The sequence below is a fragment of the Candidatus Nitrosocosmicus oleophilus genome (assembly GCF_000802205.1).
Classification (GTDB): domain Archaea; phylum Thermoproteota; class Nitrososphaeria; order Nitrososphaerales; family Nitrososphaeraceae; genus Nitrosocosmicus; species Nitrosocosmicus oleophilus.
Window position 1 is genome coordinate 1,095,758 of sequence record NZ_CP012850.1, and the last position, 57,671, is coordinate 1,153,428.

Consider the following 57,671-nt stretch of genomic DNA (forward strand, 5'->3'; position numbering starts at 1 on the left):
ACACATGGGAAGGGCGTTTAATAGTAGCGTAGTTACAATAAGAGTACCGATAAAAAAAGAGATAGACAAACTTAAAAAAAGCGAGGTATCTGTAGGAACATTTGTAAACGATCTTTTGCATTCATACTTAATAAAAGAAACTAACTCCGATCTAATATATCCATATAAATTTTCGTTGATGGACGATACAATGACATTAGGCTCGATCCCCGATCGACCTTTATATGCTCAAATTTATAGGCATAGACTAATTCACAATTTATCCATATACGATCTTGAAATAAAGAAGCACGTAATCCCTTCACCTGTATTGGAAAATAATAACCAGGTTGCTATTTCTCGATATTCTTCAAAAAATATAACCATTACTGATAACACAAATAATTACCTACAGGTTTTATTTCCCAGAAGCTTTGATAAGAAATATGAAGAGTTAATAATAATTTTCCCTAATCCCATTAGGAAAGGTGAAGAGTATGAATATTTCATTAACTATGAGAATGATTATACTGATTCTGTAAAATCCTCTTCTAAAGGAACATTACATTATGTTCACAAGTTTCTTTCTAGAACAGATAAATATGTTATGTCATTCAAATATCCAAAGAGATGGCCTGACTTAGAAATAGACATTATAGGAGAACAATATTTGATAAATAAAAACCCTATTCAGGAAACTCCCAAGTATAAGATACAATCTTATAGCGCACTTAGGATTTCCCCGAATTCTGAAATAGCTTTTGATATTCAATCAATGGCTAATAACCGTGATTAAGATCCAGCAGAAATTTGCTGTTAATGATGAAGATATTGATTGAAATACAATAACACTTAGCCTACCAGATAAGATCGCATTCAAGCAATTAACTTTCTCATAATATGCATAATTTAATAAGATTGTGGGTATAGAATGATTTAAATGCCAAATATAAATAATAGCATAAATTTTTTTGCTTGAAGGTGCTGATATGTAAACTACCACCGGTGGGCTTCGAATCCATGTGGTACATGGGAACTGTTAATTAATTAAATTTTCTAAATTAATTTATTCATTTATGACAAAGGTTAATTATGAAACGGACCCGGTGGTTTCCGCTGCATTTTTACCGCAAGGAGAGTGTCATTTAATAAAATTAACAATACAAATAGATATTTTGATCTTATTGGAGTTATACAGGTTAAGTGACGCTCATAAGCTTAATTCAATTAACTGCTAGACTGTCATTAAATAATTATTTAACCAAAAAAATGTTGGTTGTCAGCCTATAGCAGCAGTAATACTTTCCTTTCAAACATCTGGTTTGATCACCACAATGATATCGATTGTGATTGTTATTGGCATTACCTATGTAATTTATTATCTTACCGATCCTATATATAAGATTCTTGGAAGACGTGGCTCGTTAATTATTACAAGAGTATTCGCTATTCTGGTTGCAGCAATAGGAGTTCAATATATCGTGAATGGACTTGAATCGTTATTAAACAATTAGTTATGTTGTATGGCAAAAATATATCTACAATTTAATTAATGATTTGATCATCATCATGTTTTTGATGATACATTTCTACCATCTCGCCATTTAGATGTAACATTATCAAGGTTAAAGTTTACATTATTGGCTCTTTACTCAAATGACTTCCTAAATATTTTAACCTATTTTCTAAATCTGTTCCCAGAGGATACATTTTATCATTATTTGTATATTCATAAAGTTACACCTGAGAAGTTTTACAATTGGGACAGTATTGATAATATAACCAATGCCATAATTTTGTATCATCATTAAATTCAGGGTGATTGTGCCTTAATTGAGGATGGAAGTGTCCTTTACAACTCTGGCAGTGCATAGGTAGTATTAGGTCGTAATATTATTAAACCGTTATGTGAGTATGAATCATTTTGACTCAATCTAATACAAGAGTATGAAATCTTATTTCCTATGAACGATTTACGTACGTTCAATCGTAATCCTCAAGGTTTGACAATAGGTCCAATGGAGACTTGTACCTAGCAGAATATGGTCCCAATTCTGAACACGAAATTAATCATCTCATAGTATAAGGTAAGATGGTTAGCCATATGTTGCGGGATTCAATGAGTACCTGGTATATCGATAGGAAATTGCGTTTTTTAACACCCCGGGTACAGAATAATTGTATTCGGGAGTGCTAATCAAAATAGCGTCTGCTCCTCTTATTTTAGATTTGAAATCCCTAACCTTCTCGGGCATGTCTTTCTCAGCGTCTTGGTTGAATGGTGGAATGCCATCAAGTTCAAAAATTTCTAGACTAGAATTATCTGGAATAAAACTAACTGCGTTGCGTAAAAGGGCTCTATTAAAAGAATCTTTCCTCAGGCTTCCAGCAAATCCCAGTATCCTTATTTTATCACTCACAATCATGTATTGATGAGACTATGTTTATGTTTTGTGCTCGGTGTCCTAAAATCAAGACTTGAGACTAATTATTGGTTGTGATACGAATTGTAAAGGTGCATCAAATTAGAACTTATCTCCGCATATTAAACATGGGTTTAAACTTTATTCATAATCGAATTGATTCAAAGGTGAAATTAGATTCTAATGCTCTAATTCAAACTATAACATCCTTTTTGCATATGCTTCTCTAGCCCCACTAACGACTCCTTTCTTCTCAACAATAAATGATGTCACGTTGTCGAATTCTTATGTCATCATGCTAATAATATTCCTGTTGAAATTTAATAACCTATACAGTAAGGACATTACGAATTGAAGAAATTATTTTTTATCAAATCAACCAGATCAAACTCGTTTGATTTATTTCAATGTTTACTAATAAGTTTAAAAGTAAATACAAGATCTATACCTTGTAGAGTAGAGGTCTGTTAGATCTTTGAAACCCTTATCATTGTTGTGGCAGAAACGGTTAATCCTATATGCCGAGTAAAAAAAAACTTACTCGCTAACCTTGCTACATGGCACCTATTTGTTTCATCATTCCAACCAAATCGTAAAAGAGTTTTTCTTCAACTATTTCATCGTTTCGCCAATGGGCAACAGTACAAAATTCGATTTGAAATTTTTTGTTTGTAGGCTCGATAGTTTTGCCATCCATTCCTTTCAGTGGCCCCTTGAATGTCCCAGTAAAGTTTGCCACAGAGCATGTCCAATCATCTTGGCCAAACAGTATCTTGTATGGATCATTGTCAATGTGGTTGTCAGGAAATGCCTTGAAAAACTCTATTGATTCATTCTTATGGTTATCTCTCCCCTTAGTTGGCTGCGGTTGTCCGGGCCAGTATACTTCTGTACTTTCGGCATGGCGTTTGATAAAGGTGTCCCAGTCCTGACTATTCCATGCATCATCCAGAGTCTTCATCAATCGTAAATTTCCCTCTAAATTCATGCAATTATGTAGGTAAGAATAACAGATAAGCTTTTTTTCATGTTCTATTATATTCTTTAAACATTGCCACGAGCTTATCTTTTCATATGACCATATGTTTCCTTGATAAGTAAATAAGCATAAACTAACTTTTGGTGTTAAATACGTTGGACGCATACATTAAGTATGGATGTTGATAATCCCAATGAATTTGTAGCCAGTCCGTCACTAAAAGTAGATCATGTTCATCTCAAAGTTTCTAATATAGAAGAGTCTATAGGTTTTTATGAATCCATTCTTGGGTTGAATGTTTTGGAAGCCCAATCAAGCGGAAATACTGCATACTTGGGTCCAGAGTCGACTGGGGAAAAGTTATCAGCGCTACTGATTCTTGATCAAATAGACCAAGACAGAGGTATAACTGATCTTAGTAGAGAGAGAATGGAAGCAGGTCTTTACCATTTTGCAATATTATTACCTGAAAGAAAATATCTTGCGTCCTTTCTTCAACATTTCCAAAAGAACACAGATCCACAGTTTTACGATGGTATGGCAGATCATGCGGTTTCTGAATCAATTTATTTGCATGATCCGGATTACCATGGAATTGAGGTTTATAGAGATAGAAAACCCTCCGAATGGCAATGGACAGGTGAAAATAAAATATACATGGTAACAGAACCCCTTGATGTAAACAATTTGCTGAAGCAATATGGTAATGAAAAATGGGATGGTTTTCCTGTCCGTACTACGATAGGTCATGTACATCTCCATGTCTCTAATCTTACAAAGACAAAAAAGTTCTATCAACAGTCACTTGGACTTTACCATACTGCATCTTATCCAGGTGCGTATTTCTTCGCCGCAGATAAGTATCATCATCACGTAGCGACCAACACTTGGCTTGGGACAAACATTTTACGAAACAGTGCCAATGATCATAGGAAGTCAGGACTAGAACACTTTGCTATAAGTATAGATGGTGACAAAGGAGATCTAAAGAAATTAAAAGACCATTATGAGCTAAATGGTATAACTATTGACGAAGACACTGATGATTCTGATAAACAGCACGAATCGTCTTTTTATACATACGATCCAGATGGAATAAAAATACAGATCCTGTTGAAAGAATAAATTTATTAGGCGAGTTCCAATATTATTGTAGACTGCATCCTACAATGGTAGGAGAAGTAAAAGTAGTTCCATAACGTCTTTTTAATTGAGAAAAGTTACTAAAAATAATATCTGGCCCGGTGGGTTTAGTAATAGATATATTACAAGTCTAAATTGTAGATAAAAACTATCATCGGTGATAATTATGATTTTGTATATGAAATCCATAATCTTAAATATATCAACAATATTAGGACAATTGTATGCCTCAAGTAAAATTGGTATTTATTGTCTTAGTTCTCACCACTCTGTTTACATATACTGCAGTGAATGTAATACCCGTCTATGCTCAAAATGGTGGATTGCGAATAGCTCCAGTGATAAAATGGACAGACAATAAGGAGGGTCATTTTAACTACTGTGTTTACAAAGGGGACGTACCCCTTGGAACTAACATTGACAATATTAAAAAATACTGCTTAGTAGCTACCGAGAATCCCTCACTTAATAATATGTACGCATATTTGGATGATGATGTGAACATGTATCATCTGGATGACATAGTTGTGCCGCCTAATGTAATCAGGGATGGACAAGCGTACACTGTTTGTGTTGGCTTTAATCCTCAATCGGAGGCAGACTATTCTATTGCAGAAAGTTGCCAACTATTTTATAACACTGAAGGAAGTCACGTTGAAACCCCACTCATCAACTTAGATAGAGATGCATGTTATGACTGTGATTAGTTGACTAATAATTTATTTAATAGTATTTTGATTTTTATTTGATTCAACTATTACAAATTATAGTATAGCTGGACCGGTGACCGGTGACCGGTGGGCTTCAGGACGATATCGTCCTTCCGGGTGGATTTTAATAATTATGATTTGTCAATTAAGATGAATTTGTCAATAGATATGTGTTATTGTGTCTCATACGGCATAACAAATAAAATTAAATGTACACGTTATCTTTTACAAACGTTTTCAATATTTCTAATGTTTGATCCAGGGGTTGTTCAGAACTAAATATAATTAAGGTGTGATTTCCGCTTTTGTTATCTGGCCAATATCCTTCTGGACAATAATCACATTTAGAATAAGTAAAATTATATTCACTTAGTATTTTAATTCCATTTTCATTAAACGCTTGTCTATAATATGCTAAAGAACCAGGATGAGAGTTACCGTCATTGTCCTTTGTGTCTTTGACTTGATTTGTAGGAGTATAAAATCCTCCAACAATTAGTTTGTTGTTCCCACTGATATTACTATTTCCTTGATTGTTTTCCAGCACAGTAATTGTTCCTCCTTTTATTTCATAGTCCTTATCAGTTATTGAATAATTCCCAACAGGAAGTGTAAAAGGTTCTGAAGTATTTGTATAATCTAAGGTACCGGTTGAAAATGATGAAGCACCGCTATTTTCCTTATTATTAACATTGACTAATTCTAGATCATGTGGATGGGGTGTATCCCAAGGTGCATCGGCATCCAGGAATATTAACTTTGTACCCTCGTAGATAACAAGATTAGTCGGTATAAAATATGCGTTCTTATCTGTAATTAATTTATGTTGTTCCTGTTTCCAACTTTCATGTGCTTCGTTTACAATTAACATTACAAAGGTGTCTACATTGGCAGGTAGTTTCAATATCTCAGTTGTATGGACGGATTCTGCCAAAGGAATATTGGGATAAACCGTAGTAACATTGGAGACATTCCCTTGGGCATTTGCAAAAATCATCTTATTATCTATATTAACTCCAAAACAAATAGCTGATATTACCGATACAGCCAGAAGAGCGAATAAATACCCTCTATGGGTGTTCCTATTATATTCCATATTTATAATACTAGAGGGTGCATTTATGTCTTATAGTATTTATTATAAATATTGCGAATATCTTCGTATAGCAAGTAAATAGTGAAAAATATTAGATGATATAAAACCTCATAACTTCGCTATCCAATTTCGTATGGCTCACTTTGACTCCAATAATGGATTAACTAGTTATTAGCAGAGAATGATAAATGGGAACGGACATAATAGAATAAATTCTGTGGGCTTCGAATCCATGAGGTACATGGGAACTGTTAATTTATAAAATTTTTTTATAATGATATCGGATATTCAGTTTGTAATACTATATTAAAATTACAACGGGCCAGCTGGGTTTTGTAATACATATATTACGAGTCTAAATTTTTGAAACAATAACAATTCGTTTTTCTAAATTTTCGTGCTATTTTATTTGACTTGCATAAGTCTTGGAAATTTGAAGAGGCTATCAATTGATCATCCATAATGTCATTTTTGGATTATAGACATTGACCAAGAATATTCATAATTATTCGAATAGCCATTATATTCATATGATTAATGGTGATAAAGGTTTCCCAAATTCAAATCATTGCAGAGACTATCTAGCTAGATTATTGTGAACGTGAATGTATGTCTTGTTTTTAAGGCTTTGGTTATTTGTAACTATAAATATATTATAAAAATTTTGACTAAAGGATTTGTTAGTCCATATAATCGTTGCAAGGGTCGTCCCAATAGGTAATTGCTTCTCCTAAACAATCCTCTTCATTTGTAATGCTGGGTAAATTATATTTCCCGTAAAGGTTTCCATAGGGTTGGTTTCCATAGGGTTGGTTTCCATAGGGTTGGTTTCCATAGGGTTGGTTTCCATAGGGTTGGTTTCCATAGGGTTGGTTTCCATAGGGTTGGTTTCCATAGGGTTGGTTTCCATAGGAATCATCGCAAGGGTCGTCCCAATAGGTAATTGCTTCTCCTAAACAATCCTCTTCATTTGTAATGCTGGGTAAATTATATTTCCCAAGTGGATTGTGTGGTTGGTATTCTGTAAGATCTTCTTTAGATTCAATTCCTTGATTCTCTTCATTATCACCTTGCGAATCATCTTTTCCTGTAAAAAGGTTGTTTATCCAATCCTTTATTTGTTGAGAATTTGGCCAGACATTAGTGATACCTACTCCGGGATTGGCTGGAATGGTTAATTGAGCCATTGAACTATTGAATGATGTTAATAATATTACTAATACAATTGCACTTACTAAGGGTATTTTGATATTACTCTTCAATGTCATATAGTATGCTGTTCTTCTATGAATCCTAAGTTAAAAAGATTTTGTTCGATAAATGATTTGATTTCATTCGCTTTGGGATGATGTTTATCATAACTCAATGCTTTATTGACTGCGTCACGAGCACTTTCCAAGGTTTTTCTGTCTCGTATCTTTAGGTTTTCTTTTTCGGGATTATCTGGTTGAACTAGGCATAATGCGAAACCCGCCCAACAATCAGGATTAGTGGGTTCAATATTTCTTCCATTTATAAAACTTTGACAAGCCTCTTTATATCTTCCTTGATGGAAGAGTGTATTCCCTTGCAAAACAAATACATTGGCTAATATTTCATCTCTTTTCTCTTTAGAAATATCGACATTCTTGTGGATACTGTCGATGGCACTTTGAAATAAATCTAAAGCCTTTTCGTAATTTCTTGCCTGTTTGTAAAAACGTCCTATTTCAACTAGCGGTTCGAAATTTGAATCCTCTTTAAATTTTTTCACATATCCCTCTGCTACATCTAAATCCTTTTTAGTTCCTAAACGGAGAGAAGTCATTATTATATTATAAATAAAGAAATTATCATCCTTTTTTATAGAGTGTGCCATTTCAAAATTAGCTAACGCCTTTCGGAAGATTTCCTTGTCATTTTCCTTCATGGCTTTCCTAAAAAGGAAATATCCATAATCATTCCAAAGGTGGGGATTCTTTCTGTCTTGCTTTCTGGCTTCTTCTATTGCTCTACCTAATTCCTCCAGGGCCAGGTCTAGGTTTCTTTCCCTAAAATGGGTTTTCCCTATCGCATGCAAAAGCTCAACTGCATGTGTTTTTGAAAGTTTTGGAGGATCGTCTTCAGTTAACCTAAGCAATTCTTGATATATCTTACGTGACTGTTCGTATTTCTTTTCCACAAACAATAAATCTGCTTTCTGCCATTGATTCTTTATTTTATTATCAAAGTTACTATTTTCTATTAAATTGTATTTTGCGAACACACCATCCTCGAGTTTAATATTTATTTCTGCCTTAATTTTCGAGTATGGCGTTATTACAACATCTTTTTCATCCTCTTTGTCTCGTTCAACCCCTTTGACATAAGGATATGACTTGGAATAATTGTAGATTTTTCCAACTTCCGTTCGAGCTAACACATATTCTACATGAATGCAGTTTTTTGATTTATCTTCTTCACAATATAGAAAACTCTGTCCATTCTGTTGCTTAAAATAGACATGAAAGCTCCCACCTTCTTTCAACCAAAAATTACAATAACCATCCGTAAAATCAACACTTAATATTTTGGAAAATATCCTTGAATCAAAATACTCCTTCATAAAGTCTTCTTTTTCCAAGTGGGATTCAAGAAATTCATTTACTAGAGCGCTAAACTCGATGTTCTTGCCAGATATATTTTCCTTAATCTTCTTGGCTACTCCCACTCTAATTGCTATTACTGGTGAATCCTTAGATCTTGGCACAACATATCAACGTAATGACGAGTAATTAATTTTACTCCAATTAATAGATAATCTCTAATTGACTTGATGTCCTTATATAATTAATGAATAATAGAATAAATTTAAACATGAAATATACTACCTTAACAAATATCCTGATAGAGCTCCGATTAGTAAAATGAATATACTCGAGTAAACTATGAATGTATAGTAATGTTTATGTACTCGCGTATATAATCCAATAGAGATGGAGACATCTTATAAAAAAAATATCGGTCTGGTAATTTTTTTAATTGCTACGACGGGTGTTATTGTAACAAACAACGATTTAGTATTCGCGCAGTCTGAGGGTTGTAATGGGCATGAAGTTTACGTTAATCTGGATCTAACTAGCTTTGCACAAGGGTCATTAATTGTAGGTGTAACTGCTGATTTAACTGGAGATGTAGTACTAAAAGAGGTTTTTGATAGTCCAGACTCTTATCAAGTTCAAAGTTTTACGGGCTGTATGTATGTTGCTAAGGGGGATACACTCACAGCTTGCGCTGTAGTTAAGGCGACGAGTGGAACTATTTGTCAGGAGCAAAGTGCTTTTGGAAGTTCAACCTCGTTTTTCCTTGACTTGGATCAGCAAGTATATCCTAATCAATACGACCAGAATAATTACTCGACAGAGGAAAGCTTTTCGGAGAATGGTCATATTGAGGATATATATGGTGATTCAAATCTTTTTTAATTTTTGTGTTACCTAATAAAGTATTTTATAGATCCGTATAAGACAATGGTTTAAGACTTAAAAAATTTTTTGTAATATTGCATTATTAAACAATGGATAATAATATGATTCACTTCTCATAGGCCTCGACAGAAAGTTTTATACAAATCTGCATATCTAGAATGGATCCGAAAGACTATTATTCAGTATTTGAATTCTCGCCAAATTCAACTGATGATGAGATAAGAGATACATTTCACATTTGCGCTTTAAAGTATCATCCGGACAAAAATAAATCGATGTTCCCTAAAAGGAGAAATAAGGGACGCTATAACTATTAGATCGTTTTCACATAATAGTTTTGCAATGTACGCAACCGTTTTAACATTGATTTCTCTATTTTTTTTTGAAAATCCTAACTCAGGATAAATAAATTTTCTGATTTCATCACAATCCAAAATGATCACAGCGTGATTTCTGTCCTTTAACCTATTCTTTATAATTTTGGCTATCGTGGTTTTTCCGGAACCTGATAGTCCGGTCAACCATATAACAAAGCCTTGCCTAACTTTATAATGTTAAAAATTTGTTACTTATATCTTGTACTTGCAAACATAGGTGGGATTACATCTTACCGATATGAATTACACTTCAGATGTTGTAAGGAAGTGAATCCATATGGAAATCAAAATTCGGTTTAATCTAATACCTGAGAAGAAATGGACTGGCGAAACTATATCTATTATTTGCAAGAGATGCACTACATCTCGAAAGACATACTAAAAGTGGAAGAACACATTTAAACAGAAGGGGGTTGGATGCATTATCCTCTTTCGAATCAATAAATATAAATGAATCAAGAATATGAAAGATGACCTGGCATTATTTAAGTGGGTAAATCATTGCAAACTACTGTTGAAACTATCTTTATTGCCATCATTTCATTTCTATTTATCTAGTATGAACAAAAATAGTTATTAATAATATGTAATTCAACTTGAGTTCATTGGAAATAAGGTCCATATGCATCAGGGATTGATATTTTTCGATACCTCTTGAGTCCTAATAAAGTAGTAAAATTACAACAGTGCCCGGTGGGAGAGTCTGTGTTACCTAAGAATTTTAATCTGTGTTTCTCTTAACTATAAAAGGTACTTCCTATCAATTTATCAATTGATAATGCCAATGCATATTGAATTTATTAATATTGATAAGCTGAAATATCATCTATCAATCCTGTTTAATTTATAATATCAAAGATAATGTATCTAGGAACTATTTCCTTGGTTTTTAGCTTATTTTTGTCTTAAGTCTTAGTACTTCCCCGAGGTGATATTACTGGATTCTACAATTATTTGAGTTAAACTTCTACAGTATGTTACGAATGGGTATTAATATCAATTTTCTCGTTTGATTGAACCGTTGTGTAATTGGTATATGGCAAACCATATACATCGATAATTTGAGTTAAATTTAATAGCTAAACAAAAATAGATCAAACATTCGATGTGCTGTATTAGTAATATGCTTCTACCTTTAATTGCACTAATTTTTCTTAGTGTTTATTTTTCTTTCAATGATGTTTCTGAATGTCTGGGTTTAGAAACGGATCGAACAAATAACAAAAATAGTTTTGACCTATCGAAAAACGATAAGTCCAATCCTACTAATAATTTAACATATATTAATGAAACATTAGGCATTAATTTTATTTATCCAGATAGTTGGAATCATGTATATAGATATGAGGGTGGGATACCACATGAATATTTTTATCATAATAATGCTTTGTTGCATAATTCCTTATTCTCCGGTTATCATCATGATCATCATGTTATATTCTTCTAAAAATGTTATACAATGATACTTTTATCATGATCTCCTTTACCATGTTTTGAAACCTGTTTGCTGATGTGTATTCACCAAACATTCTCTTTATAGCTGAGAACACAGTTTCAGATATCCATCTCTGTCCGTATTTTCTTTTTGTCTTCCATTTCAACAGATCCTTTGCTTGTAACTTTACTTCGTTGTTCCTTAACCTATTGTTTTTAGGAGAAACAATAGAGTTCCTTCTTACCTTTATACCTGGATTGATCTTTTTGTCCTCAAGATACACAAAGTTTGGATTTGAATCATAGGCTCCATCAGCTAGTACCGATTTTATCTTTACAGTGTTTGGTTCTCTCGAATCCAAAACATGATTGACTAGTTTCTTTAGCATTTTCCCATCATGTACCTTCTCATCTGTCACTTCCAAAGCAATGATTTTCCTGGTCTTTATGTCTACAGCAACGTGGATCTTGAGATATCCTTTTCTATTTTGTGTATTCCATTTCTCATCCATCCACTGACCTCTGTTAGTAATCTTGATACCTGTACTGTCTATTGATATTATTAGGTCATCATCGTCATCCATCTTGTCTCTTTTAATATCGATGTTTAGCTTGTTGATTCGTTTACAGATGTGACCATAACTTGGTGGATTAGCAGGTAACCTTTTTCCTGTGGCCTTAATTATACCTTGGGTTTGTCTGTATGGTAGGTGAAATAAATAGCGAATGTAACCAATGGCCAAGATGAAAGAATCTGGAAATACAAATGGTTTACCCTTTTTGTTTATATTCATATTCTCTATCTCTGAACCCCAACCATCAAGGAAATCATACGAGAAGAGGATCTCACCGCGTTGAACTAATGAGCGATTGTAAGAGGGCCAGTCTATCACAAATAATCAATCTGTTCATTCCAGCTAAATATGTTGAGTTAGGCGACAAAGCATCATAATAATACAAACTCAACGTATATTGATATTTCTTTTACTACGATGTCAACTGAAAGTCTATTGAACGCTATTAGTCATGATATCGAAAGTAAGCGCAAAGACCTATTGGATTATCGCATTATTGAAATGAATAATACTGTTTTAGACAACCACGAAAGTTACTATTTAAAACAACGAAATACCAAAATGTATAATTATTCCTCATGGATATCTACTATTTCTACTGATTTTTACTTAAAACAACTTAATAGTGTAATAGATATAAGATACGTTGCAGATGAGGATCTATTCAATCAGTCGCTTCCTGTTTTTTGGCAAATTGTTAAATCATTGAATTTAACTTCCGAATTTGAAAATTCAGCTTTATATGCACCAATCATAAAAACAGGGAGTGTCCCTTTTTCTTTTGGATATAACCCCAGCACAAAAATACTGTATGTATCTAATGCCGCTTCAAATACTATATCTGTTATTAATACCCGTAATAATCAGGTGGTCTCAAACATTGCGGTTGGGCAAATTCCGCAAGATATAGCTATTAATACTGATTTGAATCAGGTATATGTTGCTAATACTGGATCAAAAAACATAGCCATTATTGATGGATTAACAAATAAAATCACTGGACAAATTGACGTTGGATTTACCTTTGATAACATGGTGTTGGATCCTTATCAAAATCTGTTATTTATTTCCGATAGTTTAAGCAGCACTCTCTCAATTATCGATACTATTTCACATAATGTGTTTGAAAAAGATATCCCTATTACCATTAAACCTGTGGAGATGAAAATTAATCCCATTACTAAACAACTCTTCTTTCTAAATCAAAACTATTCAGTTATATCTATGGAGTATTTTAGCGATTCCTCTAGAAGTCCCCCTCAACTTGGATCTCCCGCTATATATTTGAACGGGACTCAAAATTGGGATATAGCGGTAGACCAAAATACTAACAAAGTTTATGTTTCTGACAATACTGAAGATATCATATCTGTTATCGATGGTTTTAGCCTTCAGAAGCTTAAAGATATCCCGGTAAGCTATGGACCACGTTATTTGTCATTAAGCCCTTACAATGATCAGTTATTTGTATCGCATCAAGAGAACAATACTATAACAATAATTAATAGAACTACTAATGAAGTTGAAAAAACCATTCATACAAGGAATAATCCGTTACAATCTTTTTATAATGGAGATATGAATATTGCTTATGTTTCTGACATTAAAAATAATGGTATATTTATTATTGATGGAAAAACAAAAAATGTTTCTGTTGGATTAGAGTTCGTCTATGAACCAGCAGAAATTGGTTATTTAAATTGTAACAACAAAAATTATACTAACCACGCATACGCATTTTTTGATACAGGCAGCAGGTTAATTTGTTATCCTGTAATATTTCCAAATTATACTACAACCTATCAATTCAGTTCCCTCCAATACCTTGATGCTATATTTAATGCAAATTTTTCTGAGCCGCCTTATCATCTAGAAGCTACTAATTTTGGTACAGCACTAGTCAAGTTCACGGTCATACCTGATAATCTTTTGGGTCAAATAGAGAACGTGATAAATAGTCAATTTCATGACATCTTTTATAGTATTTTTATAGTTATAATAGTAGCACCCATAATAAGTTGGGCTATTCCTTATTACATATCACAAAGGAGGAAAAAAATACAATTAAGACACATCAGATATCATTATACAAAAATTGATAATATTTACAATGAGCATAACAAATACAAAACTGAATGTTTGTCAATTTTAGAAGAATATCGTAAGGATCTCGTTTCGTTATTTCATCGTGGAATTTTGGAAGACTCTTCATATGTATTTTTAAATACTCATATTGTTGAGTATCAGAAGAAATTGAGTAATGCCGGTCCCTAAGTTCAACAATCGAGGTGCCTATGTAAAATATTTTGAAAGGTATTGAATTTTGTTCATTATGTTCCAATTTTTATATTGAGTGAATGTAGTTCCTTTGAATTCATGTCATGAAGTTCTCTAAACGAACGGGATGGGAACGTACGATGTAATAAGAATTCGGTGGGCTTCGAATCCATGATGTACATGGGAACTGTTAATTTATTAAGATTTGGCAGACAAATTATTCAAATATTTAGATTGAATTTATTTAAATTTACAGTTGTCTGAGCTTATAAAACAACATAAGAAAATAAGGAAATAACATTAATAGCGAGCCAAACAGCCTGGTAGCGCTGATAGCTGATATTTTTTAATATGTATATAAACCAACTGACATTACTATAAATTGTGTGCAAACCACACAAAAAGATAAAGAAGATCAAATTTTGAACTTATTAGAGGAAGGATATACTAACAGGCAGATTTGTAAAATTGAACATTGTTCGCCAAATAAGGTATCCAGTGTCAATAAAAAAAGAACTGGAAAAATCAACGAATTGGATACACAAATTAAAAATAAATCCATTTGTTCACAGGTATTTGACCTATTGGAAAAAAAAGTTCCCCTTGCCCAGATTATTACAAGGGTTGATATCGATCCGGATGAAGCAATGAAAATAGAAAATAAATATCTTCAAGTGTCAAAAAGAGATAGGATCATCTATTTGCTTAGAGAAGAAAAAGACATGGTTTTAACTATCGAGAAACTAGAATTTCTAAAAGCAAATCCTGATCTATGGAAGGAAATCAAAAAAACGATGGACATTCAAACAGTGAATAGGAATCTAGTGATAGAAGGAGATAATATTGAAAATGAAATAGAAGGAAAAAAAATTTTACTAAAAAATTTTTATAACAAAATGATAAAAGAAAAAAGAAAAAAATTGGGGATTGATATCTATTAATTCAATCACAAATAAATTTCTGTATTTTTTAGATGCCCAGAAAGAATCATCATCACAATATATAACATAAGAGATGCCAGTTTGCTATTACAGCGGGCCCGGTGGGTTTAGTAATAGAAATATTACGAGTCTGCTTCCTTGAGCATTACATAATTATTCAAATCCAAGTCATTTGGATAGGAATCAAAAATATACTTGGTCATTCCAAATAGTCATTCTTACTGCGTCTTTACATTCTCTTTTATCTTATTTCTCCCTAGTATTTTTTACCATCCATTCTTGAGATTTCAGATATCCTAGCATTGATATTATTAGTAGAATTATGCCGCCTACTAGTATATATGACAGGGAATAAAGCTTCACGGAGAGTATCTTTAGACTTAGGTTAATTATTTGCTAAGTTAATACCTTATCTACAAATAATTCCTTAATATTGGAATTCAAAAGCTGGTAGTACTGTATATTTTCTTCTAAAAATGTAGTAAAAGGCTGTTATACTTCATGAAAAACAATTATAACGCTTTGGAAATAATTTCGTCTATAAGTCATTTTCGGTCCATGGTGTTTTTGGAAAAAATTTACTAGTTAGACCGTTGACTAACCGTCTTAATTCAGGTAAATTATCTGCTCTTACCTCGATCGTTTTATTCTCTTCAATGGTTACTTTTATATAGTATTCGGGCATGACAATACGTCTAAATTTTATTATATAAAGTTATCCAATATTGCTACTGAACTGGATAAAAATCCACATATACGCGTGAGATCCTCGTTCCTAACTAGAAATAAACTAGTTCCTTACAGTCGACATTTTGTTCTAAATAACCATAAATTCTTTTTAGTGTAGTAAGTTATCAGGTAAAACAGAAAGGCCTGACAATATTTTCTTTAATTCCGTACAAGATTTTAGGAAATGACCAACATGGTTACTGTTTAAGGAAATTAAACTTATCAAATCTAATATCCAGTCTAAATATCACTTTGAGAATTAAATTATACTTTATAAGCGTCATGACATTTATAAAGAATGTAATTATTAAGTTAAGTTTCTTGGCGAGCAGTCTATAATAACGCAAGTATTAGAATCTACAAAAAGTTATCCTATTTCAAATCAATTGGTGTACTATTCTAGAATGCTTATCATCCACTATGATGAATATTGCCAATTAATGGGAAAATACTTAAAAAGTTTTTATGCTAGAAGACGCTATTGCTTTGACATGGAGTCATTATTTCGGTTCTCTTTTATTCGTCCTGCGGTAAATCAAGATCCAGCCAACTCTAGTATAGACCTAAGTCAGAATACACCCTTTCAAAGAGATCTCATTGAGGCATCAAAATCCGACAGACCTCGTGAGGCAATGAGGGAGGTAGCATTGATTTATGTCGCTGGGCCTGATTTTATTAGCGAACCCAGTGTAAATCCTTTGCATTTAAATTTAGTGACTTTTGCTCGCTCGCTAGACAAATTAGAACGAGAAGAGGAAGTATCACATGAGGATGTAGTCAGAGCGGTAAGAAAGGCCTTTGATGCAGATCCAGATGAACTAATCCGAGATTCTGTACTCGAGGTTCCAGTGATGAGGCTTAAAGACTCCATCTTAGCAATTAAACAACTACAGGAGAAACATATTCTTCCCATTGAAGCGCTAGTTGGACAACTTCGAGACCTAGATCTGATTGTTAAAGTAGCGTCTCACGATGATTTTCCTAAATCTGTTACCTCCTTAAAGTTATATCGCAGGCGTTCTTTACGCTTGCCAGATTTTCCCGCTTTACCATCAGTCCTTTCGACTGCTAGATTAGAGAAAGAATGGTATATCAAACTGAAAGAAGAAAATACAAAACGTCAAAACCACATACAGAGCCTTGTTGATCGATACTTAGCCTCTGTAAAGGCAATAGAGGAATTGACTACACTAGGTGGAGAATATTTTCATACAACTCCAGAGACCCAAAGTAACGGACGCAGTCCCAGAGAAGAATTACCTAAGGAAACCAGAAAGCCTCTCTTTAAACCGCTACCTGGTGATGAAGCTACTTTCCGTCTAAAGTCTAGTGCTCATGACAAATTATCTGAAAGTACAAAGAATATTCTAAAGGATAAGGATTTGGATATAACTAAAACCCCATTGGACAAGCTTGTTGAATCACTGAAAAAGGAGATTACTAAATCGCGCAGTGAACTTGATGCTTTGTATGCTAAATCACCTCGGATGATAATTAAACGAATTGGTGATACCCTAGTAACCATCTCGACTCCATCATCCTCTCGTTGGGAAAGCGTCTTATTAAGGGGACCTCCATACAAGAAACTTCCTACTTTAGCATTGGAGGACCAAATTCCCACAACGAGGGGTAAGGTTTTTCCTTCAGGAGTCAGTGATTTGATGATTGTGAAGCAACAACTAATAGGTTATGAGGGAGCGGATATTGCTCACATCGAAAACATATTAAAGAGTGAACACCTGATTCGTGAGCATGTTCGAAGACAGGAAATTGAACAGATTACTTTCCGTGAAACCGAAGTAACCAAGTCAGAAGAACGAGATCTGCAATCCAGCAGCAGATATGAGATGTCCCAAGAAACTAATACAACTATAAAGCAAGATTCTTCTCTTAAGGCTGGCTTAACTCTATCTGGAAGATATGGTCCGTCAGTAGAGTTTACTGCTAGTGCAGAAGGCGCATTTTCGCGATCAAAAGAAGAAGCTACAAAGTCCGCTAGTTCGTATTCTCAAGAAATTACTGAACGAAGTGCTGCGAAAATAACTGAGAGAGTTCTTCTACGAGAATCGCTCCGAATTACAACAGAGACAACAGAAAAAAACCTACATGAGTTTGATAATAAACAAATTGGATCAAATCACATATCTGGAGTTTATCAGTGGATAAACAAGATTTACCAGGCGCAGATGTTTAACTATGGAATGCGGACAATGTTTGACTTTATGATTCCCGAGCCTGCAGCATTCTTAATCGAGGTCTTGAAGTCTGCAAAAGAAAGCAGTATAGATATTGAAAAGCCAGAAGAGTTTACGTTAACACCAGCACAAATAGACGAGAATACTTATGGTGATTATGTTAAACTATATGGGGTAACTGATGTATCTCCTCCACCTGAACAATATATAATTGCATCTCATACTTTTAAGGGTACTGAAAGTACTAAGGAGTACAGTCATGCAGGAGAAATAGCTATAGACGATGGTTACGAGGCCATTGAAGGATGCGTAGTTGCTATTTTTAATGAAAAGGGTGATCCTGCTTCTTCCTCCTTTGCCTTAGGGAGGCGGGTAGGTGGTGGCGATACCCCGCATTCTTGGATATGGACCACTCCACTCGATTTAGAGACAAAATCGATTCCTTTTGCATTGGATACTTTCAATATCGACACTATTAATTTCGCCATTGAAGTAAAGTGCCAACGAACACTTCACTTAATGAACAAATGGCGTCATGATACTCATGCTAAAATCACTATTGCTTATAAGGCACGTCTATCTGAATACGAAGAGAAGTTATCTGCGCTAAGTATCCAAGCAGGTGTATCGATTGAAGGTAAAAATCCACTTTTTAACTTAGAGACTATTAACAATGAGCTAAAGAAGAACTGTATTAGCATCATCACGGATCAACACTACGATCTCTTTGATGCAATAGAACTAGACAGCGCTGGTAAATTTCCACAAATTGACCTACCAAAGGCTCAAACCGAGGGACCATACGTACGTTTTTTTGAACAAGCTTTTGAATGGGAGAACATGACATGGGTGGGATATCCCTATTTCTGGGGAAGGAAGGGTCAATGGCAGGAGCGAATTGTTTTTGAAGACCCAGACCCGTTGTTCAATCAGTTCTTAAAGGCGGGCTATTGTAGAGTGGTAGTCCCTGTTCGACCAGGCTTTGAGAGTGCCATTGACCACTTTAGAAAATACGGAGAGTTGTGGAATGGAGGGCCTCTTCCCACAATATCCAGTCCGTTATATCTGCCCGTCGCAGATGAACTAGCAGAAAGGCTTGACCGACCAGGAACTGAAATTCCCGAAGGTGAACCCTGGATTGTTAAGATCCCAACTACATTGGTAAAACTGCGTGATGACGACTCGCTGCCGAGTTGGGTCTATGACGAAGATGGGAAGTGGGTTGAAAGTTGAAAGATAGAAAGATGAATGATTGGTCAAAACGATATAATGGTATTCCTCAAAAGGATATTCTTAACGTCATTGGTCTGCCATTTGGTTGTGACCATGAAATGCAACTTATGAATTCAATTGCTCGCATCTCATTACTTAAACTAATTATTTGTTATCTCTAGTGATTGTTCTGATTGATTAAATCGTCCTGTAGCCATACTGACGGATCGATGTTAAAATGGAGTAAAGATGATGGCGATACAGGAGTACAGAATTGAAGTCTAATCCTGCAATTTTGGGATACGTTCAAGCCTATGTAGATCAAGGCCATGAGAAAGATCCAATAGGTAGAGGTGAATTAATTTTCTTCGCAGATGCTTTGGATCCCAACGCTGGCAAAATAATCATAGAATTCACTTCTCCGCCTTGGCATAAAACTGGAATACAGCCTTTTGCTTGGGATATGTTACCACCTCCTGTAAGTGCGAATTTCTATAATACAGGTAGCTTGAATGACACGTATGTGATCCGCTTAGTTTTGTCCCCAATGGTTAGCTTCCAGCAAACTACAATCGAGGGTAGCAAACTTTACCATAGAGTTATAACAGATATTCAAACTGGGCGTAAATTTGTCGATCCTTTAAATCAGGTTGTACGGCTCGAAGTATTTCGACCTCAGGATGAATCACTAGTCCCACAACCAGACGAACCAATTGAACCAATGCGTTTTTTAGAAGAACCTTATTCCTTGGGATTCTTGATGAGTCTCCCAGCAGACGATGAGTTAGAGGCAGTGGTCAGAGTGATACCTTATCCGAATGGCGTAGAATTCGTTAGTACAGGTGGAAAATATTCGCTTAGACTACAGATAGACCGCGACGACCAGCCCGCTGCATTCGCGTACGAAATAATTAGACCTGGTCCATTTTTGAATGATTGGCCTGAGCCGCCCCTACCAGTGGGTCCCCCAAGAGAGAGAGAACATGAATTTCGAATCCGTATTGTTTACAGTCCAAACGTCAGTATCAGAGCCGAAGCCATCCCTGCTAGGAAATATGAGATATTGGTTGAGACCCGTAAAGTTTACCGTGTAGATGATGTACCCCCACAGGGATCCTCACTAGACGACTATACATTCACATATTTCAATATAAGGGACACGCCAGGATCAACGCCAAGACGACCAGTATGGATCACGTTGTTTGAATTAGGAGTTGGATTCATTCCATATATAGGTGCGCTCTATAACATAGCACAGCTTGTATATTCACTAAGCACAGGTAAGGATTTCTGGGGTTATAAGGTAGCTGATCTTGATTTTGTGATGATGGGGTTTGCAGCAGTTTTACCCTTTGCTTTAAAAGCCACACCCGCCGTTAGAAACCTTCAGAAAGAGATCATACAGGTAATACCAAGAGATAGTAGTAAAAGAATTTTGGCCCAGATTTTGGACGATGGTATTACCAGAATTGTTAAAATTCGACTCCAACGGGAGCTACTTGAGGCCGTTGGACAAATCGATACCAAGAGCGCAACTGACCTTGCAAGAAAGATGGCTCTTTACGCTGCAGGGAAAATTACTGCCAGTCAATTTATCAAAGAATTCGATAACCTGGTAAGTGCGGCATTCATTCGACAACTTGACATGCGTAAGATTGAGAGAGTTATGAGTGCAGATTTTAAGAATTTCAAAAATCCTATCCTCGCAGAAGGTTTCAATGAATATGTAAGTCGTAATCGATTTGCAGATCCCGTTAATTGGGCTATACAACAAAGAAATAAGAACAGTCGGTTTTTATTTGAGCTCCAAACGGAACTTGGACCTAATTGGAAGAATATCTTGATGCGGAGCCGTGCAAATGATGTGCGATTGAGACCAGTTAGTCAAAAAGAGTTGACGCACTTTGACACATATGCCGTACAGATCGAGGATGCTAAATCTCTCGCGAAAGTAAACGCTGGACATGGGGCCTACTATGAAGTAGACCATATCCTGGAACAGCGATTCTGGCGCAATGATCCTCGTATCGTGATAGCTTTCGACGAAAAAGATTTGGGTCTTGCTATCTTAGTACCAAAAGGTCCTGGAATTGCAGCTAAAATGCCAGGACTACCAATATCTTATGTCCATACAACTAAGACACAGATGCTGAACTATCTTATCCCCCATGGACAGGAGGCACTATACACGGCACAAGAGATCTTCGACGCGCATATGTTTGTATTAAAACATTTAGGGCTCGATGAGTCTATTTTACGAAGTAGTCGTTTATTGGGAGATTTTAAATTATTGGCAAAAGCTCGAGGTGAGCCGGCTTTGAAATTTCGGATCCCTTCTCGATATCGATACTCTCCCACGAAGGGGAGATGGGAAGCATTATGACCTCTGATAATGAAAATTACCATAGAATCGGCAATGATTGATGTGTACGTAGTTCTAGTGATCAAATACATCAGATTATGGTCAAATTTTATTAAATTAATTATTCCTAATAACTGTCATCTAATTTGGTAATTACTCTTAATTGGAGTGGACTAAATAATCTTTGATTTTTGCTCTTTCCAATTTTTTAGTCTACAAAATTAAAGTCAATGAATGAAGAGAAAACTCAAATTCAACAGTAATCGTACAATCTGGGTAAATCTGAAAATATTCTTAGTCATAAAACGATGAGATAATGTTGATGGTATTCAAGAACAGTTAATTCTCACCAATCTTTCACAAGTCTTCGACAGCTCTCAAAAGTGTTAATAACATTCGGATATTCGCTATCTCTTATTACTTGTCCATTAACTTGATTTTTTACTTTAGTATCCATAATTGCAATGTTATACTCAATTTAGCAGACAATGGTGTATCTCAATTCTATTACTAATAAATAGAAGATGATTATTAGGATTCGTATAATTAACAACTCCGGTGGGTTTGTAATAGATATATTACGAGTCTATAAACCGCAAAATTGTTATATACTGTACCCTAATCACTGTTCCAAAGATTCAAGGTAATTCTTGATCCAATTCTGTATGTCTTTTTTACAATCAAGTGGAATTCCATTTTTATGTAATTCTGATTGTAGAACATAATCATAATTATTTTGGCTTGAGCTCTGTGCTATTTCCTTGAGCAGACTGTTTTTGACCAGAACATAATGATTTATGAAAGAGTATGAATCCTCTTCTTCTCTATAGTATTCGCAAAATCTCTTGATTATTTTTTCTTGGAATCTAGTTGGAATTACTCTGTTATATCTATTAACAGGTAATATTTCTTTCAATGATATTACATTTGCATGCAAATCGGTGAGTGTATTAAGTTTTCTTTCAAATTCAATATTTACATGTTGCTCTTCATACCATCGTCTCTCTAGTTTTTCCCACTCATAATCAGATCTCTTCATTTCTTCGACATATATGCCGATTTCATTTTGTAATTTTGTAATAGCTTGAAATGTATTGCTCGATAGATTCGTATGGAGTAGACGTTGTTTATGAAAACTATAAAAATATTTCCTTATCCTTTCTAAATACCTTTTTGTTACTTCATACTTCAACTTGGTAATACTCATGATACGCAACTGTGGCTCAAAATCTACAGCCACACCGAACAAGAAATCTTTTACAAAACTTTCATCCTCAGAAGCAATATATTCTTTGTACAGGTTATAGAAAGATAAAAATGGAAATCGAGTCTTTATCTTAGGAGACACAGATGAACTAAAAATCTTTTGAATATCGCCAGTGTTACCATACTTATATTTAATTCCTGTAATTGATCCATATGCCGAATCAATTTCATCTCTTAAATTCATATATTCATCCATTTCAGAAACATTCGAAAGAATTTTATCAATTTCAAATATCTCAAGCTTGTTACCAGAAAGTAAAAAAAGATGCAGCAGCCCCTTCAAATTTAATACATACTTCTTTTCTCCATCTTGATGGAAAACCATGTCAACATAATCAAGATAAAAATAATTTGGAACTATGCTAAAATTACGTACTACAAATCCACCTTTTTCTCTCCCAGTATGTAAATATAACTCGTTTTCAAAATCTGAAAACCTAGATTTTTGAAAAAACTTTACTAACCCTTCTTCTAATTTACCTTTTTCATTTAAAAGAGTGAAGTTTATTTCTATCCGTAAGTAATTGTTTTGCTGATCATATATTTTAATACCTTTAATCTTTTGATTATTCGTGTTTTCCTTCTCTATAGGATCATATTTCAGATCATAACTTGATTCACATTTGAAATAATCGTTATAAATCTCAAAAGCTTTATCTCTAAACTTCAAAGGTACCAATTCAAATTGATCAGATTTCGTGTTTAGAAAATCACCTTCTCTAAAGACCAAAGTAGAGGGAGTATATGCTGATTTGTGATATAATCTCTTTTCAACTTCATACACATAGTTTTGTCTAGAACCGGGAATTTCCTTTTCGACTGCATCCTCAATTTCGCTAATTTCTAAGGGTTTGGAGCTCATTCCAAGGCAGTAGAGAAACAGCCTCTCTACTTTGTTCTTTTCTTAATGTCTGTCAGTCTTTTTGTCATTTTTCATTATTGTGAGCACAAAACCTGTCAGGTCGCGTATTATTCATACTACCTATTTTTTAGTTATAGTGTGTTATTACATAAAAAAGTTAACAAGAGGGTTTCTTTGTATATTCCGAAAAGAATATTCGAAGAAATAGATTTCAAGCGAGCTGATGTCCCTCGAAGTAAATTTATTCTCCGTATATTAGAAAATTACCTTATAGGAGATGTAAGGCCTTAATGCCTGACCAATCATTACTACACTTAGACCTCGCTAGATGTCCTGTTAGTTGTGACGACTGCAAGATAATTTATACGAACTATATGATAGATTTTCAAATCAAATGTAACTGCTTTTGCCATAAAGAGAAAAAATAGGAGTTTTGTAGTTGTCTAAGCTATCTAATATTAGTAATGCCAATTCTAATAAACCTTTTGAATCTTCTAATTCCATACAGAGGGAATTAAGTGAATCATTATTAGATTACTTAAAATCTAATCTTTTCTATTCTGAAAAACAAAATAAAAACGAATTTTGGCAACAACTTAGAAGTAAAAACGATACGATTGTGGTAAAACATTCTCACTTTAAGGGCTATTATAAAATATTATACTATCTAGATATACTTTCGCCTGCAGAAATAGAAAAAACATTTCGATTAACAATACGACAGTTTTCCAAAAGTAATATGGAGGATCGAAACTTTGTATTTCAGGATAAGTAAGGAAGACGTTAAATAGTGACTATAATGTCTACGAACAATTCTAATAGTTACAAAATTAGTTCAGAAATTTTAAATTCGTTATGGAAAGCAGGTTTTAAGCCTGTACCCTTATCATATGAAGGGATTCCAACTACTCAATGGACACCGATCTATGACAATGATGGTTATTGGGAAGAAGCTGATTTTAAGGATCCAAATGTATATATGAAATTTGTTAATGTAGCATCTACCTTTGGGAGAACTCACCTAAAAGATTCAACAAATTACGAGTTATTTATTCAAGCTTTAGATATTGATTCAGAGAATGTTTTTAACCTATTGAACGTACCCATTAAAAATTTGTATGCCTTTGAAAAGGTAAATACGTTACTAGATGATCTGATGAATCAATCTAATACATCGAGATACGAATTTATGAATTTAAGACTTATGGATCTTTGTAAAAAAATTACCTTTGTAACAAAAACTAGAAAACCTTATGGTTATCATATTTGGTGGTTATCACACCAGCAAAATAAATCGATTTTAACTCTTAATTGCATGAAAGACTATGAATTTGAAATTAAAACTGACAAGAGAAGCGGATTATGTACTTTACCCCCTTCTACATCCAGGAACGATCAGAACTTTAGATATAGCTCCATAGGTCAAAAGGAAAAATTACTAATAAGTGATTCCTTATATGGATTATTTATTGAAATTCTCAAAAGCTGTCTAATCCAAAAGAGTGATAATGACCATGCAAAAAATAATGATAATGCAGGACTAAATGAATTAAATTTAACGAAGTTATTCGATCTTTCGCAAAATACTATAATCACTTCTGCTACGCTACTATCACCTTTCTATATAGAAAAAACACGAAACAATTTCGTTCTTCACTTTAGTGGGTACGCATATCATTGTAATATTTCGGAAAATTCGACAAGTAAAATTATATCTGAGATTTGCGCTATGAAAAAAGACGAATCAAGGAACGAACGTCATTCTACAATTCGTTATACATATCAAAAAGCTCTCGATAACAAACCTGTGACTGGTAGTCCAACCTTTACGGAATTCATTTCTCAAGTTGCCGATTGCTCAATTGAGCAAACCCAAAAAATAATTGATGATATAAAAAATTTATGGCTTGATGACATCAAGAAAAATATACACAATAGCAAGATAGCAAGTGACGACGATGATAATTATGATCAAGATGCAGTTTGTGAAAACTTATTATCAGTTTCTCAAACAAAGATGTTTCATGAAGGCAGGGTCAAAGTACGAGGTAAGATAATGAAATGTAGTGGTAGTTTTAAAATGATATCAGCCACTAATCATATGTGTTACAATCAAGAATGTAATTTTAAAACAAGAACAAGACATCCAAAACCTCTACTATTATCTAATGATAAGGACATAAATGGTAAATGCCCTCAATGCGGAAAATTCACAGTATCTACCACTCTTGAATACACCAATGCTGTAGATTTAGAATTGCAGGATGTAGATAATGTTAATGATATAGACAGATTATTGGTTTTTCTATTTGAAGAAAACATAAAATCGCTAAAAATTGGCGAAACAGTAATTATAAATGGAAACATATCAGTTATAAATAAGAATGATAACAAAAGAAAGAAACTGATAGCAGTTCTTTATGGAAACTCTATTTCTTATGAATTTGACGAGAAAATAGAATTAACTCAAAAAGATATCGAAGAAATAAATTATCTAAAAAAGGAAAAAGAAATGATTGATACAGAAGGTGTAGCAAAGGATGATTGGATTGAATATCTTGTTTCACAATTTGCTCCTCAAATTGCGAGAAATTATTATCCTAAAGTAGCGTTGTTACTTTCTGCTGTAAGCAGTGGTCCTGATGAGATATTTAGGAAAAGAGACAGAATACATGTACTCTTAGTAGGCGAACCCGGTCTAGCAAAAACAAAACTTCTTGAGGACGTAATAGAACTTGTACCAAATTCAAAATACATGAGTATGTCCAACACATCTGGAATTTCATTAACAGCAATGATCGAAAAGGACGAGAGTGGTGGGAGCTATAGCGTGAGAGCAGGTTCTATGGTTTTAGCAAAAAATGCTATTTTTGCTGCTAATGAAATAGGCGATCTCAACTTCAAAAATCAATTGTATTTAGGCGATATAATGGAAGAAGGTGTTACTCATATCTCAAAATATACCATAGATGCACAACTTGTGGCTCCAGTTACCATGATCTCTGCATGCAATCCTATAGGAACATATTGGAAATATCCTGATCACATCGATCTATCAGAGATTCCATTACCTCCTAAAGAAATCGATAGATATGATTTACAATTTTTCCTAAGAATGCCGAGAGATAGATCCGATCTAAAAACATTTGCTTCCGAACTCAGAAAGTGTGATAAAAACTATCATAACTCATTGGACTACACCTTTTTGCGAAAAGTTATGATATATGCTAAACAATTTAAACCGACATTATCTGAAGATGCTATTTCAGAAATAGAGAATTTTTGGATAGATGTTGCCACACAACGAGGATCTGTAAGAATAAAAAATGTATTGGAAAGGTTAACCAAAGCCTTTGCCAAATTGCGATTTAAGAATGTTGCAGATGTAGATGAAGCATATGACGCTATAAGATTATACAAATATGTTTCATCGCAATATGATATATTTGACAATCCCTATGCTGTTCCAAGAAATCCACAACATATGGCAGCTGATGTTTGTATGGAAATTCTTCAAGAAAACCCTCTTATCGAAAGGCGGATTGACGAATTAATAAGTTTAGCTTGTTCCAAAAATCCGCAGGTAGCGTCTTATTTTTCAGGAGAAAAGAAGTTAAGGACAAGCTACAAAGCACGCGCTGTTAAAGAAATTTTAATTCAGAATCAATATATAAAGCAAGTTGGTAGTAGCCCCGTAACACTCCAATGGTTTGAGAAGCAGATAAAACAACAGACCAACAACGAATTGTCAAATTCTAAAGTTATTCAACCTTCATCATCGGATACCGTCTCATTACAATTAACTTCATCCGATCAAACTCAAGGTTGCTTGAATAATCCACACAATGAAGTAAAAGACCATAATACTGAAGGAAGAATACCACCTCAATGCGATGAATGTGATCAAGGTGATGTATGCAATCTACAATCAAATGAAGATAATCAAAAGAATTTCCCAGCATCTAATGTAATTGAAAAAATCATACTGCCCTGTAATAGGGTTATCACATCGCATTCATCGCATTCATCGCATTCAAACGATCTTAACCAAAGAATAACAAACAGTATTGGTCTGTTTTCGGATGACGATACCAATAAGAAATATCCCAATCATGACAAAATACACCTAATTCATAGAAAATCAGCAGATATACAGACCAATGATGATTTAGAAGATCAATACGATGTCAATTTAAAAGAGGAGAAATAACTTTTTTGAATAAGAATATAAATTCAATCGAAAAACCATTTAAAATTGAGAGTTATAGAGATGAGGTGTTAAACACTGCTAGTATAGACATGGAATGGATTCCATACAGAGGTAAATATCTACATTCAAAAACTCAGATATTTGCAGCAGCTTTTTGCACCAATTGGGGAGAACGAATAGTGTTACATATATCTCAATATCAAAAAACTAACGAATCTATTAATTCAGAAAAAGCATTAATTGAGGATATCTTATTCTATTTTAACCAATTTCCATTAACATTTGGCTGGTATACTACTGGTGTTGCTATAGGCAAATACGATCCGAGAAAAAAGGTATTTCAAGTTAAAGGTAGAGATTCAGACTTTTTTATTTTGCATCAGAGATGTTTATTTCATAGAATTGAATCGCCATTTGAGATCGGTTACAATGGCAAATATATTACTTTGAAAAAAGGTTCTAAGAATAAACATATTGATCTCATTAAGGTATTTGAAAAGCAAGTAATAAAAGATTATGTTTTAGATGGACGATACAGAACTACCAGTCTGGACTCAGTAAGTTCTGCAATTCTAGAGATATCAAAATATGAAGGTATGGATGCAGGAACTACAAATATTTTACAAAAATCCACTAAACTTCAAAAAAAGTACGTCAAAAGAGATGCAGAATTGATAATGATGTTAGCACAATACAGAAATTGTATTGTTTTGAGATTGATGAAAATATTCTCACATTATGCTAAGATGGACTATTATGTGGTCTGTCATACAAGCGTTAGTAACTGGTATTCTAACAAATATGAAAAAATGATTGAGAGAGGTGATTGTACATTGAGTTATACCCCCTACTACAGTCTCGAAAAAAAAGAGATAGGAGGAGGTCATCATACTCGCTCGCAAAGGGGTTTATTTGTTAATACACTCGTTTATGAATTGGATGCGAAAGGAATGTATCCTACAATAGTAATAAATAATAATCTATCATTTGATACGTTAAATTGTATATGTTGTAAAAACACGCCTTCTGCATATTTGGACACTGAAACTATAAAGGTAATAAATGATAATTTAATGGAGCAAAAGATTGATAGACAAGTTTCAAATTATTGGACATGTAGGAAGAGAAAAGGAGCTTTATGCATGATACTGGAAGAGGTTCTGACAGATCGAGAAAAGTATCTGAGATTGATAAAGGAAGAAAAGTCAAAACCTTGTCCTAATAATTTACTTTTAGAAGAGTTTCACAATTGTCAAATGGGTGCGAAATTATTTGCAAATTCGGGATTTGGACTTTTTGCAAATAAATATTTTAAATTTTCAAATTATAAAGTAGCAGAGTGCATAACCGGAGAAGGAAGGCGAATCCATAAACAAATGGAGACTCTAGCATCCAGGGAACCTTTTAACTTTGACATTGTATTTGGATTTACTGACTCTATTTTCTTTAAAATAAAAGAAGCAAACTGTCAAAATCCTGAACAGACTATCAACCAATTTATCAAACAATGTAAAGACAAACTTGGAATTACGCTTGAAATAAAGAACGTATTCAAGAATTCGATATTTTATGGAATCAATAATAGATTTGTAGGCGTACTGGATAAAGAAAATGACAGGATAATAATTAAAGGATTGGACGGTTTAGCAGAATCCAATCCATTATGGATAAAAAAGTGGGTATATGAAATAATAAAACAGATTATTACAAAGCCAGACAGTAGGTTTGAGATTATACCAAAGTTGTTAGACGATGCTGTGTTCGACCTTGTCAATAATGCATGTAGCTCAAAAAACAGTATCGCAGAAGAACTGAGTTACTCTCAAAAACTAAGAATGCATCCAACAGAATACGTAAGTAGTAACAGGACGGGAAAAGTTGGGCGATTGATGAATAAGGATAAAGGAGAAGTAATTCAGTGGTATGAGACTAAAAATATAGATAAAGAAACGAGTGAAAACTACTCGACCTCTGCACCTGACCCTGAAAATGTAAATTTAGATCATTATATAGATCGATTGTTTGAAAAACTGAAAAGGACATTGGAAATTACAGGATTTGATGTACAGGAGATTAAACCCGAAATTTCGAGAAAAATACTCACTATGATAAATTCAAAAAGTCTATCTTAACCTCTTTTGTTCCTACTATAATTAACAGCAAATCAAGTTTGTTCGATACTCTGTCGTTACATAAGATATATAGAAAAGTGCAAGATTTGATTAATTGGATTCTATATTGTTCTAAATATCAATTAATTAGTGCAACGGTTACAAATTGAATAACCTTCGTCCAAATTGTATAACTCAAATTTTTCATTTTCTTGGCTAAAACGTCTTTCTTCAAATATCTAGTTTATGCGGTGATTTATCTTCGAAGTTATGTCATATGCTTATTTTGAGAATTTTTTGAATCAGTTAGATAATTACTTTTAAGTATTATTATGAATAGTCATCAAGATGTCGTATAATACAATCGGATCATTATATGGTGGTCAATTTCATCAAAAAGGACTGCCATTTGAAAGAGAAGTTGGGTTTTTAGTTGTAATGGATTTACTAGGAGTAAAAGGAATTTGGAAGACACCAAATTATGAGAATCATTTTACCAAATGGACAAATATTAATTATTTTATCGACAGTTGCTTTAATAAACAAGCCCTACCATTTCATAAATATTGTTTTTCTGATACCATAATAATATCAATAAAGTCGCAAAACTATGACAAAAACAATAATTTAGTAAACTATATCAAAAGCGTCGGACTTGCACTATGTGAAATCATTCAAGAAGCTATATTAAATGGACTTTTCTTTAGAGGTTCAATAAATTTTGGAGAATATTTAAAGTCATTCGATGCAATTATTGGACCAACCATTGATGATGCGGCAATATGCTATGACAAACCTGAAATCATTGGAATTGTAGCATCTAGTGAATTCAAGACTCTATTAGATATGTATTGTAATGATCATGGCACATGTTATCCTTTTACCAAATATGATTTACCATTAAAGCATTCCGTACTCAAAGATTGGTGGTTACTGAAATGGAATTATAATGCAAGTGAAGAGTGTTTAAGAATTCTAGAGTCTAGATATCAATATTATGCGAATAAGCCCAATATACAAACCAAATACCATAACACCCTTTTATATTTAGTCGATAGTGTTACAATATAATTACAATATTTGTTATATAAGAAATTTTGAAAAGTGTAAAATTATTCTTCCTCAATGAAAATGAGAATAATCCTGCTAATAAATTCCAACTAAATACAGACGAGAGGTACTCTAAATTTAAATTTAGTTAATCGAAAGTAGAGATGTTGACTCAATGCGAAACCAATGTTTGAAAAGCTGAATTAACGATATTGAATTTTGAAATCAAGGATTTGACTGTCTGCATGTAGGTAATGTATATTTATTATTCTTCCTTATAAATTACAAATTTCTCGTCGGGTAACGGATTTTTGATTTGGTATTCCTTTTCAATACGAGCTAATGCCTTCTTTAATGATGGTATGATGTATTTATTTAAAGTCATATTAACCTGTATGTTATTTATGGTTTCATTCAATTTCATGTTTTGCCTTGTAATCTGAGGATTAAACATCTTAAGTCGATAATGGTGCAAACCTCTATTTTCTGCTTCCAACTGAATTCTTAGTCTAATTAACAACTCAATAATATACTTGTCTTTGCTTAAGAGAGTAAAAATTTTTGGTATTATAGAACTAATCACAGTGGTATCAAACTGATACATCGGAGTTCGGAATCCTATATCAGTAGGTGTAGTTTCTTCTGAGGTGTCTTCCTCAAGATTCTCAGCTATTGTTAGATTCGATAATAACTCGATGTAAAGTAAATTAATCTGATTCAGTCTTTCTTCATAATTTAAAAATTCTTGTTTTATTTGTTCATAACTCATTTGTTTATTCCCTTTATTGGTTCGAAAGAAGAATTTTCCAACATCAACTTTGATATGAGGTCTAAGTTCGCTTTTCTTAATTTGAGTTATGAAGATTACAGTATCCTTACCAGGAATTTTGATAGGAGGATTAGAGAAATCAAAATCTACTGTAGGGTTAATACCTGAAATTCGATCCCCAAATTCTTTAGCTAAATCCGAATTACGTACTCCTATTATCCTATCTTTGTCAGATTTTCTTATATCTTCGACTCCGAATATGATAAATCCACCCTCAGTATTGGCAAATGCACATGTGGTTTCTACTATTCCCATATTATCCGTGGGATTCCTACTTTTTATGGAAGCCTTAAACTCAAAAGAATTTGTCTCCAAATATCCTTTTTCTACATAATCTTGGATGATATCATAGTTCCATTCATCAAGCTGCTGTGGAATTGCCATATTGTCGAACCATTTCTGAATATCATGTCTTCACTTTATGTTTATCTAGAAGGATCAAATTCATAATCATGATCACTTCAAACTTTTTGCTTTTCATGATACAACGGTTTTAAATTATTTCCTGACTTTAAATCGTAATTTGTATCACAAGGTCAAATCTCTATATCAGGTGGGAAAGGGGCAGTCTTATGTTCTATTGTAAAATTCTAATGTTCATCATGAATAGAAAACACATTCAATTCTTAATAGAAACTCGTAAAAATGAAGGTCTATTCTAAAAATATCTCTACATAAGCTTTTGAAACAAGCAGATATTTATTTCCATCTAAATCCTTAATCAAGGACATTGTTACTTTGGAGTTTTCAATTTGTAATTCTTTAGCCATCTCATTAGGGATAATCAAAGCAGTAGAATTACCCCCATTGATATCTTGAATTGTCTTACCTAAAATAGGAGCATTTACAAAATTTTCGACTTCTCCCATACTCATAGTTTGGTCTCTATAGTTAAAAATATTTTGGATTTTCGCTAAATCATCCCTAAATTTACATGATGTGGTGTTACCTGTTACATAAGATATTTTGAAAAGTGCAAAATTTGACTATTAGGACAAAACATTACGCTTAATTCAATCAAATGAGACTTAGATCATGAATTAGATAAATCATCATTGTCTCGGGTCTATAACTCCTAGATACTTTTTCTTTATTTTTTTGGTAGTTGAATCTTTCCAATATGCATAATAATATGGTCCATGCGGACACTGCAGACAAAATTCTTTTCCACACTTGACAAACTCTTCTCTTGTTGTATGATTTGAAGGTAATGTAGAATCTATACGTGATTGGCTTGTTTCCATTTCTTTTAATTTGTTTATATTGGCTTCAGCTCTATTCATAACATTGTTTAATTCCTCTTTTTGTTTTTCTTCATCTTCAAGAACTTGTTTTCGTTTTGGAAATTGTTGACCTATTAATTTGTCTGCTCTCTTAGTATGTTCCCAATCATCTAAAATGCTATCTAGTATGAACAACTTTACACCAATTGTATTATAGCAACTATTTTTTAGTAAACCAAAAGCCTGACTGTCATACAATTTTTTCTTATAGTTGTAGTATGTTCTTCTGGATATACTCTTATCTCCTAAAACCTTGTTAATTGATTCAATCGATTCTCTTTCGCTAAGATCGTAATATTCACAACTTTTAATTAGGTACAATATTGGCTTTTCCTTTTCTTTAAAACTTTTTTCTGGAAACATAAAATTGATATAGTCTTTCATATCTGTACCTATATTCAATACTGGATCAGAGCTATTTTGTTCTGATTTATAGGAAAACATAATATTGAATGAACCTTATTTGATTGTATAAATATATTTCTAAATAATAAATAATATTTAGTCAAGACAAAGACGCTAAAATGAGTGAATTTTATGAGTATACGAGTTTGAAAACTTGAGTGATTCACTTTCAGATGAAAAATTGCGGCAGAAAAAATTGAGATTACTCAATTCTTAAATTGGAATATATCCATGATGCTCTATATCAGCAATATGGATTTTAATATTATAAGATTATGGACTTGGCTTAACAAGGACAAGAAATTTCTCAAAAATGAAGTTCATGCTAGATTGTTCCCTGCTCAACTATCAAAAAATCAATTAGAAGAACCTCATATTAAAAAATCCATTGCAGAAAAAGGATATTTTGATGTTCAAAATGAGATTTCACAGTATAACTTAAACACTCTGGAGCTATTTGTAGAGAAAGGATATGTTGATAAATATATTGATACATTCCATAAAATTAGTGTATTCTACGAATATTTTGCATATGCTCCGAATTTAGACCCAGACGGTAAAATGGGGATATCCGGACCAAGATCTATTAACGATTTCAATATGCTCTTAGATTCTAAACAATTCTCTAATTTTGAAAAAACCGCTGCAGAATTAAAAAACCAAATAGATTTAGGGTATCATAGACATATTGATCATTTTGAATATGAGATTTTATTTGAATATAAGACCGAAGTTTATGAAGTTAAAGATAGATATCTTGATATTATAGAGTTATCTTACAATCCAGGATCAGACTCGTATGATATTATAATTGTAGAACCGATAATTAACGAATCTAAAGCCGGTCCATCAAAGGGAAGAAAAATTTTACGAAAAACGGATATTAATTTCATGGATGGATCAGCTGCCATTGATCCTATTATTGACGAAATCGAATGGAAAAGAGAATTTATTGGTTATACAATACATAATAAAGAAGCCTATAAGATCTTAAATACCAATACGGAGTCTAGACCTGAAATTAAAGTTGAGAACAATAAGCTGAATTATTTGGAGAATGAGATTTTTGATATACATAACTTGTTTTCCCGAATATTTGAAGACTCTGTGGCAGATTATCTTAGAGAAAAGGAGTACAATAGAGTAATACCACGACATAAAGTAGATCTTTTTGACAGTGATATCGATGTATATGCAGAATCAGGTTCAAGGGAAATAAGAAAATTATACTGCGAATGCAAATTCAGGGTTTACGATCAAGAATTGACAGACTCTGATCTTAATCAAATTATCGAAAAGATCAAAATTATCGAGAACAATAAAAAAAAGGGGGTGTCTTCAGAATACTGGCTTGTTACTAATACCTGTAAAATCCCTCAATCCGTAAAAGACATTGCAAAACAGAACAAGATCAAAATTCAATTCGCTTCGATCAACAATAACTGGAGAAGAAGAGCTACTTGGAGTGTACACAAAATTGAAAAGATTGCCTAGATTGCAATTCGGGTATTGCTAATTTTACTAAATGAATAAACCATATAGTAGTTAAAAATGTATTGGACTTTTCCTTTTGAAACGAATATTCACTACGACTTCTAAAAATTTTTAATAGCTATTCGCATAAACTGCATGAATTAGAAGCCACCGGTTTCGTTTAATAATTGGTTTCTACTCATACCTTCCATTGATATTACGATGCGAGCTGGAAAATTTGATTTATAGATATTGGGAACTAGTTATCACGATAAAAGATCCTGTATTAGATAGATTCGACTATTAAATTTGTATTTTAAGGAAATATGATTAAACTAACCCAGGCAAGATAAGATGCTAGTTGAATATACCTTCCTCGATCAATTGCTTTGCTATAGTTTGTTTTCCTGATTCATCTACAGAAGAAATAGATTTGAGCAAATTTTGCAAAATACCATTCATAGTTTGATATTTTGCTTCTAATTCTTTGACTTTTTCATCTTTTTCTTCCATTTTGCCTTTTATAACATAGATACTTGTTTTATTTTGTTCTTCTAATTCTTTGACTTTTTCATTCAAGGAATTTTCATCTTGATTTACAGTTAGAAGTGGCATTGCCTTTTGATATTCAGTTAGAACATCCTCCTCTTTCGGTCTTAAATAATGTTGTACTATACCGGTATCATGTGACATTAACATTGAAACAATGAGTTCTCTCATTACTTTCTGACATTCCGTTTCAAAAAACTTCCTGAACCCATGTACACTTTTAAAATCATATTTCCTGAAATTGAATTCTCCATGTTTAGGCGTTCGTTTCTCCCTTAAACCCTGTATTTTCCAAGCATCATTGATTAATACTCTAATTCCTGTGGCACTTAATTTTTTGGGATGCTTTGCAAGACCTAAATAGTTACCATATCTTTGACTTTTAATTTGCCAAAGGTTGCGAATAATACAAGAATTCGGACCGATTCTTTCGCCAAAAGATTCTCTAAAAACCATCCATTCTTTGACAGATTCGTATGCCTCTGGGGTAACATATGAGTAATAATAATTCTTTGTTTTAGTATTAAAAACTTTTAACTTTGCAGCTATTAGTTTTTCGTCCTTATATATTGGAGTAAAGTCACCCCAACTTAGATAACTCCATGAACTAACTCTTATTCCAGATGATATCATTACCAAAACGATTGGTTTCACTCTACGATCAGGGTATTGAATTAACTTTCTGATCTCTTCTATAGTCGGTGGTCGATCGTTGGAATATCTAATTCCTTTCTTTATCCCTTTCGATATAATCTTCCAGTTAACGTTGACCTTGTTCATTTCACAGAATCTTTTAATGGGCTTGAGATAATTCTTGATAGTTTCTGTGGATATTTCTCCACTTTCAACCCTCTGATTCTGTAATGAGAAAAATTTGAATAATTCGTTTTCAAGCCATAGTATACCGTCTTCTTTTACTTCTATTTTCTCATAAAACACATTACAATTCTCTTCGATAGAATTCGATCTAATATCTATGAAATCAAGAAACCTCTGTAACCTCTTAGGATATTGACGTTTTGATTCTTTAGAGTTCAGAGCATACATGAATTTTTGATATGGAGTTAAACTAAGTGGACTTTGATTTCCTAAATTATCGGAAGAATCAAAAGATAGGCTCATTCTTGTTACATATGTATTATTAACTGGGTCTTAAAAAAGGAAGAGATATCAAACGGGCCCGGTGGGCTTCGATCCCATGACCTGCGGTTCCGAAGACCGCCGCGATATCCTGACTACGCTACGGACCCCCTTGGGATGTATAAAATCGGCGCAGTTATATAATTTGTAATGGTTTAATCTTGTAGGATTTTCGTGATTAATTGAATTTCTTGAAATATTTTCATGGTGATTATCGCTTGCGCTACTGAATTCAGAAGCGCCAATTAAAGACATGTTGGGATTACTGATTTTAGTAGCTGGCTTTTAGTCTTCACTACAATATTCTGGAGTAATAATATTTTCGTTGGATTCAAATTCGACATGAAGTGGTCTTTAATCAAGTTAATACTTCAAACTTCACAATGATTGAATCAACTGACAAAATAAGTTTATTTATCCGCTTTTAAGATTGTTAATATTTCATCTACTTTCCCTTCTAGATCTGACAGGCGATTGTTAATTTTCTGAATTTGACCAAACACCATCTCTCTCTTTTTGTATTCAGGTGATTGATTGAATGCTCTTTGTCTTACTTCCATTTGCTCCTTATCTAAGTTACTTTCCACTTTTAGTGATTGTTCCATGTTCTTTGAGTGATTATTTAGACCCAATTTATTATCTTTACCAATCTCATTTGTCATTGATAGTAAAACCAGAGGATGATGATAAAAAGGTTTTCTTCTCGAAAGACTAGTTAGATGCATTAGTCATTGAAAACTTCTAACGATCAAACAATTTGAGTGAGCATATTATGGGCCAAATTGCTATTTATATTTACATCTGCTTGCAAGTGAATACACTAGCTTTATGTTAATTATTGATAAAGTTAATGTAATCTCTGCATACTGGAGATGAAATACCTACTCATAAATACGGGTAACGGTCTACCCATCAATGTTATTTGGACAAGATGACGACACAAGAGATAAGCAAAGTAGACCATTACCAAGTATCAATATTATACTTACATCTTTGCACAATTTATTATTCATAGTTATTAGAGCAGGAGAGGTATAAGTAGTTAGCATCTATTTTAGTCTTGATAGATATTGGTAACCAAAACACTGGTAACTGTCACAGACTTAGATAAAAAGCACCCAGACAAGCCTACATATAATAGATCCTATGTTCTTGCAAAACATACCTATCAAGAAATTGGTGATATAGTAACAGAAGGTTTACTTTTGATAAAGATGTTTTTTAAATAATGAGATCTAAAATAATGTTAATTTTGATTGATGAAAGGCTACCCCATATAGAACCAGAACAGACAAAACGAGACTAATATTATTCTATTAAATCTAAAAGTCATAATTAACAATAGCCATTATATTTATAATTCAATGGTAATGGTTATTGACAATCAAAAGATTAAGTTTATTTGTATTTTTTATCGTATTAACACTGTCCATATGTCTAGTTTCAGTTAACCTCACGGTTTCATCTTATGCACAAAATAGCGCTTTGTCTCAAATCGGTAAAGGCGACAGCAAAGTAGAACAACTAAGAAGTGAATTGCACTCGTCAAACCAGGATAATCAAGTAGTTTCGGGTGATAGTAGCGCATTGTCAGGAAATAATATCGCATGTCAAGACCAAGCCAATTCAGAAGATGGCTCCGGCGTATGTCCTGAAGGAGTGATTTCACCTGGTCCTATTGGGATATTGTCTATAACAACGGTCCTTAGAGCAACCTGCGGTGGGTCCTTTAGTTGTCCCAGCCCAGATGGACTTGTTTAAGTCTTTGTAAATGGACAACCCTATCGCGAATTTGAAGCAAATACACATGTAAGAGAAGGAACAACTCAAACAGATATTCCAATTATTCCTGGAATGCCATACAGTATCCATGCTGTAGGTGCCGGAAAAAGTGTAACTTGGGAGTATGAACTTGGAAACATACAAGGCGACTGTTCTGGAAGAGACACATGTAATGCTGTTATGAAATTAGGTGGGGATAAGGTTACCGTAAATTTCCATTATTGTTTCCGTCACTGCTGAAGGGGACTCATGTTACCCATTTTGCAAAAGGATACATAATACTCTCATCAAGACATTCAACACTGGCCTTATCCTCTTTGTTATTATATTGTTATTTTTGGTTCCTAGTAACATTTAATATCTTCATACTATCCTAGCTAACTTCAGCATCCTACACCAGTTGTTTTTAACACCATTGTATGCAATACAAAGTATTTTAGGAGAAAGCAAGAATATAGTTATGATTGTTGATTGTACAAATTCGATTTGAAATTAGTCTTTACAGTAATTTTATTACTAATCATAGTAAACATTTTACCATCTTCTCTTTCCATATTAGCATTTTCTTCACCCACATCTGGAGAGTCATTTTGGACTGCAGGAACGCCTATGCCGACAGCACGGTCTGAAATTGCTGGATCTGTATTAAATGAAAAAATATACATTATTGGTGGATTTGACAACTATGGTCACAGTACTTCTACTGTAGAGGCGTATGATCCATTAACTGAAGAATGGATTCAATCGACTTCAATGCCCAAACCGCTAGACCATACCGCTGCAGCATCCTTTAATGGGAAACTCTATGTGGTTGGAGGGGGATATCTTGATAGAGATACTTTATCAGATAAACTGTACATATATGATTCGAGTACAAATAATTGGACTCAAGGAGCAAATCTTCCAACTCCACGCGGTGCATCAACTGCCAATTTTATCAATGGGCTGCTATATGTGACCGGAGGCGTGGATTCTGAAAATACATTGGCAAGTACTTTGGTGTATAATCCTTCTCTAGACCAGTGGACAGAAAAAACGCCTATGCCAACAGCAAGAGAACATCTAACCTCATCAGTCGTTAACGATAAACTATACGTTATAGGTGGAAGAATTAATGGAATGAATTCGAACGTTGATGTTAATGAGGTATATGATCCAGTAAATGATAAGTGGACTTCACTGGAGCCGATGCCTTCAAAAAGAGGTGGCTTATCTTCTGCTGCAATAACCGTAAATGGGTCAATCTATGTCTTTGGAGGAGAACAACCCACAGGGACATTTAACAATAATGAAAAGTTTGATGTGATATCCGGAACCTGGACCTCCGATATTAATATACCAACAGCACGTCATGGATTGGTGGCTGTTGCGATTGACAACGTAATCTATGTAATTGGTGGGGGGCCACAACCTGGGGGCTCATCAAGTAGCCTGACTGAGATATTCAATGCTGGTAAAGGATAGAAAGGTGGTTATACCTTTAACTTTGATTCCAATTCACTTTCGATTTAAGCATTAAATTCTTCTGGCATTAGCACATGGAATCACATTCAACGGTTGAATATTCAAGTTTAATTTGACTTCTAATGAAGTATTTATGGGACAAAATGTTTTAATTTGACCCCTTATTAACAAATGTAATGAATCTGACAAACAACACTTTAATGATTGTGATGGTGTCGTCAATTTTTGTCCTCACTGCAACCGCACTCATTGGAGTATTTTCTGGTACAGTCTCGGCCCAAATAGTAACTGGAACTCCTGGTGAAGTAGGGACTAAAAATAATTCTGAAGATTATTATGCTCCACTGAACAATACCGGTCCTGAAACAATTAATTCACTTGCAGCTATTGAGGGTAGCAATGCAGACTTATTTGGCAATGATACCAACATAAGCAATCCAAATATTACTGCAGCTGACGCTGGGACAGTAAACAAACAAGAAGATTGTGTGCGATTATCGAATCAGTCCGCCGTTGATTGTCCATAATTTCCTTTTTTTTAAAAAAATTCAATAATCTTATTATAAACGAGAAAAAAATGGTGCCCCCTTTTTACGATATTTTATATACTCATAACAATGGTGCTTTATTCCAACAATCATATTCGACTTCAGCTAAACCTCTCATATCCTTCGACAGTTAAACTCATTTACCACACATTTACCTCAGAGTGATGAATTTTCAGAATCTATTCTTTAAATTAATTTCGTGTGGACCAAAAGGGGTGTCCGTCCCTAATTTTGTTCCTTACGTCCAATTCCACAAAGACCCTTTTACATTGATATTATCAAAGAACAAATTCAAATCCGCCTCTTGTGTCATCGTTAAAAGGTTGTATGAAATATAATCTTCTATATCCATATCTTATATTCATCCTTGTTAATTATGGCGTTTTCTATCTGTAATGTAAACAGTCACTGGCCTTAAGATGTGCATCTTCCTATGATCTATATCGTAGAGCCTTTGCAATATGTCCATAGAATGTGTATTAATAAATAGAATGTCGTTAGATATCAGACATAATTCTGTAAAAGATATAGCCTATTAAAAACTTTCAAAGTATCTAAAAATATGTAAATATTCCATAATAGAATAAGATAAAGTATAAACTTTTTATTCGAGTATGATTTTATTTAGTAATTATGCAGAAAACTAAAACTATAACGTTCGATCCATTCAAAAACGGAGTAGACAGTTTTGTCGTCCAACTTTATACAATGTGTACGTCAAACCCCTATAAAGAAACTTGGAGTTTAGATGAAATTTACAGAGCCCGGTACCCAAATTCCACTCAAGACAAGTCAAAAAATATGGAGATTTTAAGAAATAACTTAAAATGGTTAAAATCAAAGGAAGTTATAGAGTATCCAAACAATAATTCAATCAAATTGATAAAATATAGATTAAGCAGTCTGATTGACGGTGTCTGAAATTTGAATAATGTCTTTTTTGTTTCTTAAAGTGATATTTAATTAATATTTTGAAATTAGTGTCCTTACTGCCCCTCATTTTTTTCCCTCATTTTTATACCCGCAGAATATCTCAAAGATTGATTACCTAAGGGCATTAATACATTCAATAGGTAACAACCAAAGACCCGATCTTGGTTGACTTGAGATCTTTATTAAATAATTTCTTCTCCTACTTGCTATTGACTTGGCTTTGACATTATTTGAAACTAAAATCAAACTTCTCTGTAAGCAAAGTTTTTGAGGGTTATGATTGCTGTAACTCAAATGATCCCGATTTTCCTGTTGGTAATAGTGATAATAATAATGGTGATGATATTTAATAATAGGTGTTCTACTCTTTGAATCTTTCTAAATCTTTACTATGCTCTATCAATAAGTCATAGTCATTGAAAATATCATTTCTGTATCATTTTCTGATTTAGCTCCTATAGCCTAGCCTAGTCTAGCATAGTTAATGGTAACTTCATTTATCATTTTTAATAACGATACTTTATCCATTGAAAGTGGTAAGTATTGTATAAAATCATTCAGATTCCTACTGGATGTTCATAAATAACATTATTGTAAATGGGAATAATTAGAATGATATATTTACTTTAAATGAAAATTACTAAAGTAACAAATATTTAATAAATTATCACTCAACAGGGTTAATACAAAAGGAATAATCATATCCTCCTGATCTTTATCACAACTATCATCGATTTGGAATCATTGGTTCTTTGGTTTATTAAGATGTACCTTCATCTTGTTAATCTAAAATAAATCCTTTATCAAATCCCCTCAAGTATATTACCTTACTTTTTACTTTCTTGTTATTTAGCACAATAGGTAGGTTTGGTTTATTGTGGTGATTAAAAAGTATTGATAATCTAGGTAAACATCCCAAATAATTATTGTGATAATGATGCATATTTAGAAATGAAACGGGGCTCAAATTATGGCTGTACGAATAATATTCCAGATCACAGATAAAGTCGATAATTGTGAATTGGTTGTCCGCGAGCCAATTTTGACTAACACTCTCTCGGTCCAAATTAAATTGGATACATTTATTATGTCTGCAATTACCGTCTTGTCCAATAAGATAATGGTACTTTTTGATATATAGAGAGTTAGAGTATCATATTTCAAAATTGAACCCAATTGAATGTTTATATAATTATTAATCGTTATCAATATTGTGATATTATAGGCAATGAATATCATTGAAAATGAAATACCATACCTGGTAGAGGCAAGAACTTGCGGGTGTAATGAAAGGGGGAAAAGTGTTTCATATCATTTTATTGAATCTTCTCATGCCTTGTGTATGAACAAAGTAGAATTGATCTCCGGTCAGATCCAAGCTTGTGAAAGGTTATTGAAATTAGCCAAGGAAGATGGTGAGATTGTTTTGTTAAGAGATGAAATATCTAAATTGAAATTGGCTTTAGAAATAATACAACATAAGTAGTGAATAGTCTAGATGATAATTCCAAAAAGAAATTTCCACTTGATTCCCTTTTTTTGGTTTATGTGACCGTCACTCGATCTCTTTCAGGCACTACAGACTGAACCTTCTTAGATGATATGATGTTTTCGTTTAAGAATTCCTTGTATTTCATTTTAACTATGTATCCTCAAGTTTAATCTTGCTCACTTTGTAAATTATATATTAAGTAAATTATGACCAGATAAAGAAATACCATTTAAAGTGACTATTTGTAAAAAATAATCTAGGTAGTTCTAATTTATATGTTTGAAAAGCATATCTTTATCATGACTGACATCAGATGCAACATTATCCCCGAACCGCATCGCGATCGAAAAGCCGTATTTAGACAATCCACTTTAAAGAGTCCCTACATTGATGGAGATGACTATGAAGACGTTCAATCTATAAAGATCTCTTATATCTGTGGTAATTGCGACTTTATTCTTGCAAAAAATATTCATTCAGATCAGATTGTCCAACTTTTAAGTACAAATAGTAAAGGATTAGACATTGTGTTACAGTGCCCAGAATGTAAAGAATTCAATGAATTGAATTCAGAGACACATCCTTCCTAAATTATTTATCATAATATCCACGATAAGAAAATTTCGGTTTTAATTAAATTCACTATGCCATTCTGTTCCTTAATCTAGTCACGTTATCCACTCATGGGATAGACTGATGTAGAAATTACTAATCTATTTGTTGTTTATGTTTACATTTCTTATTACAAAAATAATGGAAACCTCACAGTTTACAACATAAGACATTTCTAGGGCTTTTGTATTATTTTAAGACTTTAGATCAACACTATACTCTTTGATAAGGTGTCAACCTATTTTGATGCTTTTTATCAAATTATCTTTCTCCCATCTCTACAGCCGAATATCTTGATGAGCTTGCCGGATAAAGATTTAGACGATCTGCTACCCGACGGATTGAAAAAAAAGTAGTGGATACTTGGAATTTGGGCAGTATTATTTAAATAAGAGTAATTACACTTTACATAGAAAAATATAGATACCTTTAATACCTTTTCTGATTAAGATTGGTTGGAAAGGAAAGATAAAACAAGATTGTCTGGAAAGTCCCAACTAATTGAAAATGATCATGCCATGTCTACACTTGACTTTGGCACCATGGAGTTTATGAAATGGTTAATGGAAGTAGAGACAGGATCAAAAGAGTGTCTAATAATAGTTAAAGATTTTTTCGAAAACAAATATGTGATTTTGTTTGATAAGAATATTTCTAGTTCGGTTATAGTTTGTTACAGAGAAAGCATGCCTTGGTGTATTACTTGTGATACTGATGACTGTGGTCATGTAGGATTCGCAATATGCCTTAAACAACACTATGATAGAAACGATCAAATTATTTGCTGATTAAATCGTATATTTAATCAGCATCGGTTTTGTTTCCTGTGTTCGATGGTAGCGATTCTTTACCCTTGTCCCGATCTTTTCTATATCTCTCAGTAAATTTCCAACCATATTTAATAACATAGGGTGAAATGAACGTGGTGATGATCGTCATAGTTCCTACCATTGGTAATATGAAGGAACTTGCAGCTCCAACATCTATTCCACCCTTTGCTACCACCAATGCGATTTCTCCCCCTGATGAAGATAATCCTACAGCGGCCCGTGTTGAAGACATCTTACTCACACCTTGTATTCTAGAGGCAAGGTAGACTGTTAAGAATTTTGCACCTATTGAAACCCCTATTAGTACTAGTGCTGGGATGATAAACTGTGGAATAAGTCTAAAGTCCATCAGTGCTCCAACAGAGACAAAAAATAAAGCAGCGAAAATATCTTTAACCGGTGTGGCCAAAACACTAGTTACAGCATGTGACCTTGACTCTGCTATTAGGACGCCGGCAAAGAATGCTCCAGCTGCCACTGATATTCCCAACTGAAAAGATATAAATGCAAATCCAAAAGCAACGCCGACGGCTGCGACGATTAATACATCATGTTGATTGGTTCTTGCAACAACGTCTATTAATTTTGGAACTATCTTTGATCCTACTACCAGTACTCCAGCAATAAATCCCATAGTAATTGCTATTGACGTAATGACCTCATTGACGGAAATATCTCCGCTCACTCCAGCAGATTGGAATATGGCTAACAAAGAGATTACAAGAATATCTTCTATGATCGCAGTACCTAGTATCAAAGTGGCGGCTTCATCTTTCATCATATTGAGTTCTCCTAAGACTCTCATAACAATGACTGTACTTGTTACTGATATTGCTAATGCTATAAACAAACTATCATAGAATCCAAGTCCTAATGCCTGTGCGGTAAAGAATCCTATAGCTAATGTTCCGAATGCTTCGCTAGTAGCTATGATGATGGCTTTCCTGCCTATTCTTCTTAGTTTCTGTATGGGGAATTCCATGCCTACTGTAAAGAGTAACAAGATTACACCCATTTCGGCAAATAAATTAAGGACATCTGAATTATGAATAAGGCTAAAAGGTGGAGTATAAGGACCGATGATAATACCTGCAACAATAAAACCAATTACTACAGGTTGTTTTAGTCTGTAAAAAATCAAAGTCATTACAGAAGCAATTATCATTATAACTGCAAAATCTTGTAAAATTTGTTCAATCGGTATTTCCACAACAAAAGTTGTCGTTTACGTTATTTAAATAATCACGCTAGTCCAAATTTAGTCAATGTAGTTATTGATACCAAACAGCTGATTTCATCTTTTTTTTAAATCAAGTAAATCCTAAACTAGATACTTATCTGTTCTGGAAAACATGGCAATAAAAAATACTTTTGTCTCATACAGGAAGATGAATTAATACGAAGAGATACAATATGGATCCTTTGATCATAGATTAACAATAGCGTTGAAACCTATCCTATTCCTCTTATGTTTTTTGACCAATTTTTTAGCATCTGTCTTTTCCATGTTATTTTGAAACTTTTGGGGGAAAAGCATGGCATTGAAAACAATTCATCCTTGTACTTTCTACATAAAGTTTCCTATTTACTGTTTTCTAGGGGTGATATAGTATGAATTGATGCTGAAATCCTTTTTTATAATCTAAAAAATCGGCATCATTTTAAACGAAATTGTTTGGTCTTTATATCTTGTTATTTTCTATTCCAGGTTGGCTGCTAGGTTATACAATCTCTTATCTATAAAATCCTTAGTTATCATTGTAGGTGATTCTATCTTTAAATCCCGCGGGAGAATTTTGTTTATTTTGATAAATAATTTAATCTTGTCATTTGTATTTTCTTCGTAAATACACTTCATGATCATACGTTTAACCGTATTTACATTAATCATATTATACTAATGATAACAATGTTTATATTCATATCTATTACTTTGGATTTGGATACATCAGTTTAATTCTTTAAATTAAGTTATGCCTACAAATAATCAAATTGGATGTGGTTGATTGTTCTTCTTTAGGTGAAATTAGGAAAAACATTGATTCAATAGACATGGAAATTGTTTCACTATTAGTTAAACGAGGTAAATATGTACAGCAAGCCGCGAAATTTAAGAGTGATTATTCTAATATAGAGGATAAAAAGAGGGTTGACGACATTATTGACAAAGTTACAAACTATTCACGAGAATTGAATTTTGATCCTACTGTGATAGGAAAAATATACTCTTTTCTGATTGAGGTTTATATTCAATTTGAAAAGAAGAAGTTTCTAAATCCCTAGTAGTCATACATTTTATTCTTTGATGCAAATCTTATCCATTTCGTTCAACTTCATATGCCCAAGAATTTATCTTTCTGATTTAAAAGGTGCTTTGGTATATCAAATTTCTATAGCCTTTTACTAGATTTTCTTTGCCTAGTGAAGAAAACAATGCATTAATTATATGATTGCCTATTTTGGATACCTGATTAGATCTGGCAGGCCTGACCCTTCTTTTAACTACGCTGCATTATAAGTTGAATCATGAAACATAATCAATTTTAATAAAATACAAATATTAATTCAGTCAAAGATATAATTGGAACTAGATCGTTAATGAAAATATCAGATAGGATTAGTCGAGTTGAATATGCAATTCGAGATATTATGTTACATGCAAAAGAATATCAAAAAACTGGAAAGGAAATTATGTATTTAAACATAGGTGACCCCGTAGCTTTTGATTTTAAAACTCCGTTGCATATTAAGAATGCCCTAGTAGATGCACTTGCTAGTGATAATGACTATTATACTGATTCTGAGGGCTGGAATGAACTTAGACAATCTATTGTAGGGAAAGAAAAAGACAAAAAGGGTCTGGACTTGACCCCTGAAGATGTTTTGGTTACAAATGGAGTATCTGAGGGATTGGATATGGTTATGGGTTCTATAGTTGAAGACGGCGACCAAGTTTTGCTACCCGGACCATATTATCCTCCATATTCTTCTTATGCAAAATTTTATGGTGGCAGAATAACTGAATTTGAGATACATGAAGATGGTACACCTAATTTGGATGACATAAAAAATAAGATTTCATCAAGATCGAAGGCGATTTGTATCATTAACCCTAATAACCCCACAGGTGAGGTTTTCAGTCGTAAGAGTCTAAAATCTTTGATAGACATAGCTGCCGAAAATAACTTGTATATCATTTGTGACGAAATTTACGATGAAATTGTTTTTGATAATGAATTTAGTGGGATTGGAAGTGTTTCAGGAGATGCCCCAGTTATTCTACTCAATGGATTTTCCAAGACTTATTTGATGACCGGATTGCGGTGCGGATACGTATGCATGAATAACAATTCCAGACAGCTCGATCCACTAAGGCAAAATATTTTTAAGCTTGCACGGGTTAGAATCGCATCTAACTTTCCAGTTCAAATTGCTGCAAATGCTGCTTTACACGGTTCACAGGAACATTTACCCATAATGGTACAGAAATTAAAGAAAAGAAGAGATTTGGTTTACAAAAGACTTAATGAGATCGATGATGTGGAATGCACCAAGCCAAAAGGTGCTTTCTATATGTTCCCGAAAATAGAATTGAGCAATAGATGGAAAAATGATTTAGAATTTGTAATTGATTTGTTAAATTCCACTGGCGTTTTAACAGTCCACGGTTCGGGATTTGGAAACTCGGGAACGGGCCATTTTAGAATTGTATATCTACCACAAGAGGAAATACTAGAAAAATCTATGGATAAAATACAAGCATTTATCAAAAAAAGGTCGGCCTAATGTTGTTGTCGTTTGTGCCGTTGATGCCTTTGTATTTCAATTTATAGAAATTTATCTTGCCTCTTTCTTCTCCCAAAGTAAACAAGCACTAGACCTATAGCGTACATAGCTACCGTAAATTTTTCATTAGTTATTTCAGAGTTGAAAAAATTATCAACGAAAAATTCTGGCCCTAATTCTGTTGAAATGAGAATAAGGTTTCTAATTAATATGATGGTTGCCATTATTATAAATAGTACCCCAAGCGGGAACATCCATTCTTTACGTCTATCTCTGATTCTCTTATCTATCTTATCAAAGTCCATTTTCTAAGCTATTATATGAAAAAAATGTTTATACCAGCTTTATCCCTGGATGTTTTATTTTATTCTGCTTCGAAGCATTAAGTATCATCGGAGTCATAACTTCCGCTTGATAAGATAATGAAAGTGGGCCTAAATAAATCGACCTCAGACCATTTATTTCTGACACTAGATCCGAGATCTTTGCTAGAGATTCTTTGTTATCAGTGCAAATAAAAGTGTCGGCATCAAGTGTGGCTTCTATATTTTTAAGTTTTATTTCGGAAATTGTATGGAAAGCTGAAACTATTTTATTACATTTTGGTAAATTTTCTGCAACCAACGTCCCAGCAGATTTTTTCCCTTCTTGAAAAGGAATATAATAGAATCCATCCTGGTTTCTACTCATAGGAACTATAGGCGAAACTACAATGCAATTGTCATCAATAATGTTTGCTAATTCCCCACATGTGCTTTGGATATTTTCATAAGGGATGGAAAGTATCAATACGTCACTCTCCTTTGCTACTGAGAGGTTATCGTTGCCCCTGATAATTCCTTTGACTTTATCAGCATATTTGCTATTTTTTATATTTTTCATATGATTTTCTGAGATAGTTTGAGCTTTTTGTTTATCTCTTGAGCCCAGTATGATTTCATGGTTTGTACACCATCTTAAAGCAAACCCTTCGCCCATGCCACCAGTTCCTCCTATGATTCCAACTTTCATATTAATGTGTTAGATATTAAGTTCTGATATATTAAAGCACGTTTGGAGAAGAATTTGATGAGTTCTAACTCTAAGATTAAATCACAATATGTTAATATCCTTTTTTTAAGATATAAAAGAAATTTAGCCTGTGAGAATTAGAGTTAAGAGCATCGTGGAGCTGATTTTAGGATTATTTGTATTGCTTCTTCATCCCCTTTTCAACCGTCCCTAGTTAGTTATTATATATTCAATCATTGAATCAATTTGATTACTAATTTATCAGATTTGTAGACCTGGTTTACATTGACAATCAATCCTCGTCTTTTCCTTTGATATTAGTGACTTAAAATACATCAAAGAACCTTCTAAATAATGACTTTTTACACCACCACACAATTACAATTACTGTAATCTTTATGAATAGTTTAATATTGAAATAATTTTTAATATATTTTAAGTAAATTATGTCGCTTATTATTTTCATGAGGCACGGTCAAGCCTATAACAATGTCAAAAGACTGTTAGTTGGAAGAAACCTTGAATCTCACTTGACCGAATTAGGTCGAAAACAGGTAAAACAAAGTAGCGAATTATTAAAGACGATTCCGATTCACAAAATTTACTCTAGCCCCGTAATTAGGACTGTAGAAACCGCAGAAATTGCATCTGATACACTAGGTCTGGATTACGAATTAGATGAAAGATTATTTGAAATCGAATTGGGAAAATTGGTTGGGCTTTATTATGATGATGTTTTATCTGCTCACGGTGACCTATTTGCAAAATTTTATTCAGATAACGATGACGAAAACTCCTTACTCGAATTTGAAGTGGAATCCTTTGGCTCTGTAAGGGAAAGAATTCGAAATTTACTACACGAATTTGTCGAAAAACATGTAGGTGAAAACATCCTCTTGATTTCCCATTTGGATCCCATCAAAGCTGCGATTTCGCTGGCTATGAATATAAAGCCTTCATCAGTATATAGCGTTCAAGTCCCTAATGCTTCTATTAACGTATTAAAAAATTATCAAGATAACTTGTCATTATGTGGTCTTAATATTCTAAATATGGAACGCTATCTTACGGAATTTTGATTTCTTTATTTAATTTGATTGATTTTATTTTCATTTCTTATTTTTTTTGATCGTATGTTTTAAATTTACCAAATTGATATAGCAAAAACCTTAAATGACAGAAAGATTCACCAATCCAAAGAGAGTGGAGATTAAGGTATGGCTTTTTCCTCTATTAACAAAGCATTGTTGATTTTCATATTTAGTTCTATGGCTGTAATAAGTATTCAAAGTATACTGCAAATAGTTTATGCTGCTGAGGGTGGTGAGACTGTAATCCGTAGAGTTGAGATCTGGGGTTTATTTTATAGAATGATGGTTGCAGCTTTCATAGTTGGGGCTATAGTTCAGGGTTTGAATGTTTATATTTCTTGGAGATTTAGGGAGTCTAATCCCCGTTTCAAAAATATTGGTAAAACTGGAGGTCAAATTTAGTGGGGCACAGTACTCCGGAATGGGTGTATATAGGCGCCGTTACCGCGATCCTTATTTGGGTGGGGGCAGAATCATGGAATATAGAACATACTTTAGAGTATGCCCCTCCCAACTCAGAAACCGTAAGAGTAGTTGGTCAGCAATGGTTTTGGTCATTTGAGCATGCTGATGGTACTCAAGAAATAAATGAGCTCCATGTAAAGGAGGGGATACCTTACAGGTTCGAGATAGTTTCAAATGATGTCGTTCATAGTTTTAGCGTGCCTGATTTTGCTATGCTCATGGACGCAGTTCCTGGTAGAGTTAATACAATGTGGAATGTATTCGATGAACCAGGCGAATACCTAATTGAATGCAGGGAATATTGCGGTATGCTACATCAGGATATGAGAGCAAGATTATTTGTTGAACCTAATACCGATAATGCTACTGCCGTTACAAGTGGATCTGAACCCACAATATCTCAAGGCACTGGAACTGCTACGGTAATTGCACCGGGTGGAAGCGAAGTAGGGACTACAGGAAGTGGAACGATGAGAGTAGTTGAACCAGGAAATATGACTCAGACGGCTGCCAATGATTCTACTGCTGCCAATAATGCAACAAGTGGTAACGGCACTTCTTCTGGAAATGCCTCCTCAACAGCTGCAGCCTCTGGTCCAACCTTGTCTATTCCTGCGGGTGCTTCAACTGCTGGAAATCCAGCTTACGCTCCAGACACTTTAACAGTTAAAAAAGGAGATGTAATCACAGTGTCAAACGATGATACTGCTCCTCACACGGTAACCAATGGAGCCAGTCCCGGTGATGCTGATGCTGGTAAATTGTTTGATACCAGCATAATAATGCCTGCAGCAACAGCACAAATAGATACGGCTACCGTAGAAGCAGGAGATCATCCTTTCCATTGTACTGTCCATCCCTTTATGACCGGAACACTCACAGTACAATAACCGCGTTTTTTTATTTTTTATTTTTTTGAAACAAATAGATATAGATATTATAATAAAAACAATAATTATTTTTGATATTTCTGGTTATTGACACTTTTTTATATATTTTAATATATTTTGTCAGAAGGAGGGATCCAAATGCTTTTATAGACTCGTTCCAATTTTATTGGATATAGGGGTGTTATTGTCAAGAAAATGGTTCTAGAATTAAAAAAACCTCGACCCATATGGGAGATCATATTTTCTACCCATCATACTGATATCGGGTTATTGTATATTATTGCCTCAATGACGGCACTATTTGCTGGAGGCGGTCTAGCTATGGCGATCAGGGCCGAATTATTTTTGCCTGGCATACAAATATTCTCTGGCCAAGCAGATTTTGCAAGATTTTTCACGGTCCATGGAACAACTTTATTGTTTTTGTGGCTGATCCCATTTGCTTCTGGGGTTGGTAATTATCTAATTCCTATTATGGTTAGATACAAAGATATGGCGTGGCCAAAACTCAATGCTGTCGCATTTTGGATGATTCCTCCATGCATGTTCTTGGTTTGGGGAGGATTCTCTGATACGACTTGGAATGCCTATCCGCCATATTCCATATTAAAAGCTCCAGGCCCTGCCGCGGATATGTGGATAGTCGGATTAAAGTTGTTGGGATTGTCTTCTGTACTAGGAGCTATTAATTTCACTGTTACTATATTAAAAATGAAGCATCCCGACCTGCCGTTGATGAAAATGTCACTTTTTGCCTGGGCAACGTTGGCGACTTCACTAATGATTATTGTAGCTATTCCTACATTTGCAGCATCATTGGTAATGCTCTATACGGACAGGCTGGGAGTGACTGGCTTCTTCAATCCGGAAATGGGTGGAGATCCTATAGCGTATCAGCACTTGTTCTGGTTCACATTCCATCCGGAAGTCTACATATTTGTGCTTCCTGCCATTGGTATGATGTATGAGGTAATTCCTACCTTCTCAAGGAAACCTCTATTTAGCTACTATTCCGGTGTGGTGGCGTTGATAGTCATATCGGTTATTGGCTTTGGATCATGGGCGCACCACATGTTTGCAGTAGGAATGAGTTTTACCGAAAAGACTGTTTTCATGGTTGGGACTTTAGCTGCGGTACCCTCATCTGCCATGCACGTCTTTAACTTCCTAGCTACCATGTGGGGTGGGAGGATCAAATTTGCTGCACCAATGCTGTTTTCGGTAGGAGCCATATTGCTATTCTTCTCTGCGGGAGCGGGAGGTGTTGTAAATACCGCAATGCCACTAGACTTCTTGACTCATGATAGCTATTGGGTAGTCGGGCATTTCCACTTGTTCGTAATGGGAACGATATCATTGGCGTTCACCGGGTTCATCTACTATCTATTCCCGTTGATAACAGGAAGAATGTATGATACTAAATTGGCGAAAATACATTTCGTGATGACATTTGTTGGAATAGCTGTAATATTTGGAATCCAACATATTCTGGGACTATACGGATTGCCTAGAAGAGTTGTGGACTACCTGCCAATACCAGAGCTAATTATTATGAACCAAATAGCTAGTTTTGGAGGTTGGGCTATAGGCGCATCTTATGCACTATTCTTGTATAACATGATAAAGTCTGCAATGTTTGGCAAACCAGCTAATCCAAAGGATCCATTCGAATTAGGACACGGAGTTGAATACTACTATGACTACGCACGACGAGAACCACATCACTAGAACTTCACCTAAGCGATTCATGAAGGGGTTGATAATTATTGTCATCCCTCTCATTTTCCTGGGAACTATTACTATTGTATTTTGGGAAAATACTGCCAGCATACCACCACCTGTATCTGCTCCACCTCCTGCTCCACCACCTGCTCCAATCAACGCCCCAGGAGCAGCATCTGAAACGGCGAGTACCGGTGCAACATCTACTTCAAATGCTGCTGCACCTGCTTCAGGTCTTTCAATCTCCATTCCTGCTGGTGCTGCAACTCCTGGAAACCCGTCTTACGCACCTGACACATTGACAGTCAAAAAAGGCGATGTAATCACGGTGACAAACGATGATACTGCTCCTCACACTGCAACAAGTGGCACTGGACCAGAGGATCCTAACTCTGCAAAACTATTTGATACAAGCATTATCATGGCCGGTGATAAAGCACAAATAAATACAGATAGTTTGGAACCAGGGGACTATGATTACCATTGTACTGTACATCCCTTTATGAAGGGAACGATTACAGTACAATAATTTTTTTAGTACATTCAATATAAGATAGATCAAAAAACAAAGCCATGAATTACGATAAGTTTCTTCAGATTTTTTCAATTGGTACCTTATGCGTATTGTTTGGATTGATGACCCTTGGGGGATATGTTAGTTCTTCAGGTGTAGGCTTGTCTTGTCCGCATTGGCCATTATGTCCACACGGGTTGATTCCTTCCTATGAGTTTTTGATAGAATATATACATAGGACAACTGCCGCTTCTACCGGGCTCTTGGTATTTTTGACCATGATATTTGTACTTCGCGGAAAGCATTCTCTCAAATCGACCAAGATGTTTTCAATCATAGCAGCAGCTGCTGTTGTGGGCCAAATAACATTGGGGGCAATAGTTATTAATGAAAAATTACATGCAGATCTAGTAACTGCCCACTTGGGTTTGGGCTTGGTCTTGTATAGTAGCATGATATATGTTGTAATAAACATATTCTATACAAATCTTAAACTAAAATCCTCACTAAGTTCATCTAAGTCGTCCAGAGGTGATAATAGTAATACTCCTGAAGTAAGTTCCCCAACTTAGCAATAGATGAATTGTAATCTGTGATGCCATCATTTTCTGTAAAAAAATGAAGAAAGAAGAAAAAACGATTTCAGTAAAAAATCTTAGATCATATTTTATGGTGGTTTTTTTGGCGTTGTCCATATATTCCTCGATTCCGGCACACTTTTTTGCCGCAGATGCTCATATCGATCGTTTTGCTTCGTATAATGCCTCAGGAATGGGAATAGGTGATAAATATTATGTAATACAACAGTTAGAACCTGAATATGTAAAACCTAATGAGCCATCAAAAATTATGTTTAGTATCCAGGATAAACACGGTAGGGACGTTCATGATGTTACAGTCTTAGTTGAAATATATTCTATAAATGGAGAACGCGTACTAGTGATCCCATGGACTACACTCGAAACAGGAGATTTCAATATCCCATTTGTATTTACAAAAAATGGCAATTATCAAATTGTATTGAGTATACTAAATGAAGACGTGGGTAGTCGCAAAATGCTTGATACGATTCCTCCACCTCGAACTATTTTGAATGATAGTGTAAACTGCAGTTGTGAAAGAGCAGTATTTAATGTTTCTATAACCGAGACTTTTGGATTAATCTCTACTATTGCTGTATATGGTACAATTTTTGGGGCAATCATTATTTTGGGAATCGTATTAATCTGGATATTTGTTAGTAGAAGAAAAAACAAGTCCAAACCTGGCTAATGATGAATCCTTTAAATAATCAGAATCTTTTCGAATTTGTGTGTAACAAGAGCTTTGCAGGAAACCTAATTTATGTGATATTGGTAAGATAATGATTGAGTGAAGGGTGATAGCGATTACAATTTATTCGTTATCAGGGAATTTGGTGTCCAAATCTATAAGGAATTAATAGTATCATTTAATCCTTTGTGACGATAAGCCGGGTACTAAACAAAGGTTAAATTTATTTCAAAAGGATATTAAAAAGAAAGTTACTAATTATGAACCAATCTTATTAGGTGGATCTCTTTTTCCTCATCAGTTCGCATTTATATTCTACTACTTTTCTACCAACTTTGTATCAATCCCTTATCATGAAGGAAAAAATTTGGCTTGGGGTTTTCGAACGTCTTTTGGAGTAATATTATAGTAAGCAGGTATATTTGATAAGGTCAGAAAATAAAACATCTTGTCTTTTTCTACTTCCTTTTCATTTCTGGCGACGGAAGCAACATCATAAAATAGTTATAAATCAGTGTCGTTGTGCAGTCAATATCTATTTTAATATTAATCATCAATTCGTCTTAGTTGTATTTATATTGTCGTTTGCCTTTTTTTCTTACTATGAATAAATTAAAGAAAATCTCTTTAATTTTTACATTAAGTACCTTTGTTATAGCGCTACTTGCATTAGTAACTTTAAACGCCTTATTTATAGTGGGTGGAGTTGCTAGCTTTGTGATGGCTTTATTTTATCTGTATTTACAGAGGGCTAGACAATCATTCAAGAAAGATTTGTTGGATGCAATGAAATAACCCTTCAATTATTTTTTGGTTGAATGATTATTTTTCCAATGGAAAATATTATCCATCAAGAAACTTCGAATATTCTACTACACAGGTGGTCTTCCTCCAGCTTTGATTCATATCTTTGAAGAGAAGATATTTTGATGTTTTCTATGTTTTAGGCAGCTATACAAATCAAATAGTTGTTCTTGTATCGTGTAGTTTGCCAATTCACAATTATCGGGTTCTCGTTTCTATTAGTGGTATTTTATTGGTGTTACTTGCCTGTTTAGAATAAGAAATCTGTCCCAATTTTTATAGATTCATGTTTTAGAGCATGTGTATTATATGATATGATATGATATGATATGATATAGTCTATTGTATTTACTATTATTTCACCGTCATCTAGAATGCAAGACTGTTTGTCCTTTAATTAATGAAGTTTTTCTTCTTAACCTGCTGACACGTTATCTTGATCAAATTATTTCTTCTTTGGATATTTCGAAATGTCTGAAACCCTGCAACCCATAAGGAAATAAACAATCATTGGTATATCAATTGTGCAGGAATGTGACTTGTCTCGTACATATATTGTAAAAGTAAAGTTTGATCCCAGTGGTCAATTTGTGGTTGATGAGGCAACAATGGAGATCAAAGTTTCATTAAGATGTGTTCCTGTTAAAGGGAAGGCAAATAGGGAGATAATAAATATCATTTCAAAGCATTTTAAGATAAGACCTTCAAATATTAAGATAATCCATGGATTGTATTCTAAGACTAAGGTGATTCAGATCGTCTGATTCTTAGACTCTCACCAAAGTTGTTTCATTAGGGATAGTAATGGGTCATCAAAGTTTTAAGCTGTGACTTGAATTTGTTTAATAAAATTTATCGGTGTCATACCTAAATATCTTCTGTGATATGATTGTTATCAAAAAGAGATCATATATCAATGCATATAGAGAATAAAATAGTCTGTTACTCTGTTTGTCTTTCCAATAATCTTTGTATTATCTTTTCACCTATTACTGCTGATGCTAATTCTTGTCCTTCTTTGGTTTGGGCTGCAATATGTGGAGTGCACACTATATTATCGAGTTCTAGTAACTCTTTGTTTGTAGGAGGTTCGACTTCATAAACGTCTAGAGCTGCTCCACCTATTCTTCTATTTTTTAAACAGTCCACAAGTGCTTCTTCATCTATTACTTCCCCTCTTGATGTGTTGATCAAGAATGCATTATTTTTCATTCTTGACAACATTTCTTTGTCTATGAGATGCTTTGTTTGTTCAGTATATGGAACATGGCATGTTATGAAATCTGAACTTTCCACCAACGTCTTGAGGTCTGTTGTAATGAGAGAAACTTCTTGAACAAAGCTCTTATCAATTGGAACCACATCATATCCTATCAGGTTCATTCTTAACCCCCTTGCT

Annotated in this window: 51 protein-coding genes, 1 tRNA gene and 1 pseudogene (1 of these 53 cut by a window edge); 34 read left to right on the forward strand and 19 right to left on the reverse strand. The window is 33.9% G+C overall.

The window, feature by feature from the left end:
- The first annotated feature begins 4 nt into the window (after positions 1-4).
- Positions 5-775, forward strand: coding sequence for a hypothetical protein (locus tag NMY3_RS05295; RefSeq protein WP_196817880.1), 771 nt, complete (start codon positions 5-7; stop codon positions 773-775).
- A gap of 502 nt (positions 776-1,277) precedes the next feature.
- The gene (locus tag NMY3_RS17040) at positions 1,278-1,493 is read left to right on the forward strand and encodes a MarC family protein (protein ID WP_425319394.1); all 216 of its coding nucleotides are present in this window, start codon (positions 1,278-1,280) and stop codon (positions 1,491-1,493) included.
- 582 nt (positions 1,494-2,075) lie between these two features.
- Here NMY3_RS17040 and NMY3_RS05305 read toward each other — a convergent pair.
- A complete protein-coding gene (locus NMY3_RS05305; protein WP_196817881.1) occupies positions 2,076-2,399 on the reverse strand; it encodes an NADPH-dependent FMN reductase in 324 nt (107 codons plus the stop codon).
- A 556-nt stretch (positions 2,400-2,955) separates the two neighbouring features.
- On the reverse strand, positions 2,956-3,390 hold the full coding sequence (locus NMY3_RS05310; protein ID WP_425319392.1) for an ester cyclase: 435 nt from the start codon (positions 3,388-3,390) through the stop codon (positions 2,956-2,958).
- Between the two features lie 165 nt (positions 3,391-3,555).
- Between NMY3_RS05310 and NMY3_RS05315 the strand changes: the two genes are divergently transcribed.
- Together NMY3_RS05315 and NMY3_RS05320 are read left to right on the forward strand one after the other, a co-directional pair.
- Entirely contained in the window at positions 3,556-4,506 is a 951-nt protein-coding gene (locus tag NMY3_RS05315; protein ID WP_196817883.1) for a VOC family protein, read from the forward strand.
- A gap of 242 nt (positions 4,507-4,748) precedes the next feature.
- Complete coding sequence (locus NMY3_RS05320) at positions 4,749-5,231, forward strand: hypothetical protein (protein ID WP_196817884.1); 483 nt, start codon at positions 4,749-4,751, stop codon at positions 5,229-5,231.
- Positions 5,232-5,439: 208 nt separating this feature from the next.
- On the opposite strand, the gene NMY3_RS05325 is transcribed toward NMY3_RS05320, so the two are convergent.
- The 3 genes from NMY3_RS05325 to NMY3_RS05335 form a co-directional block, all read right to left on the reverse strand.
- Complete coding sequence (locus NMY3_RS05325; RefSeq protein ID WP_196817885.1) at positions 5,440-6,330, reverse strand: hypothetical protein; 891 nt, start codon at positions 6,328-6,330, stop codon at positions 5,440-5,442.
- Between the two features lie 680 nt (positions 6,331-7,010).
- Positions 7,011-7,598, reverse strand: a complete 588-nt coding sequence (locus NMY3_RS16655; RefSeq protein WP_231100312.1) for a hypothetical protein — start codon at positions 7,596-7,598, stop codon at positions 7,011-7,013.
- Entirely contained in the window at positions 7,595-9,058 is a 1,464-nt protein-coding gene (locus NMY3_RS05335) for a tetratricopeptide repeat protein (RefSeq protein WP_196817887.1), read from the reverse strand. The genes NMY3_RS16655 and NMY3_RS05335 overlap by 4 nt, the downstream gene beginning before the upstream one ends.
- A 226-nt stretch (positions 9,059-9,284) precedes the next feature.
- On the opposite strand from NMY3_RS05335, the gene NMY3_RS05340 reads away from it, so the two are divergent.
- On the forward strand, positions 9,285-9,773 hold the full coding sequence (locus NMY3_RS05340; protein ID WP_196817888.1) for a hypothetical protein: 489 nt from the start codon (positions 9,285-9,287) through the stop codon (positions 9,771-9,773).
- Between the two features lie 161 nt (positions 9,774-9,934).
- Complete coding sequence (locus tag NMY3_RS17045; RefSeq protein WP_196817889.1) at positions 9,935-10,093, forward strand: DnaJ domain-containing protein; 159 nt, start codon at positions 9,935-9,937, stop codon at positions 10,091-10,093.
- On the opposite strand, the pseudogene NMY3_RS05350 reads toward NMY3_RS17045, so the two are convergent.
- Positions 10,022-10,315, reverse strand: a pseudogene (locus tag NMY3_RS05350) (adenylyl-sulfate kinase); the annotation flags it as partial. The gene NMY3_RS17045 and the pseudogene NMY3_RS05350 sit on opposite strands and share 72 nt — an antisense overlap.
- Positions 10,316-11,586: 1,271 nt before the next feature.
- Positions 11,587-12,480, reverse strand: coding sequence for an IS5-like element ISThar1 family transposase (locus NMY3_RS05355; protein ID WP_196815659.1), 894 nt, complete (start codon positions 12,478-12,480; stop codon positions 11,587-11,589).
- A 99-nt stretch (positions 12,481-12,579) separates the two neighbouring features.
- Between NMY3_RS05355 and NMY3_RS05360 the strand changes: the two genes are divergently transcribed.
- Positions 12,580-14,436, forward strand: a complete 1,857-nt coding sequence (locus tag NMY3_RS05360) for a YncE family protein (RefSeq protein ID WP_196817891.1) — start codon at positions 12,580-12,582, stop codon at positions 14,434-14,436.
- 389 nt (positions 14,437-14,825) lie between these two features.
- Complete coding sequence (locus NMY3_RS05365) at positions 14,826-15,380, forward strand: hypothetical protein (protein ID WP_196817892.1); 555 nt, start codon at positions 14,826-14,828, stop codon at positions 15,378-15,380.
- Between the two features lie 538 nt (positions 15,381-15,918).
- Here NMY3_RS05365 and NMY3_RS05370 read toward each other — a convergent pair.
- On the reverse strand, positions 15,919-16,065 hold the full coding sequence (locus NMY3_RS05370; protein WP_196817893.1) for a hypothetical protein: 147 nt from the start codon (positions 16,063-16,065) through the stop codon (positions 15,919-15,921).
- 535 nt (positions 16,066-16,600) lie between these two features.
- On the opposite strand from NMY3_RS05370, the gene NMY3_RS05375 reads away from it, so the two are divergent.
- Both NMY3_RS05375 and NMY3_RS05380 read left to right on the forward strand, forming a co-directional pair.
- Positions 16,601-19,537: a hypothetical protein gene (locus tag NMY3_RS05375; protein ID WP_196817894.1), complete on the forward strand. Its 2,937-nt coding sequence runs from the start codon at positions 16,601-16,603 to the stop codon at positions 19,535-19,537.
- 253 nt (positions 19,538-19,790) lie between these two features.
- Positions 19,791-21,899, forward strand: a complete 2,109-nt coding sequence (locus tag NMY3_RS05380) for a hypothetical protein (protein ID WP_196817895.1) — start codon at positions 19,791-19,793, stop codon at positions 21,897-21,899.
- Between the two features lie 601 nt (positions 21,900-22,500).
- On the opposite strand, the gene NMY3_RS05385 is transcribed toward NMY3_RS05380, so the two are convergent.
- Positions 22,501-24,006, reverse strand: a complete 1,506-nt coding sequence (locus tag NMY3_RS05385) for a hypothetical protein (protein WP_196817896.1) — start codon at positions 24,004-24,006, stop codon at positions 22,501-22,503.
- Positions 24,007-24,445: 439 nt separating this feature from the next.
- On the opposite strand from NMY3_RS05385, the gene NMY3_RS05390 reads away from it, so the two are divergent.
- The 4 genes from NMY3_RS05390 (at position 24,446) to NMY3_RS05405 (ending at position 31,398) form a co-directional block, all read left to right on the forward strand.
- Positions 24,446-24,781, forward strand: coding sequence for a hypothetical protein (locus NMY3_RS05390; RefSeq protein WP_196817897.1), 336 nt, complete (start codon positions 24,446-24,448; stop codon positions 24,779-24,781).
- Between the two features lie 24 nt (positions 24,782-24,805).
- On the forward strand, positions 24,806-28,216 hold the full coding sequence (locus tag NMY3_RS05395) for a hypothetical protein (protein WP_196817898.1): 3,411 nt from the start codon (positions 24,806-24,808) through the stop codon (positions 28,214-28,216).
- A gap of 5 nt (positions 28,217-28,221) precedes the next feature.
- Entirely contained in the window at positions 28,222-30,348 is a 2,127-nt protein-coding gene (locus tag NMY3_RS05400) for a DNA polymerase domain-containing protein (protein WP_196817899.1), read from the forward strand.
- 327 nt (positions 30,349-30,675) lie between these two features.
- Positions 30,676-31,398 (forward strand): hypothetical protein, encoded by a 723-nt coding sequence (locus NMY3_RS05405; protein ID WP_196817900.1) that lies wholly within the window; start codon positions 30,676-30,678, stop codon positions 31,396-31,398.
- 244 nt (positions 31,399-31,642) lie between these two features.
- On the opposite strand, the gene NMY3_RS05410 is transcribed toward NMY3_RS05405, so the two are convergent.
- From NMY3_RS05410 to NMY3_RS05420, 3 genes are all read right to left on the reverse strand, one after another.
- The gene (locus tag NMY3_RS05410; RefSeq protein WP_196817901.1) at positions 31,643-32,590 is read right to left on the reverse strand and encodes an AlbA family DNA-binding domain-containing protein; all 948 of its coding nucleotides are present in this window, start codon (positions 32,588-32,590) and stop codon (positions 31,643-31,645) included.
- A 269-nt stretch (positions 32,591-32,859) separates the two neighbouring features.
- Positions 32,860-33,075 (reverse strand): hypothetical protein, encoded by a 216-nt coding sequence (locus tag NMY3_RS05415; RefSeq protein WP_196817902.1) that lies wholly within the window; start codon positions 33,073-33,075, stop codon positions 32,860-32,862.
- Between the two features lie 183 nt (positions 33,076-33,258).
- Positions 33,259-33,933, reverse strand: coding sequence for a hypothetical protein (locus NMY3_RS05420; RefSeq protein WP_196817903.1), 675 nt, complete (start codon positions 33,931-33,933; stop codon positions 33,259-33,261).
- Positions 33,934-34,146: 213 nt separating this feature from the next.
- Here NMY3_RS05420 and NMY3_RS05425 point away from each other — a divergent pair, with 213 nt between their 5' ends.
- A complete protein-coding gene (locus tag NMY3_RS05425) occupies positions 34,147-35,388 on the forward strand; it encodes a hypothetical protein (RefSeq protein WP_196817904.1) in 1,242 nt (413 codons plus the stop codon).
- A 336-nt stretch (positions 35,389-35,724) separates the two neighbouring features.
- Here NMY3_RS05425 and NMY3_RS05430 read toward each other — a convergent pair whose 3' ends face one another.
- The 3 genes from NMY3_RS05430 to NMY3_RS05440 all read right to left on the reverse strand — a co-directional run bounded on the left by NMY3_RS05430 (position 35,725) and on the right by NMY3_RS05440 (position 37,781).
- Positions 35,725-37,038 carry a hypothetical protein gene (locus NMY3_RS05430; RefSeq protein ID WP_196817905.1) on the reverse strand — a complete coding sequence of 438 codons (1,314 nt, stop codon included), beginning with the start codon at positions 37,036-37,038 and terminating at the stop codon, positions 35,725-35,727.
- Between the two features lie 53 nt (positions 37,039-37,091).
- Positions 37,092-37,166, reverse strand: a tRNA-Arg gene (locus NMY3_RS05435).
- Positions 37,167-37,466: 300 nt separating this feature from the next.
- Positions 37,467-37,781, reverse strand: a complete 315-nt coding sequence (locus NMY3_RS05440) for a hypothetical protein (protein WP_196817906.1) — start codon at positions 37,779-37,781, stop codon at positions 37,467-37,469.
- 652 nt (positions 37,782-38,433) lie between these two features.
- Between NMY3_RS05440 and NMY3_RS05445 the strand changes: the two genes are divergently transcribed.
- From NMY3_RS05445 to NMY3_RS05485, 8 genes are all read left to right on the forward strand, one after another.
- A complete protein-coding gene (locus NMY3_RS05445) occupies positions 38,434-38,817 on the forward strand; it encodes a hypothetical protein (protein ID WP_196817907.1) in 384 nt (127 codons plus the stop codon).
- A 93-nt stretch (positions 38,818-38,910) separates the two neighbouring features.
- Positions 38,911-39,078, forward strand: coding sequence for a hypothetical protein (locus NMY3_RS05450; protein ID WP_196817908.1), 168 nt, complete (start codon positions 38,911-38,913; stop codon positions 39,076-39,078).
- 246 nt (positions 39,079-39,324) lie between these two features.
- Positions 39,325-40,302 carry a Kelch repeat-containing protein gene (locus tag NMY3_RS05455; protein WP_196817909.1) on the forward strand — a complete coding sequence of 326 codons (978 nt, stop codon included), beginning with the start codon at positions 39,325-39,327 and terminating at the stop codon, positions 40,300-40,302.
- Between the two features lie 176 nt (positions 40,303-40,478).
- A complete protein-coding gene (locus NMY3_RS05460) occupies positions 40,479-40,829 on the forward strand; it encodes a hypothetical protein (protein ID WP_231100313.1) in 351 nt (116 codons plus the stop codon).
- Positions 40,830-41,483: 654 nt separating this feature from the next.
- Positions 41,484-41,771, forward strand: coding sequence for a hypothetical protein (locus NMY3_RS05465; protein WP_196817911.1), 288 nt, complete (start codon positions 41,484-41,486; stop codon positions 41,769-41,771).
- Positions 41,772-43,011: 1,240 nt separating this feature from the next.
- Positions 43,012-43,269 carry a hypothetical protein gene (locus NMY3_RS05470; RefSeq protein ID WP_196817912.1) on the forward strand — a complete coding sequence of 86 codons (258 nt, stop codon included), beginning with the start codon at positions 43,012-43,014 and terminating at the stop codon, positions 43,267-43,269.
- Between the two features lie 305 nt (positions 43,270-43,574).
- Positions 43,575-43,865, forward strand: coding sequence for a hypothetical protein (locus tag NMY3_RS05475; RefSeq protein ID WP_196817913.1), 291 nt, complete (start codon positions 43,575-43,577; stop codon positions 43,863-43,865).
- Between the two features lie 501 nt (positions 43,866-44,366).
- The gene (locus NMY3_RS05485) at positions 44,367-44,675 is read left to right on the forward strand and encodes a hypothetical protein (RefSeq protein WP_231100315.1); all 309 of its coding nucleotides are present in this window, start codon (positions 44,367-44,369) and stop codon (positions 44,673-44,675) included.
- A 13-nt stretch (positions 44,676-44,688) separates the two neighbouring features.
- Here the strand turns inward: NMY3_RS05485 and NMY3_RS05490 are convergent, their stop codons facing one another.
- On the reverse strand, positions 44,689-45,927 hold the full coding sequence (locus tag NMY3_RS05490) for a cation:proton antiporter (protein ID WP_231100316.1): 1,239 nt from the start codon (positions 45,925-45,927) through the stop codon (positions 44,689-44,691).
- 788 nt (positions 45,928-46,715) lie between these two features.
- Here NMY3_RS05490 and NMY3_RS05495 point away from each other — a divergent pair.
- Positions 46,716-47,000: a chorismate mutase gene (locus NMY3_RS05495; RefSeq protein ID WP_231100406.1), complete on the forward strand. Its 285-nt coding sequence runs from the start codon at positions 46,716-46,718 to the stop codon at positions 46,998-47,000.
- A 315-nt stretch (positions 47,001-47,315) separates the two neighbouring features.
- Entirely contained in the window at positions 47,316-48,503 is a 1,188-nt protein-coding gene (locus tag NMY3_RS05500; RefSeq protein WP_196817916.1) for an aminotransferase class I/II-fold pyridoxal phosphate-dependent enzyme, read from the forward strand.
- Between the two features lie 41 nt (positions 48,504-48,544).
- Here NMY3_RS05500 and NMY3_RS05505 read toward each other — a convergent pair whose 3' ends face one another.
- Both NMY3_RS05505 and npdG read right to left on the reverse strand, forming a co-directional pair.
- The gene (locus NMY3_RS05505) at positions 48,545-48,808 is read right to left on the reverse strand and encodes a hypothetical protein (RefSeq protein ID WP_196817917.1); all 264 of its coding nucleotides are present in this window, start codon (positions 48,806-48,808) and stop codon (positions 48,545-48,547) included.
- Between the two features lie 28 nt (positions 48,809-48,836).
- Entirely contained in the window at positions 48,837-49,514 is a 678-nt protein-coding gene (gene npdG / locus NMY3_RS05510; protein ID WP_196817918.1) for an NADPH-dependent F420 reductase, read from the reverse strand.
- 446 nt (positions 49,515-49,960) lie between these two features.
- On the opposite strand from npdG, the gene NMY3_RS05515 reads away from it, so the two are divergent.
- From NMY3_RS05515 to NMY3_RS05555, 9 genes are all read left to right on the forward strand, one after another.
- Positions 49,961-50,593, forward strand: coding sequence for a histidine phosphatase family protein (locus NMY3_RS05515; RefSeq protein WP_196817919.1), 633 nt, complete (start codon positions 49,961-49,963; stop codon positions 50,591-50,593).
- Between the two features lie 138 nt (positions 50,594-50,731).
- Positions 50,732-51,007, forward strand: a complete 276-nt coding sequence (locus NMY3_RS05520; RefSeq protein WP_196817920.1) for a hypothetical protein — start codon at positions 50,732-50,734, stop codon at positions 51,005-51,007.
- Complete coding sequence (locus NMY3_RS05525) at positions 51,007-51,960, forward strand: cupredoxin domain-containing protein (protein ID WP_196817921.1); 954 nt, start codon at positions 51,007-51,009, stop codon at positions 51,958-51,960. The genes NMY3_RS05520 and NMY3_RS05525 overlap by 1 nt, the downstream gene beginning before the upstream one ends.
- A gap of 195 nt (positions 51,961-52,155) precedes the next feature.
- The gene (locus NMY3_RS05530; RefSeq protein ID WP_196817922.1) at positions 52,156-53,688 is read left to right on the forward strand and encodes a cytochrome c oxidase subunit I; all 1,533 of its coding nucleotides are present in this window, start codon (positions 52,156-52,158) and stop codon (positions 53,686-53,688) included.
- Positions 53,657-54,211, forward strand: coding sequence for a cupredoxin domain-containing protein (locus NMY3_RS05535; RefSeq protein ID WP_196817923.1), 555 nt, complete (start codon positions 53,657-53,659; stop codon positions 54,209-54,211). Before NMY3_RS05530 ends, NMY3_RS05535 begins: the two co-directional genes overlap by 32 nt.
- A gap of 44 nt (positions 54,212-54,255) precedes the next feature.
- Positions 54,256-54,768, forward strand: a complete 513-nt coding sequence (locus NMY3_RS05540; RefSeq protein ID WP_196817924.1) for a COX15/CtaA family protein — start codon at positions 54,256-54,258, stop codon at positions 54,766-54,768.
- A 46-nt stretch (positions 54,769-54,814) separates the two neighbouring features.
- The gene (locus NMY3_RS05545) at positions 54,815-55,468 is read left to right on the forward strand and encodes a hypothetical protein (protein WP_196817925.1); all 654 of its coding nucleotides are present in this window, start codon (positions 54,815-54,817) and stop codon (positions 55,466-55,468) included.
- Positions 55,469-56,071: 603 nt separating this feature from the next.
- Positions 56,072-56,263: a hypothetical protein gene (locus NMY3_RS05550; protein WP_196817926.1), complete on the forward strand. Its 192-nt coding sequence runs from the start codon at positions 56,072-56,074 to the stop codon at positions 56,261-56,263.
- Between the two features lie 548 nt (positions 56,264-56,811).
- Positions 56,812-57,036, forward strand: a complete 225-nt coding sequence (locus NMY3_RS05555) for a DUF167 domain-containing protein (protein ID WP_196817927.1) — start codon at positions 56,812-56,814, stop codon at positions 57,034-57,036.
- A 178-nt stretch (positions 57,037-57,214) separates the two neighbouring features.
- Here NMY3_RS05555 and NMY3_RS05560 read toward each other — a convergent pair whose 3' ends face one another.
- On the reverse strand, positions 57,215-57,671 hold the 3' portion of the coding sequence (locus tag NMY3_RS05560) for a D-2-hydroxyacid dehydrogenase (protein WP_196817928.1). It continues 482 nt past the right edge of the window; 457 of the gene's 939 nt are visible here — the last part of the coding sequence; its start codon lies off the right edge, out of view; its stop codon occupies positions 57,215-57,217.

Coding starts and splice junctions, on each gene's coding strand:
- NMY3_RS05295 (WP_196817880.1), top strand. CDS start 5: ATGGGAAGGGCGTTTAATAGTAGCGTAGTTACAATAAGAGTACCGATA.
- NMY3_RS05310 (WP_425319392.1), bottom strand. CDS start 3,390: ATGAATTTAGAGGGAAATTTACGATTGATGAAGACTCTGGATGATGCA.
- NMY3_RS05315 (WP_196817883.1), top strand. CDS start 3,556: ATGGATGTTGATAATCCCAATGAATTTGTAGCCAGTCCGTCACTAAAA.
- NMY3_RS05320 (WP_196817884.1), top strand. CDS start 4,749: ATGCCTCAAGTAAAATTGGTATTTATTGTCTTAGTTCTCACCACTCTG.
- NMY3_RS05325 (WP_196817885.1), bottom strand. CDS start 6,330: ATGGAATATAATAGGAACACCCATAGAGGGTATTTATTCGCTCTTCTG.
- NMY3_RS16655 (WP_231100312.1), bottom strand. CDS start 7,598: ATGACATTGAAGAGTAATATCAAAATACCCTTAGTAAGTGCAATTGTA.
- NMY3_RS05340 (WP_196817888.1), top strand. CDS start 9,285: ATGGAGACATCTTATAAAAAAAATATCGGTCTGGTAATTTTTTTAATT.
- NMY3_RS17045 (WP_196817889.1), top strand. CDS start 9,935: ATGGATCCGAAAGACTATTATTCAGTATTTGAATTCTCGCCAAATTCA.
- NMY3_RS05360 (WP_196817891.1), top strand. CDS start 12,580: ATGTCAACTGAAAGTCTATTGAACGCTATTAGTCATGATATCGAAAGT.
- NMY3_RS05370 (WP_196817893.1), bottom strand. CDS start 16,065: ATGCCCGAATACTATATAAAAGTAACCATTGAAGAGAATAAAACGATC.
- NMY3_RS05375 (WP_196817894.1), top strand. CDS start 16,601: ATGGAGTCATTATTTCGGTTCTCTTTTATTCGTCCTGCGGTAAATCAA.
- NMY3_RS05385 (WP_196817896.1), bottom strand. CDS start 24,006: ATGAGCTCCAAACCCTTAGAAATTAGCGAAATTGAGGATGCAGTCGAA.
- NMY3_RS05395 (WP_196817898.1), top strand. CDS start 24,806: ATGTCTACGAACAATTCTAATAGTTACAAAATTAGTTCAGAAATTTTA.
- NMY3_RS05405 (WP_196817900.1), top strand. CDS start 30,676: ATGTCGTATAATACAATCGGATCATTATATGGTGGTCAATTTCATCAA.
- NMY3_RS05410 (WP_196817901.1), bottom strand. CDS start 32,590: ATGGCAATTCCACAGCAGCTTGATGAATGGAACTATGATATCATCCAA.
- NMY3_RS05415 (WP_196817902.1), bottom strand. CDS start 33,075: ATGGGAGAAGTCGAAAATTTTGTAAATGCTCCTATTTTAGGTAAGACA.
- NMY3_RS05420 (WP_196817903.1), bottom strand. CDS start 33,933: ATGTTTTCCTATAAATCAGAACAAAATAGCTCTGATCCAGTATTGAAT.
- NMY3_RS05425 (WP_196817904.1), top strand. CDS start 34,147: ATGGATTTTAATATTATAAGATTATGGACTTGGCTTAACAAGGACAAG.
- NMY3_RS05430 (WP_196817905.1), bottom strand. CDS start 37,038: ATGAGCCTATCTTTTGATTCTTCCGATAATTTAGGAAATCAAAGTCCA.
- NMY3_RS05440 (WP_196817906.1), bottom strand. CDS start 37,781: ATGCATCTAACTAGTCTTTCGAGAAGAAAACCTTTTTATCATCATCCT.
- NMY3_RS05450 (WP_196817908.1), top strand. CDS start 38,911: ATGCCATACAGTATCCATGCTGTAGGTGCCGGAAAAAGTGTAACTTGG.
- NMY3_RS05460 (WP_231100313.1), top strand. CDS start 40,479: ATGAATCTGACAAACAACACTTTAATGATTGTGATGGTGTCGTCAATT.
- NMY3_RS05465 (WP_196817911.1), top strand. CDS start 41,484: ATGCAGAAAACTAAAACTATAACGTTCGATCCATTCAAAAACGGAGTA.
- NMY3_RS05470 (WP_196817912.1), top strand. CDS start 43,012: ATGAATATCATTGAAAATGAAATACCATACCTGGTAGAGGCAAGAACT.
- NMY3_RS05475 (WP_196817913.1), top strand. CDS start 43,575: ATGACTGACATCAGATGCAACATTATCCCCGAACCGCATCGCGATCGA.
- NMY3_RS05500 (WP_196817916.1), top strand. CDS start 47,316: ATGAAAATATCAGATAGGATTAGTCGAGTTGAATATGCAATTCGAGAT.
- NMY3_RS05505 (WP_196817917.1), bottom strand. CDS start 48,808: ATGGACTTTGATAAGATAGATAAGAGAATCAGAGATAGACGTAAAGAA.
- npdG (WP_196817918.1), bottom strand. CDS start 49,514: ATGAAAGTTGGAATCATAGGAGGAACTGGTGGCATGGGCGAAGGGTTT.
- NMY3_RS05515 (WP_196817919.1), top strand. CDS start 49,961: ATGTCGCTTATTATTTTCATGAGGCACGGTCAAGCCTATAACAATGTC.
- NMY3_RS05520 (WP_196817920.1), top strand. CDS start 50,732: ATGGCTTTTTCCTCTATTAACAAAGCATTGTTGATTTTCATATTTAGT.
- NMY3_RS05530 (WP_196817922.1), top strand. CDS start 52,156: ATGGTTCTAGAATTAAAAAAACCTCGACCCATATGGGAGATCATATTT.
- NMY3_RS05535 (WP_196817923.1), top strand. CDS start 53,657: ATGACTACGCACGACGAGAACCACATCACTAGAACTTCACCTAAGCGA.
- NMY3_RS05540 (WP_196817924.1), top strand. CDS start 54,256: ATGAATTACGATAAGTTTCTTCAGATTTTTTCAATTGGTACCTTATGC.
- NMY3_RS05545 (WP_196817925.1), top strand. CDS start 54,815: ATGAAGAAAGAAGAAAAAACGATTTCAGTAAAAAATCTTAGATCATAT.
- NMY3_RS05550 (WP_196817926.1), top strand. CDS start 56,072: ATGAATAAATTAAAGAAAATCTCTTTAATTTTTACATTAAGTACCTTT.